The sequence below is a fragment of the Halomonas sp. PR-M31 genome (assembly GCF_001039575.1).
In the GTDB taxonomy this organism is placed as follows: Bacteria; Pseudomonadota; Gammaproteobacteria; order Pseudomonadales; family Halomonadaceae; genus Modicisalibacter.
This window is the reverse complement of sequence record NZ_JIBT01000014.1, coordinates 57,672-101,648: the sequence shown is the minus strand read 5'-3', so window position 1 is coordinate 101,648 and position 43,977 is coordinate 57,672. Positions and strand designations below refer to the sequence as shown.

The following is a 43,977-nucleotide window of genomic DNA, read 5'->3' as shown; positions in this document are numbered from 1 at the left end:
CCTCTACTTCGCTCCCGGTCTACCCGATGTGCGTCAACTTCAAGGGTACGAACTGCAGTCTCCGCTGCGGATCTATACCCGGGATGAAAAACTGATTGGCGAGTTTGGCGAAGAGCGTCGTACCCCGGTCTCCTACGACGCCATCCCTGAAGACATGGTGCAGGCCTTTCTGGCTGCCGAGGACGACAGCTACTTCGAGCATTTTGGCGTCGATCCCAAAGGGCTTGCCCGGGCAGCCCTCGAGCTGGCTGCAAGCGGTGGCATTCAATCCGGGGGCAGCACCATCACCATGCAGGTGGCGCGCAACTATCTGCTGACCCTGGATAGAACCTTTACCCGTAAGATCCGTGAGATATTACTGGCCCTGCAGATGGAGCAGATTCTCGACAAAGAAGAGATATTCGAGCTCTACGTCAACAAGATATTCCTGGGGCATCGCGCCTATGGCATCGCCGCCGCTGCAAAGACGTATTACGACAAACCCCTGGAGGAACTGACCCTGGCGGAAAAAGCCATGATCGCCGGTCTACCCAAGGCCCCCTCCACCTTCAATCCCCTGGCCAATCCAGAACGCTCTTTGATCCGACGCAACTGGATTTTGTATCGCATGCGCGAACTGGGTTACATCGATGCAACGCGTTACGACGAAGCGGTACAGGCACCGCTGACGGCCCGCCGTCACTCGGCTCAGGTAGAGGTCGAGGCGTCCTATATTGCTGAGATGGCACGTCAGTTCGCCATCGAACGCTTCGGTGACGACGCCTATACCGGTGGCTACCAGCTCTACACCACCCTCGACAGTCAGCTGCAGAAGCAGGCGCGGGAAGCCCTGGTTCAGGGGCTGATCGATTACGACACTCGTCACGGCTGGCGCGGCGCCGAGGAAACCGAGATTCCGCCGAGTCTGGTCGAGGCCCAGGACAAGACCCAGCGTGAAGGCCTGGAGGAAGAGCTGTCGGCTTCGCCGGAAGTCATACAGACCGCCCGCAAGGCAGCCCAGAGCAGTGAGGCCCAGGTCAGCGGCATAGAGGGCGATGTCAGCAATTGGCTAAAGGTGCTCGATCGTACCGTCGTTACAGGTCCCCTGCAGCCTGCGATCGTCGCCTCTACGCAAGATCAGCAGATGCAGGTACTGACAAATGACGCCGAGCTCGTCACCCTAGACTGGAATGGACTCAAATGGGCGCGGGAATACCGTAGCCCCAAGTGGCGCGGCGAAGCGCCCACGCGTGCCGACCAGATCGCTCAACGTGGCTCTCTGGTACGCATCTTGCGAGACAAGGAAGGCAACTGGCGTCTTTCTCAGCGCCCGGGCATCGAAGGCGCGATCGTCGTCCTGGAGCCTCGCACCGGCGCCATTCGAGCCTTGCAGGGTGGCTTCAGCTTTGCTCACAGCAAGTTCAACCGGGCGACTCAGGCCAATCGTCAGGCCGGCTCGATCTTCAAGCCGTTCATCTATCTGGCGGCGTTGCAACAGGGCAACATGACGGCCGCTACCGTCGTCAACGATGCGCCGGTGGTCATGAGCGACATGGGTGGCGATTGGCGTCCTGGCAACTCGGAAGGCGAATTTCGTGGACCGACGCGACTCAGAGTCGGGCTCTATCGCTCGCGCAATCTGGTCACCATCCGCGTTCTGCAGGCGCTTGGCCTGGATAATGCGCTCGCCTTCCTGGAGCGGTTCGGCTTTGCCGACGGGCGCTACCCCATGGTCTTTCCCTGGCATTGGGTAGCGCTTCGCTGACGCCGCTGGAGATGGCAAACGCCTACGCGGTGCTGGCCAATGGCGGCTTCAAAGTCACGCCCTGGTACATCGAGCGGGTGATGCATACCGGTGAACAGGAGCCCCTTGCGGAAGCCACACCGGATATCGCCTGTCCTAAGTGCCCCGAAGGCATCAGCGAAGCGCGGCTCGACGGCAAGACGTATCCGCTTGCGCCTCGAGTCGTCGACCCTCAGGCGTTGTACATTCTGCGGGACATGATGCGCGACGTGATCGAACGAGGTACTGGCCGGGGCGCACTAGAGTTGAATCGTGGCGATATCGTGGGCAAGACCGGTACCACCAACGATCAGCGTGATGCCTGGTTCTCGGGCTTCAATGGCAATCTGGTGGCAACGGTGTGGATTGGCAAGGATAGCAACGAAAGCACCGGCGAGTATGGCGCCCAGGCGGCGCTGCCGGTGTGGAAGGATTTCATGCGGGAAGCCTTGAAAGGCACGCCGGAAAGCGTTCCCGAGCGCCCTGACGATGTTGTGACCAAGCGTATCGATGCAAACAGCGGCCTGCTGCTGCATGACGATCAACCCGGTGGTATCGAAGAGCTGTTCCGGGAAGACAATCTGCCCGAGTTTGAACCCCGGCGTATCCAGCGGGAGCTGGAAAATCGCAGCGGGTCTCAGGGTACTGGTACCTACGAAGCGATCTTCTGAACACCTGTTCAAAACCAATGACACCCGATGGGCCAGCCGTGATATCGGCTGGCCCATCGGCTCTTCCCCTTTCTCATCTCTGCGTCGATAGCGCCCTCACGGGCGCCAACACGAAAGCACCAGGAGTTTTCGACATGCCACGCTCATGGCTTACGCCAACTCTTCTGTTGACGCTCGCCATTTCGCTTGCTGCTCGGCAGGCAACCGCCGCTTCGTTCTACGCCCCACCTGCACCGGATGACGAAGCGCCGGTTTTCAGCGGTCAGGCGGAGCTTGGCTATACCAAGTTGTCAGGCAATACCGATAGTGAAACATTGATTGCCAAGGGGCGTTTGACCTGGCTGACAGGGCGTTTGACCCATAGTCTGCGCGGAGAGACGCGCAAGATCGAGAAAGATGGGGAAAGCAGTGACGAACAATACCTGGTTGCCGGGCGCGAACGCTATGATCTGGACGGGCCCCACTATCTATTTGGTTTTGCACGCTGGGAAAAGGAGCGCTTTAGCGGGTATCGCTATCAGCTGACCTTCATTGGCGGCTACGGACGCCAGGTATTGGTCGGCCCCACGCACACCTTGTCTCTGGAAACGGGCCCCGGCTATCGTCGCGATGCGCTCGAGAACGGGAACATCAAGGATCTGGCGGTGGGTTACGGCGCATTGGACTATGAATGGCAGCTTTCCGAGGGCACGAGCTTTCAACAGGAGCTGTCGGTAGAAGGCACGCGAGACAATGTCACTACACGTACCTTTACCGCTATCACGACTCAACTCAACGCCAGTCTCGCCCTACGTATATCCCATGAGATCAAGAACAACTCGAACCCGCCGGACGTCGAGGACGACAAGGTGAATACGGACACCACCACGGCAGCCTCGCTGCTTTACAATTGGTGAGTGCCTGCATGATCACCCCCCGTAGACATCCTCGACGTTCTGCAACGGATAATGCGAGGGATAAGGACGACGCGCCACGCCGGAGTCCACTGCAGCCTGGGCCACGGCGGAAGAGACTCGGTCGAGCAAGCGTTCATCCAGCGGCGTGGGGATGATGTAACCGCTGCCGAACTCCAATGTCTTGACCTCGTAGGCATCGAGCACTTCCTGAGGTACCGGCTCTCGGGCCAGATCTTTGATGGCATGAACCGCCGCGATCATCATTTCTTCGTTGATACGGGTTGCACGCACGTCCAGTGCCCCCCGGAAGATGAAAGGAAAGCCCAATACATTATTGACTTGGTTGGGATAGTCCGAGCGTCCGGTAGCCATGATCACGTCATTACGCGCCTCATTGGCTATTTCAGGATCGATTTCAGGGTCTGGATTGGAGCAGGCAAATACCACCGGATTGGCAGCCATCTTCTTGAGCTGATCCGCGGACAGCAGATTGGGTCCGGACAGGCCGACGAAGACATCCGCGTCCTCGATCGCTTCATCGAGGGTGCGCAGCGATGTTTCCGTGGCGAACATCGCCTTGTACTGATTGAGATCGTCACGACCGCTGTGGATCACACCTTTGCGATCGATCATGTAGATATTTTCAGCCTTGGCCCCACAGGACACCAGCAGCTTCATGCAGGCAATGGCGGCTGAGCCGGCTCCCAGACACACGACCCGCGCCTCGGCAATCTTCTTACCGGCGATATCCAGCGCATTGAGCATCCCCGCGGCAGTGACGATGGCGGTGCCGTGCTGATCGTCGTGGAAGACCGGGATGTTGCAACGCTCGATGAGGGTGCGTTCGATCTCGAAGCACTCCGGCGCTTTGATGTCCTCGAGATTGATGCCTCCCCAGGTGTCGGCAATGCGGGCCACGGTGTCGATGAATGCCTGAGGGCTTTCCGCGTTGATTTCGATATCAACCGAGTTGATTCCGGCAAATCGCTTGAACAGTACCCCTTTCCCTTCCATGACCGGCTTACTGGCAAGCGCCCCAAGATTTCCTAACCCAAGGATCGCGGTACCATCGGAAATGACCGCGACCAGATTGCCTTTACCCGTATAGAGATAGGCATTTTCCGGATCTTTTGCGATTTCCCGGACCGGCTCGGCTACGCCTGGGCTGTAAGCCATCGACAGATGCTTGGCAGAAGAGGTCGGCTTGGTGATTTCGACCGACAGTTTTCCAGGGATCGGTTGGGAATGATAATCCAGTGCCGCTTGCTTCTTCGCGTCCGTCATGGGGTTTGTCCAGTTTTTTCGGGGGTTTACTCAGAATATAGAAAAAATAGCTACTTCACAATTGACCACAACCTCATGTTTGTATTGTTTTTTATCTCAATACAGGAAAATATTTCCACAAAGAAAAACAACAGGATCAATATCTGATGTTACTTACTCAAGAATAGTTTATTAGGCGCAACGTACAAAAAAACCCGCCATATCAGACGGGTTTTTCGATTTAGGCAAATGTCTTGCTCAGCTGCGCTTGACGGCGGCACCGAAACGCTTGTTGAAACGCTCGACGCGACCACCGGTAGTCGCCTGCTTTTGCTTACCGGTATAGAACGGATGGCAGTTGGAGCAGACATCGACGAAAAAGTCCTCGCCAGCGGTGGTGCCTATGGAATGGGTGGCGCCACAGGAACAGGTCGCGGTGACTTTCTTGTAATCCGGGTGAATACCTTGTTTCATCTTGAAGCCTCATTTGTCTGTGTACCGCCACTCGATCCTGGTCGAGCACCGTACACGGGTGCGAGATAACCGGTTTCCCCTTCAAGCTGCACTATCGCACAATGCACAACTTGCCAAGGGGCGCATATTATAGCAGGGCTATCACCGGAGACCAATTGTCAGCCTCATCATTTACGGCATTTTCACCCAAGGTGCTCGGCGTCGCCGTCCCTACACCGCTGCGTAAACTGTTCGATTATCGCCCCTGTCAGGTCACTCCCAATGAGGGGTGGCAACCCGGCTTGCGGGTACGTGTACCCTTCGGGCGACGCGAAGTGATCGGTATCGTCGTCGAGTGCCGTGATACCAGCGATTTCGAACTTGGCGCCCTCAAATCGATCAGCGCCTGCCTGGACAGTGAACCGCTACCTGAGGACTGGCTGTGGCTGTGTCGCTTCACCGCGCGCTATTACCAGCATGGTCTGGGAGACACCCTGCACCAGGCCTTGCCAGTATTGCTGCGCCAAGGCCGTCCATTAGAAGCGCGGACCCGGGAACGATGGCGGTTGACAGAGGCCGGCCACCGCGCAAATGCCGCTCAGCTGGGACGGGCACGACGCCAAGCGGAACTGCTCGAGCTGCTGCGCCAGCATCCCCGTGGCGTAGTGGGATCGGTCATCGGTGTTCAAGGGTTCAGTCGCGCGCAGCTAAAAGGGCTCCTGGACAAGGGACTAGCGGCTTGTCAGGAAGAACCCCTGACCGGACCGCCGCCCTTGCCGGGGGGCAACCTGCTTGCGGAACCTGCCTTGATACTCAATCGCGAGCAGACCAGCGTTCTGGCGGAGCTGCATCAGCGGCTCGATCACTATCATGTGAGTCTGCTGCAGGGAGTTACCGGTAGTGGCAAGACCGAGGTCTATCTGCAGTTGATCGAATCGGTCATCGCCAAGGAACGCCAAGCGTTGGTACTGGTACCCGAAATTGGTCTAACACCCCAGACTCTGGCGCGTTTTCGCCAACGCTTTCGCGTGACGGTGGTGGCACTGCATTCCGGCCTGACGGATGCAGAACGCCTGGACGCCTGGGAAGCGGCTCGCTCCGGGCGGGCGCCCATCGTCATCGGCACCCGCTCCGCGGTGTTCACGCCCTTGGCGCGGCCTGGCGTCATCGTCGTCGATGAAGAGCACGACAACTCTTTCAAGCAGCAAGAAGGGCTACGCTACCATGCCCGGGATCTGGCCATTGCCCGCGCCCATCACCACGACATTCCTATCCTGCTGGGAAGCGCCACGCCATCCCTCGAGAGCCTGGTCAAGGCACGTAGCGGCCACTATAGCCACCTGCACTTGACCCGACGTGCCAGCCATCATGCTCCTGCCAGACTCGAGCTCGTCGATTTGCGCGGCCGATCGTCTCAAGGCGGGTTGATTGCGCCCTGTACCGACGCCATCAGCGCGGCCCTCGCTGGAGGTGGTCAGGTGCTGGTATTCATCAACCGACGCGGATTCGCGCCAACCCTTGCCTGTCACGGCTGCGGCTGGCTGGCCCAGTGCCCTCACTGCGATGCGCGCATGACCCTGCATCGCCAGCCATCTTGCTTGATTTGCCATCACTGCGAGCGTCAGGAACGGTTACCGGACGTCTGCCCTGACTGCGGCAGCGCCGATCTGCGTCCTTTGGGTACCGGCACCGAACGTAGCGAAGAAGCGCTATCTGCCCTTTTTCCCAAGATTCCGGTATATCGCATCGACCGGGACAGCACCCGGCGCAAGGATGCCTTGGAGCACGTCCTTACCAAGGTGCGGCGCGGCGACCCCTGCCTGCTGATCGGCACCCAGATGCTGGCGAAAGGCCATCATTTGCCCCATGTCACTCTGGTCGTGGTAGTCAATGCGGACGCAGGGCTTTATGCCAGCGATTTTCGTGCCCTTGAACACAGTGCCCAATTGCTGGTCCAGGTAGCCGGCCGGGCCGGCCGGGCCGACGCCCGGGTCGCGTCCTGGTGCAGACTCTGCATCCGGATGATCCGCATCTACGCCTGCTGGCGGACAGCGGCTACGACACCTTGGCCAACACGCTTCTCGAAGAGCGCCGTCTCGCATCCCTGCCGCCCTATCGCCATATGGCGCTACTGCGCTTTGAGAGCCCGAAAGAAGCCGACGCGACAACGCTTGCAGGCGCAGCAGCAATCTCCTTGCGCAGCTGGCTTGACCAGGGCGGCCTGGACGTGCATTGCCTGGGCCCGGCCCCGGCCCCCATGGAGCGGCGCCAGAATCGCTATCATGTGCACTTGATGCTGTCCGCGGCCAAACGCAGCGCGCTGCACGACGCCAGCGCCTTTCTCGTCGACTGGCTGGAACGCTCGCCACAGGCGCGGCGGGTGCGCTGGTCAATTGACATTGATCCGCAAACCTTGAGCTGAGAAATCACCAAAGGTTTAAAGCCAGGCCGCAATTGCCGATAATGCTCAATTACATTGACTCGTGGGCGACGCCTTCAAACGATATCTGCGTCGTGCCGATGAATACTCGCTAGCGCCACAGGACACCTCACGCATCCTCATGAAAGACACCATTGCTTCACTGCTCGACCAGGCCCTGGCCGCGCTCAAGACCCAGGGGCTAGTGCCCGACGATGCTCACCCCACGATCAAGATCGAGGCGACCCGAGACAAGGCTCACGGCGATTACGCCAGTAATCTGGCCATGCTGCTGGCCAAGCCAGCACGCCGTAACCCTCGGGAAGTCGCGACGGCACTGATCGAGGCGCTACCGGCCAATGACAGCGTGGAACGGGTCGAAATCGCAGGCCCCGGGTTCATCAATTTCTTTGCCGCCACGGATGCGATTGCCCGCATCGTGCCGGCAGTACTCGATGCCGGCGATACCTTCGGGCGCAGCCTGGAAGGCATGGGCCAGAAGGTGCAGGTGGAGTTCGTCTCCGCCAACCCGACCGGCCCCCTGCACGTTGGCCACGGTCGTGGCGCGGCGATAGGCGATTGCCTGTGCCGCCTGCTGGAAGCGACTGGCTACGATGTCACCCGGGAGTTCTACTACAACGATGCCGGTGCCCAGATCACCAACCTGGCGCTGTCGGTAAAGGCCCGCATCGACGGCCTGACGCCCGAAGACCCGGCCTGGCCCAAGGATGGCTATCGCGGTGATTACATAGGCGATATTGCCAAGAGCTATCTGGCCGGCGAGACCGTGGATGCGGACGATCAGCACGTCACCGCCGCAGCGAATCCGACGGATCTCGAGGCGATTCGCCGTTTTGCGGTGGCCTACCTGCGCCGGGAGCAGGATCTGGATCTCAAGGCCTTCGGCGTCGAGTTCGACGTTCATTTTCTTGAGTCCTCGCTGTACAGCGAGGGTAAGGTCGAAGAGACCGTGAAGCGACTCATCGACTGCGGCCATACCTTTGAAGAGGATGGCGCTCTGTGGCTTCGCACCACCAGCTTTGGTGACGACAAGGATCGCGTCATGCGGAAGCGCGACGGCGCCTACACCTACTTCGTCCCCGATGTGGCCTATCACCTCGACAAATGGCAGCGGGGCTTCACTCGGGTCATCGACGAGCAGGGTGCCGATCACCACTCCACGGTGACCCGGGTGCGAGCCGGGCTGCAGGCATTGGAGGTCGGCATTCCCAACGGCTGGCCGGACTATGTGCTACACCAGATGGTGCTGGTGACCCGCTCCGGAGTGGAGGTCAAGCTTTCCAAGCGAGCCGGCAGCTACGTCACCCTGCGGGATCTGATCGACGAGGTCGGCCGGGACGCCACGCGTTATTTCTTGGCCGCTCGTCGGGCCGACTCCCAGCTGACCTTCGACATTGACCTGGCCCGCTCCAAGTCAAACGACAATCCGGTCTACTACATTCAGTATGCCCATGCTCGGATCAGCAGCGTTCTGCGTCGTGCCGAGACGGATGCCCGCCCCTTCGACCTGACCCTTGCAAGCGATAATCTGGCCCTGCTGGTGGAAGATCAGGAAAAGGCCCTCATGAACCGTCTTGCTCGCTTCCCGGAAGTGGTTTCCCATGCCGCAGCCAGCCGCGAGCCTCAGCAAATCGCCCAGTATCTGCAGGATCTCGCCGCGGATTTTCATACCTGTTACAACGCGGTCAAGGTCATGGTGGATGACGCAGCGCTGCGCAACGCTCGCCTGGCGCTAGGGCTTGCAACTCGCCAGGTCATCCGTAACGGCTTGAATTTACTGGGTGTCGGCGCCCCGGAGGAGATGTAACCAATGGCCAGCCGCAGTACGAGTCAAAAATCGAGTCAATCCCCTCGCAGGAAAGGGGCCACCGCACGTCGTTCGTCGCGGCAGAAGCAGCGCAGTGGCATCAGCATACCCGGTTGGCTATGGGGCCTTGGCGGTCTCATTGCCGGCTTTGCCCTATCCCAGTACTTTCAGGAAACCGCGCCTCCCATGGCCACGGTGGTGCCCAAGCCTGCCAGCACCCAGAACGCGTCGCCCCAAGGCGCCTCGAACGCCGGCAAGACCGCCGAGAAAGAGGAGGCGCGCATGCCGACCTTCGAATTCTATACGCTACTGCCGGAATCCGAAGTCATCGCCCCCAAGGTCGATGATGCAGACACGACGCCGGAGACGGCGGCAGTCGCGGACGTGGTTGAAAATGATACGGCGGTCAAGAAGTCGACAGCGCCCAAGAACGATGGCAGCTACATGCTGCAGGCAGCCTCTTTCAAGAATATCGCCGATGCTCAGCGTCTGGCGGGTCGGCTCAAGGACTTTGGTCTGCTGGCCAAGATCACCGAGGTCAAGGCACAAGGCAATCAGACCTGGCACCGGGTACAGGTGGGCCCCTATCAGGATACGAGGGAGCTCAATCGCGCCCAGGATCTGATGGTGACCCAGGGCATTGAGCCGTTGATGATCAAACTTCAGAACTGACTCGAGATTCGATATAGCTCCTGTCCATCCTGGGCCGGTTGATTTCCGCACATCCCGCCCACACTGTCTAGGATGATTCCATATCGGTCGTTCCTTCTCCTCTTTTGAATGAAGCGGACGCCCAAAGTCACCGGGCAGGTCGATCACCTCCCAGAAGGCCTGCCTCCAGGGAGTTTCTATTCATGACGACGATCGTATCCGTGCGTCGCGGCGATCAGGTGGCCCTTGCCGGCGACGGCCAGGTGTCCCTTGGCGACACGGTAATGAAAGGAAATGCCAGCAAGGTTCGCCGCCTTTATCACAATCAGGTGTTGGCAGGCTTCGCTGGCGGCACCGCCGATGCCTTTACGCTGTTCGAGCGCTTCGAGGCCCAGCTGGAGAAATACCAGGGACATCTGGTCAAGGCCGCCGTGGAAATGTCCAAGGAGTGGCGTACCGACCGCGCCTTGCGCCGGCTCGAAGCGATGCTGGTCGTTGCGGACAAGAATGCCTCGCTGGTACTGACCGGCACCGGCGACGTGCTGGAGCCGGAGCACGGCGTCATCGCCATCGGTTCCGGCGGCAACTATGCCCTGGCCGCCGCTCGGGCGATGCTCGACAACACCGAGCTTGCCGCCCGGGAGATCACCGAGAAGTCGCTGAACATCGCCGCGGACATCTGTGTCTATACCAACCACCAGATCAAGCTCGAAGAGCTGTGAGCCTCATGAACCAATCCCAGATGACGCCTCGTGAAATCGTCCACGCCCTGGACCAGTACATCATCGGCCAACACGATGCCAAGCGCGCCGTGGCCATCGCCCTGCGCAATCGCTGGCGGCGTATGCAGCTCGACGACGAGCTGCGCCCGGAAGTCACTCCCAAGAACATCTTGATGATCGGCCCCACTGGCGTGGGCAAGACCGAAATCGCCCGCCGCCTGGCGAAGCTCGCGCGGGCACCCTTTATCAAGATCGAGGCGACCAAGTTCACCGAGGTCGGCTATGTGGGTCGCGATGTAGAATCCATCATTCGAGATCTGATCGAAATGGCGATCAAGATGGTGCGCGAGCAGGCAAAGGAAGAGGTGGGTCACCGAGCCGAAGACGCGGCGGAGGATCGCATCCTCGATGCCCTGCTGCCGCGCCCCCGGGGCAGCGAGTACGACAGTGCTCGCAACGACTCATCGACCCGCCAGACGTTTCGCAAGAAGCTGCGCGAAGGCCAGCTCGACGACAAGGAGATCGATATCCAGATCACTCCGCAAAGCGCGGGTTTCGATCTTGCCGGCCCTCCCGGCATGGAGGAGATGACCAGCCAGCTGCAGAGCATGTTCTCCAGCATGGGCAAGCAGAAATCCGAGACCAAGCGCGTCACGGTCAAGGAGGCCTGGCCCCTGCTGCGGGACGAGGAAGCTGCCAAGCTGGTCAATGACGAGGATATCAAGCGGCGTGCCATTGAAGCGGTGGAACAAAACGGCATCGTCTTTCTCGACGAGCTCGACAAGGTTGCCAAGCGCGGTGAATCCGGCGGCGCGGAGGTCTCTCGGGAGGGTGTACAGCGGGACCTGCTGCCCCTGATCGAAGGCTCAACGGTGTCCACCAAGCACGGCATGATCAAGACGGATCATATCTTGTTCATCGCTTCCGGTGCCTTCCATCTCTCCAAGCCCTCGGACCTGATCCCGGAGCTTCAGGGTCGTCTGCCGATTCGCGTCGAACTCAACGCCCTGACCCCGGAAGATTTCCGGCGCATACTGACCGAGCCCTCCGCGGCGCTGACCAAGCAGTACCAGGCGCTACTGGCCACGGAAGGTCTGACCATCGAATTCACTGAAGACGGCATCGCCCGCATTGCGGAAATCGCCTATCAGGTCAATGAAGGTACCGAAAATATCGGTGCCCGGCGTCTGCATACGGTGATGGAGCGCCTGCTCGAGGAGGCATCGTTCCAGAGCAGCGACATGCCGGACCCGCTGGTCATCGACGCGGACTACGTCAATTCCCAGCTTGGCGAACTGGCGATGGACGAGGATTTGTCGCGGTATATTCTTTGAGGCATCCTGAGGCGAGCATCGACTGCTCGCCTTTTTTCGGTTTCAGGAGGGCAAAACATGACAGCTCCGATTCCCACCCGCGTGCATTATCACAAGCAGGATCGTGAACTCGAACTTGGCTATGCTGAAGGTAAGGACGAATATGAGAACTACCGCCTGAGCGCCGAGTACCTGCGAGTCTTCTCTCCCTCCGCCGAGGTACGCGGCCATGGACCCGACACGGCAACCCTGCAGACAGGCATGAAATACGTGGGCCTGAAGAACATTACCCAGACCGGGCGCTATGCGCTCAAGCTGCATTTCGACGATGGCCACGATACGGGGCTTTACAGCTGGGATTATCTTTACGACCTGGCCATCAATCAGAAAGCCAACTGGGCCGACTATCTGCGCCGTCTTGAAGAAGTGGGTGCCTCCAGGGAGCCGTTGGGAATTCCCCTCAAGCAACTGTGACAAAAACGCATCCTGTGCTGACGCCTTGGCGCATTGAAAGACAAACGCCACCCTCCAAGTCTACAATGGCCTCATACCCATTTTGATTCGAGTCACAAGGATGGACATGGACAAGCGTACGACTCATTTTGGCTATCAAGAGGTGGCACTCGAGGAAAAGGCCTCTCGAGTGGCGGATGTCTTTCATTCGGTAGCCGCCCGCTATGACGTCATGAACGACCTCATGTCGCTGGGTATTCACCGCCTCTGGAAACGTGTGACCCTGGAACGCGCCGGGGTGCGTCGAGGCCATCAGGTGCTCGACATTGCCGGCGGCACCGGTGATCTGACCCTCAAGTTCTCGCGCATTGTCGGCCCCAGCGGCCGTGTCGTATTGGCGGACATCAATCAATCGATGCTCGAGGTAGGGCGCGACAAGCTCATCGACAACGGTGTAGGCGATAACGTTGAATACGTTCAGGCCAATGCGGAATGTCTGCCCTTCCCCGACAACAGCTTCGACTGCATCACCATTGCCTTCGGTCTACGCAACGTCACTGACAAAGACGCGGCCTTGCGCTCCATGACCCGGGTACTCAAGCCCGGCGGTCGCCTGTTGATACTGGAATTCTCAAAGCCCCCGAACGCCTTGCTGTCGAAGGTCTACGACAACTATTCCTTCAACGTACTGCCTCGAATGGGGGAATGGGTTGCCAATGATGCAGAAAGCTATCGTTATCTAGCGGAGTCCATTCGCATGCACCCGGACCAGGAAACACTCAAGACCATGATGGAGATTGCGGGTCTCGAACGAGTGGAATATACCAATATGACCGGGGGCATCGTTGCCCTGCATCGTGGCATCAAGCTATGAGGATTCTTTTTCGTTGATGTACACCCTACTGTTCGGTTGCGCCGAAAGAACGCTCAACGCAATGCTCAGCCGCGATCCGGCTGCCCCTTCGCGGTTAAGAAAGCTTGCCGGTAAGCGGCTGCTCTTGAGACTGGAAAGGCCTCATGTCGATCTGCTGATCGTCTTCGATGAACAGGGCCTCACGCTATTGCATCGGCCTCAGGCCGAGGAAGACGATGCCGATGCAGTGGTTGAAATAGACAGCGATGCACTCGGTGCCTTACTGGGTGGCGAGCCACTGGAGCGTCTAATGTTTTCCGGCCGCTTGGCCCTGCGTGGCCAGGTCGCCATTCTGGAAGGTGCCCGGGCCCTTTTGATGGATATCGATCTCGATTGGGAAGGCGCACTGGCCGAGTGGTTCGGGGATCGCCCCAGTCATAGCCTGGCAGAGGGCCTGCGCCGCTTCGGACGCTTTGGCCTGCGCAGTCAGCGGGAGTTTCGCGCTGACCTCGCCGATTTTGTATTCGAGGAGTCCCGTCTGCTGCCCGGCCATCCTCAACGTGAGGCATTACGAGACTGTTTGACCGAGCTCGAAATTGCCACCGATCGTCTCGAAGCTCGCGTTGCCCGATTACACAACAAGCTTGCTTCTCATCAAAAGGATATTGCGTGAACCTGCGATTGCTGCGCATCCTTTGGGTAGTATCCCGTTTTCGCCTAGATACATTGATTCCTCTGGAGCGTCTTCCTGGCGTGCTGCGCCTGCTGCTTCGTCTCTCTCCACTACAACTCATTCCGACCGGCCCACATTCTCAGGGCAAGCGTTTACGCCTGGCGCTGGAAGCTCTGGGGCCGGTGTTCATAAAGTTCGGTCAGATGCTGTCCACCCGCCGCGATCTATTGCCACCGGATATCGCTGATGAGCTAAGACGCTTGCAGGACCAGGTGCCCCCTTTTCCAGGGGAGCAGGCTCGCGCACTTATTGAAGCCGAACTTGAATGCTCCATCGAGACGAGCTTTGCGGAATTTGATGCTGTCCCCATGGCATCCGCGTCCATCGCCCAGGTACACGCGGCTCGTCTGCATAGTGGCGAAGAGGTCGTGATAAAGGTGATTCGCCCGCGCATCGATGAAACCATGCGCAAGGACATTGGCCTGCTGTATACCTTTGCCCGCTTGATTCGCCGCGTTCCCGAGGCGCGCAGGCTACGTCCCGTCGAAGTGGTCGAGGATTATGAATCGACGCTTCTGGATGAGCTCGATCTGCGTAAGGAAGCCGCCAATACATCCCAGCTCAAGCGCAATTTCAAATACTCTCCCTTGCTTTATGTGCCCACCATCTATTGGTCACTCACACGTCAGCGCATCATGGTGATGGAGCGTATCTATGGCATACCCGTGGCGGACATGCAGGCACTGGAAGAGCAGAATTTCGATTTGCGTAAGCTTGCCGAGCGCGGGGTGGAAATCTTCTTCACCCAGGTGTTCCGTGACAATTTCTTCCATGCGGACATGCACCCGGGCAATATTTTCATCAATTGCGAACATCCCGAAGATCCCCAGTACATCGCCATCGACTGCGGTATCGTCGGCAGCTTGACCCGGGAAGACCAGGATTATCTGGCACGCAATCTGCTCGCTTTTTTCAATCAGGACTACTACGAAGTTGCCGCCCTGCACATCGAGTCCGGCTGGGTGGGGGAAGGCACCCGGGCCAACGAGTTTGCCGCGGCGATTCGTACGGTCTGCGAACCCATTCTCGAGCGTCCACTGAAAGAAATTTCCTTTGGCCAAGTGCTGCTCGGACTGTTCCAGACGGCGCGCCGTTTCAACATGGAAGTGCAGCCACAGCTGGTGTTGCTGCAGAAGACCCTGCTCAATATCGAGGGTCTGGGGCGTCAGCTTTATCCGGATCTTGATTTGTGGTCGACTGCTCGCCCCTATCTTGAGCGCTGGATGAAGGAACGTGTCGGACCCCACGGGTTATGGGAATCTTTCAAGAAGCAGGCGCCGGAACTTAGCCGTCAGCTCCCGGAATTACCGGGGCTGGCCCACGATGCCTTTAGCCGGGTAAGTCACGTCCAGAAAGAGCAGTCGCGTCTGGCTCAAGGCGTGACCGACATCCGTCAGCAGTTGACCCAGACTTCCCGCCAGACCTGGCGGCTGCGCTTCGGGCTTCTGCTGATTGCCGCGGCACTTGCCTGGCGACCGTTGACCGAGTGGGCAGACCAGCAACCCTGGCCGGTGCTGACTGCGGCAGCCATTGGTATTTTAATGCTTCTGTGGCGCTAACCTTACATTCATTTCGAGAAAGAGCTTGCGATGAGCGATATACTTGAGCGCTTGAGCGACATGCTTAATGAGCGTCGTCATGGCGATCCGGATTCTTCCTATGTGGCATCGCTGCACGCCAAAGGACTCAACAAGATTCTCGAAAAGATCGGCGAAGAGGCGACCGAGACCATCCTTGCCGCCAAGGATAGTGAACAGAATCTTGACCGGGATCATCAGGCAGTGGTCGCCGAAACCGCTGACCTGTGGTTTCATAGCCTGGTGATGCTGTCGCATCTGGATATCGATCATCGAGCGGTACTCGACGAGCTCGCACGTCGTTTCGGTATTTCGGGACTGGACGAAAAAGCCGCTCGCAAATCTGAATGAACGGGCTCATTGCCCCTTAGAGGAGAACCTCAATGTTAGGTGGTATCAGTATTTGGCAGTTGCTGATCGTGCTCGGCATCATCATCCTGATCTTTGGCACCAAGAAACTGCGCAACGTTGGCGGGGATCTTGGTGGCGCGGTCAAGGGCTTCAAGAAAGCCATGGGCGAAGACGACAAGGATGGTAAGGAAAAGGACGACAGCGTTCAGCGACAGGTTCGTCATGACGAAGAAGGGGAAACCTACGAGGTCAAGCCCGAACAGCGCAACAGCGACCATGTCGAAGACAAGCATGAGCGGAAATAATCCTGCATGTTCGATATTGGCTTTCTCGAACTACTGATCATCGGCGTGGTCGGCCTGTTGGTGCTGGGCCCTGAGCGGCTTCCCAAAGCTGCCCGTACGGCGGGGCTGTGGGTTGGCAAGATCAAGCGCACCGTTTCGAACATGCAGCGCGAGATCAATTCTCAGCTGGAAGCGGAAGAACTGCGTCAAAAACTCGAGGAGCATCAGAAAAAACTCGATAGCAGTTTCGACAAGACGCGTAAGGACGTCGAGAGTTTTATCGAGGGTTCTGAATCAAGCGATGCCAATAAGACGTCGGCTCGATCTGCTTCCGATACACGTGCGCCCAAAAATATCGACGCTCCTCTTGATCGGAGCATTGATAAGGAAGAGCCCGAGCAGATAACGAGTGGGCCTACCGTCTCCTCGCCTCAAGATACTGCCAACGCCAATGACAAGGATGCCAAGTCGCGATGAGTGACGCCCCCTCTCCGCGCAACGATACCCCGGAAGAACCGCCTCAGGCACCGCTGATCGAACATCTTATCGAGCTGCGTTCGCGTCTGATGCGGGCGGTAGTTGCGATTCTGCTGATTTTCCTGGCGCTTTACGCGTTCTCCAACAACATCTATACCTTCGTCGCGGATCCCCTGATGGCGCTGCTACCGCCAGGCTCGCAGATGATCGCCACCGAAGTCGCCTCGCCCTTTCTCGCCCCGTTCAAATTGACTCTGGTGGTGGCGGTATTCATTGCCATTCCTTTCGTACTGCACCAACTCTGGGCCTTCATCGCGCCTGGGCTCTACGAAAACGAGAAGGTACTCGCGGTTCCGTTGCTGGCGTCAAGCGTTCTGCTATTTTATGGCGGCGCTGCTTTCGCCTACTACGTGGTCTTTCCGCTACTGTTCGACTTCTTCGTGCATACCGGTCCCGAGAACGTCGCGGTGATGACGGATATCAACCAGTATCTCAATTTCGTTCTCAAACTGTTCTTTGCCTTTGGCGTCGCCTTCGAGATCCCTATTGCCACTTTTCTTCTGATCTGGACTGGGGCGACCACCGTCGAGAGCCTGTCAAAAAAACGTCCCTACATCGTACTTGGTTGTTTCGTGGTGGGGATGTTGATGACCCCGCCGGATATTATCTCGCAAAGCCTGTTGGCCGTGCCCATGTGGCTGCTTTATGAGATTGGGATTCTAGCCGGACGAGTCCTTCGTGGACGCCGGCGCAAGCAAGAAGAAGCGGACGACGTCGAATAGATCGAACTTTCAAATAGCATGTTGCCCTGGATAGCATGCAAAGGGGCCGCCTATTGGCGGCCCTTTTCATACATGCATCATAGTCATACGACATGCCGTCAACATATCTGGCTTCTGCAGTACACACGTTCAGCGCATCATTTCATCGATCTTGTCAACCAGCTTGGAGATGCCCAGAGCTGCTTCGGCAATTCCCTTGGCCGTCATGAAAGCCGGGGTCGTCACGATACGATGCTCACGGTCCAGGACGACATCATCGGCGTTACAGGTCTTGTGCAGCCCTCCCATGCTGCTGATGGCGCCAGCAATCTTGGCATTGTGGCCCACAGTCACCGGAATGGTCACGTCCAGTAATCGCGGCGCCAGCAAGGATGAGTAGCACATCAGGCCAATCGGTTTTTCTGCCTCATAAAACTCGACGATCTTGTCGCGCAGCAATGGCAGTACCGTCATGTCGGCCCCGGCCTCGACAAAGTTCGAAAGATTTTTCGCCACCCCTTGGCCACCAGGCAGAATGACCGCATCGAACTCCTCAGGGTTCAGCGCCTCGAGGGAGTCGATCTTGCCGCGAGCCAAGCGTGCAGATTCGACCAGCATGTTGCGGACATCCTCTTCACACTGTTCGCCACTGGCATGATCGATCACTTGGGGTTGATCCTGATCCGGGGCGAAACAGTGATATTCGATGCCCAACTGATCAAGACGCAATAACGTAAGCGTCGTTTCATAGATTTCCGAACCGTCACGAAAACCACAGCCCGACAGGATGATCGCCACCTGTTTGCTCATGCCTTACTCCTTGAGTTCGGTGCTGAGATTCGCACCTTCACAAGTATTTTACTTTAAAAGGTCTTGCATGGTGCGACAAGGCGCCGGCATTCCCGTGTTGCCCATGATTGATATAATGGGCGGCACTACTTCATCGCCGTCGCGCTACTGTCACATCATTCGAGCAGACTGATCTAGTATGCGTTCGCGATTCTTTGACTGGAGAAATAATTTTGAGTTTTTCGATCTCACGCCAGTATCCCGCCACCCGTCTGCGCCGCATGCGTAAAGACGATTTTTCCCGCCGCATGATGCGTGAGTCTTCATTAACCCCTTCGGACTTGATTCTGCCGGTCTTTGTTCTTGAAGGCGAGCAGCGTCGCGAACCGGTCGCGTCGATGCCCGGCGTCGATCGCATGTCTCTGGATCTACTTCTTGAAGAAGCCGGCGACGTATTTGCGCTCGGCATTCCTGCCCTGGCACTTTTCCCGGTCATCGATGCTCAACACAAGAGCGAGCATGCCGAAGAGGCATTCAACTCGGGCGGTCTCGTACAGCGCACCGTGCGGGCACTCAAGCAAGCCTACCCTGAGCTTGGGGTGATCACCGACGTGGCGCTGGACCCCTATACCGTGCACGGCCAGGACGGTATCCTCGACGAGCAAGGCTACGTGCAAAACGATCGCACCGTGGAGACTCTGCTCAAGCAAGCGCTTTCCCATGCCGAAGCCGGGGCCGACATCGTGGCACCCTCGGACATGATGGATGGTCGTATCGGCGCCATCCGCAGTGTACTCGAGCAGGAACAGCTGCATAACACCCGCATCATGTCCTACTCCGCCAAGTATGCTTCGCGCTACTACGGTCCTTTCCGGGATGCCCTGGGCTCCGCCAGCAACCTGGGCAAGGCGGACAAGAGCACCTACCAGATGGATCCGGCCAATAGCGATGAGGCCGTGCATGAAGTCGCCCTGGATCTGGCCGAGGGTGCCGACATGGTGATGATCAAACCAGGGATGCCCTATTTGGATGTGGTGCGGCGCATCAAGCAGGAGCTGGCGGTCCCGACCTTTGCCTATCAGGTCAGCGGCGAATACGCTATGCACATGGCCGCCTTCGAAAATGGTTGGCTCGACGCGGACAGCGTGATCCTCGAATCGCTGATGTGTTTCAAGCGCGCCGGGGCGGACGGCATCTTGACCTATTTCGCCAAGCGGGCGGCCGAGCTGATCAAACAATAGACGAGGTTGCGACGCGCCTCGCCGTAACAGGGCCTCATGCAATGGACAAGCCGCGCGATCGCAAGAAAACAGCCGCCGCGAACAAGGAAAGGAAAGCATCGCCGGCACAGGCGACGACTAGCACTCCAGCACTAAGGGTCAACCGTACACGCACGGGCATTCATGCCAAGCCGACGCCCTCACCAGAAGCGGAACTGGACGACACGGTTCTCTACTTCAACCGTGAGCTGTCCCATCTGCAGTTCAACATACGGGTGCTCGAACAGGCACTGGACGCCTCTCATCCGTTGCTCAATCGCCTGATGTTCCTGTTGATCTTCTCTTCGAATCTCGATGAGTTCTTCGAGATTCGAGTCTCGGGACTCAAGCATCGTCAAGCGCTGGGGCGTGATGACATCGGTATCGATGGTCTGACACCGGAACAGGTGCTCGATGAGATCGCCCGCATCACCCACGAGCAGATCGAGCGTCAGTATCAGATACTCAACGATGTGCTGATACCGGCGCTGGAAGAACACCACATTCGCTTCCGACGCCGCGGACAGTGGACGGATGCCCAGCGCAAATGGATCAGCGACTACTTCGAGGAAGAGGTCATGCCGGTGATCAGCCCCATCGGTCTCGATCCGTCCCATCCCTTTCCTCGCCTGGTCAACAAGAGTCTCAATTTCATCGTCGAGCTTGAAGGCAAGGATGCCTTTGGCCGCGAGGGAGGATTGGCGATCCTACCGGCGCCGCGCTCACTCCCCCGTTTGATACGTTTGCCTGATACGCTGGCTGAGAAAGGCTATGCGGATCATGTCTTTCTGTCGTCGATGATCCACGCCCATGCTCAGGCGGTTTTCCCGGGCATGAAAGTACATGGCTGTTATCAGTTTCGTTTGACCCGTAATGCGGATCTCAGCGTGGACCCGGAAGAGGTCTCCGATCTGGCCTCGGCGCTGCGAGGCGAATTGCTGGCACGTCGCTATGGCGATGGGGTGCGTCTGGAAGTGGCAGACAACTGCCCTGACGAGCTGGTGACCTTTCTGCTCGAGCAGTTCGAGTTAAGTCAACAGGATCTTTACCGCGTCCATGGCCCGGTCAATCTGACCCGCATGATGGCCTTGATCGGCGACATGGATCGGCCGGATCTGCTTTACCGGCCATTCACCGCAGGAATACCCAAGGGACTCAAGCCCGAAAGCAGTCTGTTCGATACCATTCGCCAGGGCGACATTCTACTGCATCACCCTTTCCAGTCCTTTTCTCCCATCGAGGATTTGTTGCGCGAAGCCGCCCGGGACAGCGATGTACTGGCCATCAAACAGACTCTCTATCGTACCGGCGCCGACTCACCGATCGTCAGCGCCCTGATGGAGGCGGCACGAGGCGGCAAGGAGGTGACCGTGGTCATCGAACTGCGGGCGCGTTTCGATGAGGCGGACAACCTTTCCTTGGCCTCACGGCTACAGGAAGCCGGCGCTATCGTCATCTATGGCGTCATGGCTTACAAAACCCATGCCAAGATGCTGCACATCGTGCGCAGGGAAGGAGGTGAACTGCGCTACTACGCGCATCTGGGCACGGGCAATTATCATTCCAAGACGGCCAAGCTGTACACCGACTATAGCCTGCTCACGGCTCATGAAACCCTCTGCGAGGACGTACACAAGGTCTTTCAGCAGCTTTCCGGCATGGGCAAGCAGCGCAATATCGACTTGCTGCTGCACGCGCCGTTCGTGCTGCATGAGCGCCTGGTGGAGATGATCAATCGTGAAGCCAAGCTGGCTGAGAAAGGCAAGAAGACTCACCTCATCATCAAGTGCAACTCTCTCACCGAGCCCAGGCTGATTCGCGCCCTTTACCGTGCTTCTCGGGCAGGAGTGAAATGCGATCTGATCATTCGCGGCACCTGCTGCCTACGCCCGGGCGTGCCGGGTATTTCCGAGAACATCCTGGTGCGCTCGATCATCGGTCGCTTTCTCGAACATACTCGAGTGTTTTACTTTCACAACGACGGTAAACCCGAAATGTGGGCGTCCAGCGCGGACTTCATGGAGCGCAACATGTTTCATCGAGTGGAAACCTGCTTTCCACTCCTCGACAAGAAACTCGCCCAGCGTATGCGCAAGGACCTGGAGACCTATCTGGTGGATAACTGCCAGAGCTGGCTACTGCGCGAAGATGGTAGCTATCAGCAACAGAAAGCCGGCGACGCTGCCCCCATTAGCGCTCAAGAGACGTTGCTGTATGCCTATGCCGCCAAATACTGAATTGATCCAATAGGCTGACTCAGTAAAAAGCTCTGATGTGAAAACAGTTAATGATCTGCGCGAAACGCCTTCAATGCCTGTGGATCAAGGCCGGTGACCTTGTCTGGCATGCTCAATGATTCCCGAATCTGTCGTAGCTTCAGTCGTTCGGCAAGGCGCTCGCCGTCGTCATCCGTGGTGCGCCCATTGAGTTCTGCCAGCTGCTCCATTCCCTGATGGTAGAAGGCCAGCATATCCAGCGCGGCAGGATCATGGTTCTCCAGGCCCGCCTTTCGCAGCGTCGACAAGTGCGCGCTTACTCGCGTTAAATGCCGCTTGAGTTCCCAGGCATAGCACTGGTCCTGTAACCAGGGTTTTCGACGCAGTATCGCCACTACGACACTGGTCGCCATTAGCCCCAGCAGCACCCCTGCTGCATTCATGGCCAGGCTGGAACCAAAACGAGTGGTCAACAGGTGTGAGAACAATAGTCCAAAAACGACGAATTGGACCGTCACGATGATCGCCATGAAACGCGATTTACGACGAAACTGCTCGGGATCATGATGTTCGAAGCGAAAACTCATGGGCCAGCGTCGCCCTTTGAACCATTGCGCAGCCGCTCGGCGGCCCGTAACAGCAGATCGGCAGTAGTATCCCATCCAAGACACGCATCGGTGATCGACACGCCATAGCGCAGGGCATCCGGGTTGAGTGGCTGCTTGCCTTCATGCAGATGACCTTCCAGCATGACGCCTACCAGGCTGGTATTGCCGGCCAGGCGCTGCGCCAGCACATCGAGCAATACCTCGCTCTGGCGTCGATGATCCTTGCGGGAATTGGCGTGACTACAATCCACCATGATGCGCGGCACAAGACCGGCTTCCAACATTGCGCGTCCACATGCAGCAACGCTGGCGCTCTCGTAATTGGGTTGGCCATGACCACCTCGCAATACTAGATGAGTATGCGGATTGCCTTGGGTTTCGCGCATGACCGGTCTCCCTTGAACGTCCATTGCGAAATGGCATTGAGGATGGGCCGCGGCACGAATGGCGTCAATGGCAACATCTATTCCACCATCGGTGGCATTCTTGAACCCTACCGCCGCCTCCAGGCCACTGGTCAGTTCACGATGCACTTGAGACTCGGTGGTGCGTGCCCCGATGGCTGCCCAGCTCAGTAAATCCGTGAAATAGGGCGCCACCATGGGTTGCAGGAGCTCGGTGGCAACCGGCAATCCCAAGGCAGCGATATCGCGCATCAGCCGTCGTGAAAGCAAAAGCCCATGGGCCATATCATCGCTGCCATCCAAATGCGGATCGTAGGCGAGTCCTTTCCAGCCCACCGTAGTGCGGGGCTTCTCGATATAAACCCGCATGACAAGCTGCACTCGATCAGCGATCAGCTCGCTCAGTCCGGCAAGCCGATAGGCATACTCCATTGCCGCTTTAGGATCGTGAATCGAGCAGGGACCAACCACCATCAGCAAGCGATCGTCGCGGCCATCGAGAATCGCGCGGACCGTCCGGCGTTGAGCGGTGATCCGGGCGCGTAGCTCGATATCGACCGGCAGCTCGCGGCGCAGCTCGGCTGGGGTTGGCATTATGCGTTCATTACTCAACGCCTGATGTGGCTTGATAACGGTCTCGATATTAGGTATTTGTGCGTTCATCGTCATGTTTCCTGGCCGGCTTGCTGCCAACAAAAACCCCCCGGTGGAGTTGCCACCGGGGGGTTATTGCGTTGATGGAGGCAACCCTGCTGATTCAGGATGCGCCTCTTGGTTCAGGTCATCTGACGTAATTCATCGAGATCTGACCACTGAGCGCATCATGACTAAACCAGCGCCAATAGCCTACCCGGTAACATGCACACGCAAACGCCAGCTGAAGCTGGGCAGAAATGTCGGTGTAGCTACGTATTGGGGCGGGCAACATGGTCAGCTCCTGAATTTCTTTTCTATCCTACACGGCTTATCCGGGTTGGCAACCGTCATTCGAAATACTGGACCCAAACAATTGTCGCAGGCAAGGCACTCATACCGACCAGCACCACCAGACCCAGAAAGAGGGACAAGAATCCGCTCTTATCCTTGAAGTTGGGATCGTACTCAGCCACGGGCATATCTCCGTTCATTGAATAATATCAGGGGAAAGATATTTTAGCGCATCAACGAGGGTTCGACGACTCGCGGGGCGCGTAGGAAAAAACATCCGAAAACACGCGTTCAAGATCCAAGCCCAAAGGCTTCAAAATATCGATGCAGGCGTAAACCATGCCAGGAGATCCGGATAGATAGACATCGTAACCCGAGATGTCTTGCAAGTTCTCCACCAGAACCTGATCGATACGCCCTTGATGGCCAAATACGCGCTCCTCATCGAAGCCTGCTTCAATGGGTGCTTCCGATACCGCATGAAAATAGAAGTTGGCGTGGGTCTCGGCCCACTCTCGGGCCAAGCTCTCGAGATAAAAATCTCGACGCTCCCGCACGGCCCACCAGAATGAAACAGGTAATGCATTGTCCGCAGCCAAGGCGGCTTCCAGTAGCGCCTTCATCTGAGCAAAGCCAGTGCCTGCAGCAATAAGTAGCAGTGGGCGCGTACTATCCGGGTCCAGACGGCACTCGCCGCCGGGCATGCGCACCCTTAGCTTACCTGCTTTCAACACCAGCTCCCGCAGTCGCTGAGAGTTGTCGTGTTCCGGCCAGTGCTGGATATGCAATTCGACGGTGCCATCGCCACGATGAGCGTTGGCAATGGAGAACGGCACCCAGACATCGTCCTCCAGATTGAGCTCGAGATACTGGCCTGGCGCATGAGCCATCGCTTCGGCGCGGCCCTCCAGATGTACGCGAAAGACATCGGATGTCAGATCTTCTACCGCGCTCACGTAACAGATCAGAGTCCTTGCCGTCATGCTGTCCTCATATGATTATCGAAGCGATTCATTGATCCGCTACTCGGGGCAGGATTATGCCCAGCTCATCCCAGCGGGCGTCCACCTGCGCCTTGACCGCCTCATCCATGGCAATGGGCTCACCCCACTCGCGATCGGTCTCGCCAGGCCATTTGGCGGTCGCATCCAGCCCCATTTTCGATCCTAGCCCCGCTACCGGGGAGGCAAAATCAAGATAATCGATCGGTGTGTTTTCCACCATTACCGTGTCCCGTGCCGGGTCCATGCGGGTGGTGATCGCCCAGATCACATCTTCCCAGCGCCGCGCATCTACATCGTCGTCCAGCACGATAACGAACTTGGTGTACATGAACTGGCGCAGAAAGCTCCATACCCCCATCATCACCCGTTTGGCATGGCCCGGATACTGCTTCTTCATGGTTACCACGGCCATGCGATAAGAGCAGCCCTCCGGAGGCAGGTAGAAATCGACGATCTCTGGGAACTGCTTGCTCAGGATCGGCACGAAGACCTCGTTTAGCGCCAACCCGAGAATTGCCGGCTCGTCCGGCGGACGCCCGGTATAGGTGGAATGATAGATCGGATCCCGGCGATGGGTTATGCGCTCGATGGTGAATACCGGAAACGTCTCGACTTCGTTGTAATAGCCGGTGTGATCGCCATAAGGGCCTTCCGGCGCGGTATCGTCAGGGTAAATGAAGCCCTCCAGCACGATCTCGCTGGATGCCGGCACCTGAAGATCCGCATGCCCGCATTTGACCAGCTCCGTGCGTGAGCCGCGCAGTAGTCCGGCAAACGCATACTCCGAAAGCGTATCCGGCACCGGGGTGACCGCGCCGAGAATGGTCGCCGGATCCGCGCCCAAGGCGACGGCTACGGGAAAAGGCTCGCCGGGGTGCGCCGCGCACCACTCCTTGAAATCAAGCGCGCCGCCACGATGGGATAGCCAGCGCATGATCAAACGGTTTCGGGAGAGCTTCTGCTGACGGTAGATCCCTAGATTTTGTCGCTCCTTGTGTGGCCCCTTGGTCACCACCAGTGCCCAGGTCACCAGCGGGGCCACGTCGCCGGGCCAACAGTGCTGAATGGGAATACGATCGAGATCGACATCGTCGCCTTCGAGCACCACCTCTTGCACCGGCGCGCGCCTGACTGTCTTGGGCCCCATGCTCATGACCTGACGAAAGACCGGCAGCTTGTCCAGCGCATCGCGAAAGCCCTTGGGTGGCTCCGGCTCCTTGAGAAAGGCCAGCAGCTTGCCCACTTCCCTCAACGCCTCCACCGATTCCTGTCCCATGCCCAGGGCTACTCGCTTCGGCGTACCGAACAGATTGCCCAGCACCGGCATGGTGTGCCCCTTGACGTTCTCGAACAGCAATGCCGGCCCACCGGCACGTAGAGTACGATCGCAGATCTCGGTGATTTCCAAGTAGGGGTCCACCTCAGCAGTCACACGCATGAGCTCGCCGCTCTTTTCCAGCGCCGCGACGAACTCACGCAGATCCTTGTATTTCATGCGATTACCATCTCCCGAACGACAGAAGGGGCAGCATAGCATGCCGCCCCTTCTTTCACTGCCTGGCCTGGTGGCTATATGCATCGCGGCTTTCCCGAGGCCAGGCGGAAAACGGCCACAAATCGTTAGGATCGACGATTTGGGCAGCTCCGCTGCTCGCAGAGCGAGTGACATGGACGTCGCGAGTCCAAAACGGAGTTTACTTTAGTAAATGAGTAGCTTGAGCCGTTTTCCAACGCCGTATCGTCAAGCGCAGCAGGTCAGAATCAACGTCTCTTCATGGCCTCGAAGAACTCCAGATTAGTCTTGGTATCCTTGAGACGATCGATCAAGAATTCCGTGGCCGCGGTGTCGTCCATGGGATGCAACAGCTTGCGCAGGATCCACATGCGCTGCATCTCGTCTTCCGAAGCGATCAGATCTTCGCGGCGGGTGCCGGAGCGACGAATGTTGAGTGCTGGATAGACGCGCTTTTCGGCCAGTTTGCGATCAAGGTGGGCTTCCATGTTGCCGGTACCCTTGAACTCCTCGAAGATTACTTCATCCATCTTCGAACCAGTATCGACCAGGGCGGTAGCAAGAATGGTGAGACTGCCTCCCTCCTCGATATTACGCGCGGCACCGAAGAAACGCTTGGGCTTTTCCAGGGCGTGGGCATCGACGCCACCGGTGAGCACCTTGCCGGAAGACGGCACTACGGTGTTATAGGCTCGAGCCAGACGGGTAATGGAATCGAGCAGGATGACCACGTCTTTCTTGTGCTCCACCAGACGCTTCGCCTTCTCGATGACCATCTCGGCTACCTGTACGTGACGCGCGGGGGGTTCATCGAAGGTCGAAGCCACCACTTCACCGCGCACGGTGCGGGACATCTCCGTCACTTCTTCCGGGCGCTCGTCGATCAACAGCACGATCAGATGGCACTCGGGGTTATTACGGGTGATAGAGGTGGCGATGTTCTGCAACATCAGCGTCTTGCCCGCCTTGGGCGGTGATACGATCAGACCACGCTGGCCTTTGCCGATGGGGGCGGTAAGATCGATGATACGAGACGTGAGATCCTCCGTGGAACCGTTGCCGATCTCCATGAACATGCGTTCCTGGGGAAACAGCGGCGTAAGGTTCTCGAAAAGTATCTTGTGCTTGGCGTTCTCCGGCTTATCGAAGTTGATCTGATTGACCTTCAACAGCGCGAAATAACGCTCGCCCTCCTTGGGCGGACGGATCTTGCCGGCGATGGAGTCGCCCTTGCGCAGATTGAAGCGACGTATCTGGGAGGGCGACACATAGATGTCGTCTGGTCCAGCCAGATAGGAGCTATCAGCGCTGCGCAAAAAGCCGAAACCATCCTGGAGAATTTCCAGCACGCCATCGCCGTAAATGTCTTCACCGCTCTTGGCATGCTTCTTCAAGATGGCAAAAATGATATCTTGCTTGCGGGAGCGGGCCAGATTGTCGATACCCATTTGCTGAGTAATTTCCAGCAGTTCCGGCACGGTCTTTTGCTTGAGTTCGGTAAGATTCATCGGTTTGTTCAGAAGTTGCTCTTGTCAGCGTGGCGGCGTGCGCCGGAATAGGACAGGAGGCGGTGTTATACGCCGCACAATGCGTTCAGAGCCCTGAGGGTTTTCGCTCGCCAATAGGCTCATTGAATAGAAGCTCCAACTAAGGAGACTATGAATGCTATCGGTATCGAGAGAGGCGCTGTTCATGTCGCCTGATATCATTCAATTTCAGCCGATGTATCGGACAAGGATTGAAATCAGTGGGCTACTGACGACTTGGAAATTGGTCGCGTAATGCGTCCAGAAAAATATTCGGAACAGGCGAATGTTTCGATGTTAGTTAAGCTCAGCGTCAAACGCAAGCTTTGTCATCAATGCGTCGAGACGATCAAGGCCTCGAGCTGTTCTTCGCTTATGGCCCCCACCCGGGACGCTTCCAGATCACCATCGACGAATAGCAGCAGCGTCGGCATACCTCGTACATTGTATTTGAGGGCAGCGTCCGGGTATCGATCAATATCGACAAGATAACAACGGCATTGGGCCGAATACCGCTCGATTACCCTATCCAGACGCGGTATCAATGCCTGACATGGCGCGCACCACTCGGCCGTAAACACTAAGAGAGTAGCCCCAGAAAGTATCAGCACATCATCCAGTGCCGTCTCAGAAAGCCATTCCAGGGCAGTGCTCGTTGTTTCCATAGTCTTATTGCCTTTTTTGTTGCGCAGTCTCATTGAACGATGGACATGCATAATTGACAAGCTCTATGGAGCCCAGCAACCTGACACCACTACCAAATAGGGACAGCTCATGAGCAGGACGCCACAGACCGACGCAGGGCAACTACGACGTCTGGCAGCCATTGATCTAGGCTCCAATAGTTTTCACCTGTTGGTTGCCAACTATCAGAATGATCAGCTGCAGGTCGTCGCCAAACTGGGCGAAAAGGTGCAGCTGGCCGCCGGTCTCGACGACAACGATAACTTAAGTGAAGACGCCATGCAGCGTGCGCTGGATTGCCTGGCCCGTTTTGCCTCCTATATTGAGGATATTGACTCTCCCGACCTGCGTATCGTCGGCACCAATGCTCTGCGTGCCGCCCACAATAGTCATGTCTTGATCGAACATGCCGAAGCACTGCTCGGACATGAAATCGAGATCATCGCCGGGCGTGAAGAAGCTCGCTTGATCTATCTCGGTGCGGCTCACGCCTTGGCGGATGTTTACGGTAGGCGTTTGATCGTGGATATTGGCGGCGGCTCGACGGAGTTCATCGTCGGTGAGCGGTTCGAACCTTTGGCGTTGGAAAGCCTGCATATGGGCTGCGTCACCTATACTCGTCGTTTTTTCGGTGAGGGCGATATTACTGAGAAGAATTTCCGCCAGGCCGAGCTGGCCGCACTATCTGAATTGGCTAATATCCGTCGTCCCTACCTTGAATTGGGCTGGTCCGATCCGGTCGGCTCAAGCGGTACGATCAAGGCCGTTGCATCGATTCTCAACGCCAACGGCGATAGTCCCGAAGGGCTGATTCGCTTGGAAGGGTTGCGTGCCTTACGCGACAGGGTCATCCAGCTAAAGCGACTCGACAAAGTCACCATGGAAGGATTGAAGGAGGATCGCGCTAGAGTCTTCCCGGCAGGCCTGGCCATTTTATGTGCGATTTTCGAAGCATTCGATCTGACCTACATGCGCTACTCGGATGGCGCCTACGGGAAGGAGTGCTTTACGACGTCGTGGGCCGCAATACCCCTGAAGATTCGCGTCTCAAGACACTACATGGTCTACAGCGCCGTTATTCCGTCGATACACGCCAAGCCGACAACGTTGCAAGTAGTGCCACAACGGCCTTCGATCAAGTACGCGAGGCCTGGCAGCTTGGCGACGTACAACACCAGTTTTTGACCTGGGGCGCCTGGCTACATGAACTGGGCCTGGCCGTATCTCACAGCAAATTTCATCGTCACGGCGCTTACCTGATCGAAAACTCGGATCTGCCCGGTTTCTCGCGGCCAGAGCAACGCGCGCTGGCGTTTCTGGTTCTCGCGCATCGGCGCAAATTTCCGCACAAGGAGCTTACGGCACAGCCTGCGGCGATTCGCTCGCGCTATGCCAGGCTGGCGCGCTTGTTACGTCTGGCGGTAATTCTCAATCACTCACGTCCAGAACAGCCCATCCGGGACTTTACCCTGCGCGTTGAAGATGAAGCTTTATATCTTTCATTGTCTGGTGCATTGACGGAGCGAACGCTTCTTCTCGACGACCTCAAACAGGAAAGCCGCTATCAGAAAGCTGCAGGTTTCGTACTGGAAATCGATCAGTCTACCGAAGCGGTGTGATCTATTTGTCGCCAGCCTGGGGCCGTGGCGATACCCAGCACTGCCACTAGCGTGCCATCGTGCCAGGCCAGCAACTGCTGCGGACGCTGCCAGGGGAGGATGGCCGCCTCTTGAAGCAGGCGCTTGACGTCTCGCCGCCCCCGCCCGGCAACCGTCAATACTTCTCCGCCTTTGCGCAAGGCCAATGTCAGCAGGCCATTGAACGGCCCAACGTTGGCGTAAGGGTCTGTTCGACGCGCCCGACCGGGGTCATCAATCCGGCACGGCCGTCCCATTCGCACTGCCAATCCATTGGCGGCAGCTCTGCCATCGGCGTCTGAAGAAAGAGCTTGCCGCGCCAGCAGCGAGCCTCTACGCCGGGCCACTCGACCTTTACCCGCGCATCCTGACGAGCATTGAGCTGAATAAGCAGCGTCTGTAAACGCGCAAGCGGAGGCGTCGGTAGCCCAAGGCGTTGGCAAGCATGGCGAATCAACAATCGCTGACGAGGTTCGGACAGCACGCGGATTGGTTCGATCTGGAGACAATGAGGCGTGCCGCCTACCGCATGAAGATCTAGCGCCGCCAGCTCATCAAGTAATGAATCTGCCTCGCCGCTCAAGCGCGCGCTCTGAGACAGCTGACGGGACGCCTCGGGCCAACGAGATGTCAGTGCCGGCATGATCTGCCGACGCAGATAGTTACGCTCAAAGGCGATGTCTGCATTGGTGGGATCTTCGACCCACTCGACCCCTAGTGCCTGGGCCCATTCTTCGAGAACACTGCGGGGATAGTCCAGCAAGGGTCTGCGAACCGTTTTGCCCTGCCACTCACGCCTTGCCGGCATGCCGGCAAGACCTCGTACACCACTGCCCCGTAGCGCAGCCAGCAGCAGCGTCTCGGCTTGATCGTCCGCATGCTGGGCCAGCCATAGCGCCTCACTTGCCCTTACTCGTCGCGCAAACGCCCCGTAGCGGGCCTCTCGTGCCGCCGCCTCGACACCCTTCCCTTTCGTTTCAATCTGCACCTGCTCGACGAACAGCGGTACACCAAGTCGTGCGCACAGCGCACAACAATGACGCTCGAAATCAGTGGCTGCAGACTGCAGACCGTGATTGATGTGCAAGGCATAGACGGGTCGAGGAAAACGATGGGCAGCACGCGCCGCCAGGGTCAGCAGCAGACAAGAATCCAGCCCGCCGGACAAAGCGATCCAGACAGGCTGATTCGAAGGTGTATTCGACAGAGCTTTGTCGATCAGGCTCTGGAGCGGCATAGCGCCGTTATGCTGGTGCTCCATAACTCATCAGACGCTCATACCGGCGTTCGAGCAATGCCTCCGTCTCCATCCCCTGCAATCGCTCCAGGCTTGCCAGAAGCCCTTCCTTGACACGCTCCGCAATGACCTGGGGATAGCGGTGGGCGCCTCCCAACGGCTCGTCGATCAATGTATCGACAAACCCAAGCTCTTTGAGTCGTTCGGCGGTGATGCCCATGGCCTGAGCCGCATCGGACGCCTTTTCGGCGCTTTTCCACAGGATCGAGGCACACCCCTCTGGAGAGATGACCGCATAGGTCGAGTATTGCAACATCATGAGTTCATCGCATACCCCAATGGCCAAAGCGCCACCGGAGCCTCCTTCGCCGACGACGGTCGAGACGATGGGTGTTTTCAGTCGCGACATGACGGCCAGGTTATAAGCGATCGCTTCGGACTGGCCACGCTCTTCTGCATCGATGCCGGGATAGGCCCCTGGGGTATCGATGAAGGTCAGCACCGGCATCTTGAAACGCTCGGCCATCTCCATCAGGCGGCAGGCCTTGCGATAGCCTTCTGGCCGCGGCATACCGAAGTTGCGACGCACTTTGTCACGCACCGTACGCCCCTTCTGGTGGCCAATGACCATTACCGGCTTGTCATCCAGCCGCGCGACGCCGCCCACGATGGCAGCATCGTCGGCAAAATAGCGATCGCCGTGCAGTTCATCGAAGTCGCTGAAGACGGCTTCCAAATAATCAAGGGTATAGGGGCGCTGGGGATGCCGCGACAGCTGCGATACCTGCCAGGCTGTCAGATCACGAAAGATCGACTCAGTGAGTTTCTGGCTCTTCTCCTCGAGTCGATCGATTTCATCACTGAGATTGATCTTGCTGTCATTATCGACCAACCGCAATTCTTCGATTTTCGCCTGTAATTCGGCGATCGGCTGTTCGAAATCCAGATAGTTGGGATTCATGGCACATCTGCTTGTTGAAATAGGCAGCCGGTATCATTGGCTGAGGGTCATATATCTATAAATCCATATATGACTCGCGGTAGAAGCGCATTATCGCAGCTTGTTTCGATCACGCAAGACACAGGCGTGAACCAGGGGTCATCCCCGGTATTTCAGACGCACTCCGTCCTGCCCCTCGACCTCCCGCAGCGCAATCATAAGCTCGTCAGCGGGCGATACCTTCCAGTCGCTTCCCAGTTCCAGCCAGCCGCTGGCTTCGGCGTTGCAATATCTGACCCGTACCGGCAGACCCGCGTCGTTTCGCCAAGGGACGAGACTATCCCGCAGACTGGAAATGAAACGACCGTTGAGGCGCCGCCCATCCACGGATAGCTCCAACGCCTCCCCATAACGAGCTCGGGCATCCACCATCAGGGTAATATCCTTGCCCCGCAGCCGCAGACCACCGGAAAAATCATCGCTTTGCACCTCGCCCTCGACGATCAGCACCTGATCCGGCGCCAAAGAGCCCCGCACCTGATCGAACAGTTCACCGAACAGGGATGCCTCGATGCGCCCGGTACGATCATCCAGGGTAACAAAGGCCATGGTATCGCCGCGCTTGGACTTCATGGTGCGCATTGCCACCACCAGCCCGGCGACCCGCTGCGGTTCGCGAGACGGCTTGAGATCGCGAATGCGGGTCGAGACGAAGCGAGCAAGCTCCGCCTCGTATTCATCGATAGGATGACCGGTCAGATAGAGTCCAAGCGTGTCCTTCTCGCCGGCCAGACGCTGCTTGTCGCTCCACTCCCGGGCATTGCGATAGGCCTGATAGCCATCACCAACCTCGGGTTCGGCGAAGGCCTCGCCGAACATGTCGATCATGCCCAGGCTTGCATTGGTCGAGCTTTGCGCAGCGGCCTTGAGCGCATCTTCCTGGGCTGCGGTCAACACTGCCCGAGATGGCCCCAGATTATCCAGCGCCCCGGAGCGGATCAGTGCCTCCAGGGTACGCTTGTTCAAGCGCTTGGCATCGACGCGACGACAGAAATCGAACAGGTCGGCGAACTCGCGGCCCTCGCCTCTGGCCTCGACGATGGCGCCGATCGGCCCTTCGCCGACGCCACGAATTGCGCCCAGCCCGTAGACCACCCGACCCTCGGTATCGACGGTGAACTTGTAGCTGCCCATGTTGACGTCCGGCGGTGTCACCGTCAGCCCCAGGTTTCGGCATTCCTCGATCAGCGGTACCACCTTGTCCAGGTTGTCCATCTCCGTGGACAGCACCGCCGCCATGAAAGGCCCGGGATAGTGGGTCTTGAGCCAGGCGGTCTGGTAGGAGACTAGCCCGTAGGCCGCGGAGTGGGACTTGTTGAAGCCGTAACCGGCGAACTTCTCCACCAAATCGAAGATGTTACCAGCGAGATTCTCCTCGATGCCGTTGGCGGCGCAGCTTCCAGGAAGCCGGCACGCTGCTTGGCCATTTCCTCGGGTTTCTTCTTGCCCATGGCGCGGCGCAGCATGTCCGCCTGACCCAGGCTGTAGCCTGCCAGCACCTGGGCGATCTGCATCACCTGCTCTTGATAGAGGATGACGCCGTAGGTGGGTTCGAGCACCGGCTTGAGCCAGTCGTGCTGGTAATCCGGATGAGGGTAGGACAGCTCCGCGCGACCGTGCTTACGATTGATGAAGTCGTCTACCATGCCGGACTGCAGCGGCCCCGGGCGGAACAGTGCTACCAAGGCGATCATGTCCTCTAATGAGTCCGGCAGCAGGCGCTTGATCAGCTCCTTCATGCCCCGGGATTCGAGCTGGAAGACCGCGGTGGTCTCGGCTTTCTTGAGCATGGCGAAGGTCGGCGCATCGTCCAGCGGAATGCTAGTGATGTCCAGCGGTCCAACGCCGTCCCGAGCCCGCACCGTATCCACCATCTCCAAGGCCCAGTCGATGATGGTCAGGGTGCGCAGGCCAAGGAAGTCGAACTTGACCAGTCCTGCCTCCTCGACATCGTTCTTATCGAACTGCACCACCAAGCCGTTGCCCTCTTCGTCGCATAAAAGCGGCGAGAAATCTGTGAGCTTGGTCGGGGCGATCACCACCCCACCCGCGTGTTTGCCGGTGCCCCGGGTAATGCCCTCGAGCTTGAGCGCCATGTCCCAGATTTCCTGGCTTCTTCGTCGCCGGTCAGATAATCCCGCAGACCCTCTTCCTGGTCATGAGCCTTGGCCAGGGTCATGCCGACCTCAAACGGGATCAGCTTGGAAAGCTTGTCGCCCAGGGAATAGGGTTTGCCCTGAGCGCGGGCCACGTCGCGCACCACCGCCTTGGCGGCCATGGTGCCGAAAGTGACGATCTGGGAGACCGCGTCGCGACCATAGCGCTCGGCGACGTAGTCAATGACGCTGTCGCGCTTCTCCATGCAGAAGTCGACGTCGAAGTCCGGCATCGAGACACGCTCCGGGTTCAGGAAGCGCTCGAACAGCAGGTCGTACTCCAGAGGGTCGAGATCGGTGATCTTCTGGGCGTAAGCCACCAGCGAACCGGCGCCGGAGCCCCGCCCCGGCCCTACCGGCACGTCGTTGTCCTTGGCCCACTGAATGAAGTCCATGACGATCAAAAAGTAGCCGGGGAAACCCATCTTGATGATGATATCGAGCTCGAAATCCAGACGATCGCGGTAGGCGGGTTCGTGTTCGGCACGATTACGACCGGCGTAGATCGCACTGGCGCCTTCGAAGAGCTGATCGAGGCGTTCGGTCAGGCCGTCATGGGAAATCTTGCGAAAGTACTCCTCCAGGGACATGCCGTCCGGAATGGGGAACTCCGGCAGGAATATCTCGCCCAGGCGCACCTCGACATTACAACGTGCCGCGATCATCACGCTGTTTTCCAAGGCCTCGGGAATATCGGCGAACAGTTCCGCCATCTCCGCCGGGCTCTTGAGATACTGCTCCTCGCTATAGCGCTTCTCCCGGCGCGGGTCGTCCAGGGCCTTGCCTTCGCCGATGGCGACTCGGGTTTCATGGGCCCAGTAGTCCTCCCGAGAAACAAAGCGCACATCGTTGGTAGCCACCACCGGCGTACCGGTACGAGCCGCCAGGGCCACCGACAAATGCACGCACTCTTCATCGTACTGGCGTCCGGTACGCTGCAGTTCCAGATAGAAGCGATCCGGGAAATACGTTTGCCACTCCCTGAGCAACGTGTCGGCATCGTTTTCGTGACCCGCCAGCAGAAAACGCGCGATCTCGCCTTCTCGGGCTCCGGAAAGCGCGATGAGCCCTGCGTTTTGCTCGAATACCCAGGCCTTCTTCAAGATCGCCAACCCCTGGCGCTGGCCTTCCATCCAGCCTCGGGAAATCAGTTCGGTGAGGTTACGATAGCCTTCGCTGTCCATCGCCAGCAGGGTTAGCCGGTAAGGATGATCCGCATCGTGAGGGTTCTCGAGCCACAGATCGGCGCCGATGATTGGCTTTAAGCCGGCCCCCTGAGCCGCCTTGTAGACTTTGACCAAGCCAAATAGGTTGGCCTCGTCGGTTAGGGCGACCGCGGGCATCTTCGCATCAAAGGTCGCCTTGACCAGAGATTTCAGGCGCACCAGGCCGTCGACGAGAGAGTATTCGCTGTGCACGCGAAGATGGACGAAGGGGGTAGTCATAAATCGAACTCGTTGCAAAGCATGAAGTCGACGCTGTACAGCGCTGCGTCTAGAGGATATCGAGCTGCCTTCTCACCGGCGCAAAGGAACGGCGATGTTCCGGCAGCGGTCCGAGCCGGGCCAGGGCCGCCAGGTGTTCGGGGGTCGGGTAGCCCTTGTGGCGTGCAAACCCATAGTCAGGAAAGCGTTCATCGAGTGCCACCATCTGCGCATCCCGGGCCACCTTGGCCAGAATCGATGCGGCGCCAATCGCCGGATGGCGGGCATCGCCCTTGATCACCGCCTGTCCGGGAACATGATGCCCGGGCAGACGATTGCCGTCCACCAGCAGATACTCGGCCGCAATTTGCAAACCATCGATGGCTCGGCGCATGGCCAGATGCGTCGCATGATAGATGTTGAGCTCATCGATTTCTGCAGACGTTGCCTCCGCCACCGCAAAGGCCAGCGCCTGATGGCGGATAGTGGCATCCAGAGCCAGGCGGCGTTTTTCGGTAAGCATCTTGGAGTCACCGAGGCCGGTGATGGGGCGCCGCGGATCGAGAATTACCGCTGCGGCGACGACTGCTCCCACCAAGGGGCCACGACCAACCTCATCGACGCCAGCCAGACGCTCCCCCACATAGTCGGTGATCAGGGGAGGAAACGCCTTGGCATCACTGCGTTTTCGGCTGGTCGATGTCCTTTTAGTCATTCGACTTGCCCCGGTTGTCATGAGCTATCCTCTGACATCTGGGGCAGCAGATGCGTAGGAAGGGGCTGCCTACCGGCCACCGCAATCACCGCCTCCGCTGCACGTTGGCTGGCGCCACGCTGAAGAGCCGCATGCATTTCCGCGAAGCGTTTTTCCAGCGCACGGCAGGCCTCAGTATCTTCGAACCAGACTGCCAGATGATCGGCGATGGCTTCCGGGGTCGCTGCCTGCTGAATCAGCTCAGGTACCAGGGTTTCCTGGGCAATCAGATTGGGCAGTGAGATCCATTTTGTCTTGACCAGGTACTGCGCTAGCCAGTGGGTCGCTGGCGCCATCTTATAGGCCACTACCATGGGCCGATGGCACAGCATCGCCTCCAAGGCCGCCGTGCCGGAGGCCAGCAGCACGGCGTTGCTTGCAATCATGGCCTCTCGTGATTGGCCATCCAATAAACGTGTGCGATGACTCAACTGCGGATAGTCCGTCAGTAATGTTTCCAGCTCCTCGCGTCGCTGTGGGGAAGCGGCGGGAATCACCAGTTGCAGGTCGTCCACACGCTCGCATAGGCGTTCAGCGGCATCACAAAAGGTCGTTCCCAGAAAGCGGATTTCATTGGCTCTAGAGCCTGGGAGAATGGCCAGCAGCGGCACGTCCGGGGTCAATCCCAGAACACGGCGAGTCGCATCACGCTTGTTAATTAGCGGCATATCATCCGCCAGGGGATGTCCAACGAAGGCGACCGGTACCCGGTGGCGTTCGTAAAACGCCGCTTCAAAAGGTAGGAAGGTCAGCATGGCGTCTACGGATTTCGAGATACCTTTGACCCGGCCTTGGCGCCAAGCCCACACCGATGGGCTGACATAGTGAACCGTCGGAATGCCCTGCCCGCGCAGCTGACGCTCGAGCCCTAGATTGAAATCCGGCGCATCGATGCCGATCATGACATCCAGGGGCCAAGCCAAGGCATCGCGCCTGAGATGACGCCGCACCTTGATGAGCTCAGGCAGATGTTTGATGACTTCGACGAGCCCCATCACCGACAGGGTTTCCAACGGATAAAGGCTTTCAAGCCCCTCGGCGATCATGCGTGGACCACCAATGCCGCGAAACTCGATATCATCTTTCCGCGCCTTGAGCGCCCGCATCAATCCGGCACCGAGAATGTCACCGGACAGCTCGCCGGCTACGAGATAGACACGCATCTTTAGCGCGTGATCCCTCGGGTAGAGGCTCGCAAGGACGCCATGAAGGTATCGACCTCTTTGGGCCTGGTCTCTTTCGCATCGAGCCGATCGAGCGCCTGTTCCAGGGTCAACCCTTGACGATAAACGATCCGGTAAGCGTCGGTCAGTGCATGCAATACTTCCCGAGAGAAACCACGGCGCTTCAGTCCGACCAAATTCAGGCCATGAGCCTGGGCCGGATGGCCGTTGACCATCAGGTAGGCAGGTACATCCTTGGTCACGATGGAGCCGCCACCGCACATGGCATGCTCACCCACATGACAAAACTGATGGATCGCGACCAGCCCGCCCAAGATGACGGAGTCACCGATCCAAACATGCCCGCCCAGAGTAACCTGGTTGGCAAGAATACAATCGTCGCCAATCACACAGTCGTGACCGACATGGGTATACGCCATGAACAGGTTACGACTGCCGATGGTAGTCACACCCCGATCCTGAACGGTGCCGCGATGCAGCGTCGCTCCTTCGCGAATGATATTGTCGTCACCCATTTCCAGACGCGTCGGCTCACCGGCGTATTTCTTGTCCTGACAATCTTCACCCACCGAAGCAAACTGAAAGATGCGCGTACGGCGTCCCAACTGAGTCGGCCCCTTGATCACCACATGGGGTCCAATTCGGCTACCGGCACCGATCTCCACCTGCGGACCAATGACGGTGAACGGGCCCACTTCAACATCGTCGGCTAGACGTGCATCGGGATCAACGATGGCACTAGGATGAATCAAGCGACCTTCCTCTCGGCACAGATTATGTCTGCTTCGCAGGCCAGTTCGCCATCGACGGTGGCGCGACAGGCAAACTTCCAGATACCCCGCTTGCCACGAATTACTCGTGCCTCCAGGCGCAACTGATCACCAGGCATGACGGGACGCTTGAAGCGTGCATTGTCACTGCCTACCAGATAATAGACATAGCCATCCGCAGGCAGCTTGTTGACCGTCTTGAAACCGAGAATACCGCAAGCCTGAGCCATTGCTTCGATGATCAAGACACCGGGCATGATCGGATGATGCGGAAAATGACCGTTGAAGAACGGCTCATTGATACTGACATTCTTGTAGGCGACGATTATTTCGCCCAACCCTAGCTCCACGACCCGATCCACCAGCAAGAACGGATAGCGGTGGGGCAAATATTCTCGGATCTCGTTGATGTCCATTACCATCGATGCAACCTCTAAAAGTGCGTAATGCCTACTCATGACGAACAGGCATCGTTTGGCGATCTAGGGACGGCCGGGGTCGGCGATGGATTATAGCGCCATATGTGATCTCTAGCAGCCGATTACTCGCTCCGCTTGCCGCGCTCGAGTCGTGCCACGCGCTTTGCGATATCGTCAAGTTGCTTGAAACGCACGGCGTTCTTGCGCCATAAGCCATTGCTCATGGCACCAGTTCCGGAAGAATAGACACCTGGCTCGGTAATGGAGTTGGTCACCAGACTCATACCGGTGATCTGTACGCCATCGCATAGCGTGAGATGACCGGAAAGCCCTACACCGCCGCCAAGCATACAATGACGCCCTACCCGGGTCGAACCTGCGATTCCTACACAACCCGCTAGAGCACTGTGATCGCCGATATGCACGTTATGCGCTATCTGTACCTGGCTATCGATCTTGACACCGTTGCCGATGAGAGTGTCATCCAGCGCGCCCCGATCGATACTCGAACAGCTTCCCACCTCGACATCATCGCCCAACACGACCCCCCCCAGTTGGGCGATCTTGTGCCAGCAGCCACCGTCGTGAGCAAAGCCGAAGCCATCGCCACCGATGACACAACCGCTGTGCAAGATTGCTCGTTTTCCAATGACGACGCCATGGCTAACCGTCACATTGGCGTGCAGTCGTGAATCGGCATCGATGATGGATTGCTGACCGACGACACTGCCAGCGCCAACGACGACATTATCGCCCAACCGGACACCTGCCTCTATCACCGCATGAGGACCGACTTCGACATCATGCCCAAGGATTACATCCTCGGCGACGAACGCCGTGGCATGAATGCCGGAGGAGGCCTGCATCGCCAAGGGATCGAAGAGCCGTGAGAGCTGAGCATAGGCTAAATAGGGATTATCGAGCTCAAGTCGTGCTGTCTCGGCAGGACAGTCAGCTCCGTGAGCCGGATGCAGGAGGACTGCTGCAGCCTGGGTATTCATGAGATACTTGAGATACGCCCTATTAGCCAGAAAGCTAATATCGGCAGGCCCCGCATCGCTCAGGGTAGCGAGTCCACTGATGCACTGCTCGCCATCGCCGACGAGAGTCGCTCCGAGGCGTTCGGCCAGATCAGCCAGCGAAAAAGAAAGGCCGTTGGTTTTGTTCATGGTTGCATGCCAGTCCTGCGACGCCCGATGTCAGTTGACGATTTGATCCTGGTAGACTCACCGGCGCAGGGCAGGATTATCGTCCGCTCGAAGCGAGAACGAAGATGCGTCGTCATGACGTACCGTCGTTCTCAAGATGCTTATTCTTTACCTTCGTTGCACCTCGCCAGCCTAAAACGTCTGACCGAGCGAGAACTGGAAAGTTTGAGTGTCGTCTCCGCTTTCATCGTTGAGCGGTTGGGCCACACTAAAGGTAAGCGGCCCTACCGGCGTCAACCAGTTCAGACCCAGACCGACGCTGTAACGAAGATCACCAAGATCCACGCCGCTTTCACAGCTCGACGTGACGCCATCCGGTACGGCGTAGCAGTCCGTCAGGAACGTATTACCCGCGTCAAAGAATACGCTGGTCTGCAGCGAACGCCGATCCTCAACCCAAGGGAAGGGATAAATCAGATCGACGGTGCCTTCGATCAACACGTTGCCGCCGAGGGTGTCGTCGTCACCAAAATTACTGGCGGTGGTCTTGGGTCCCAGCGTATTGGCGGTGAAACCGCGCACCGAACCCAGACCGCCGGAATAGAAGTTCTCATAAAATGGATAAGGATCGTTACCGATACTATCCGCATAACCCAACTCGGTGCCGAACTTGAGTGACCAGTCAGAGTTCAACTCAAACAGTTTCTGACCGCGATAGCGCATCTTGTAGTACTCAGCATCGGAACCCGGCACTGCGGTTTCAAGTGACACGCGCTGATAGCTACCTGCGGTCGGCATAATGCCCCGATTGAGCTTGTTGCGCGTCCAGCTGGCGGTGAGCTTGTAGCTCGTCGCATCTTCACCTTGGGTATCAGTGTACTGAACGATTTCCGCAGGAGTGTCCCGATAAGTCTCGATGGATAAGTCTTCAAGCCCGACACCAAAATTGAGACGGCTGAATTCGTTGATCGGATAGCCAAAATCGATACTGCCACCGAAGGAGTCGGTGGAGTAGGTCGAGATGTCGGAGTCTTCGTAATCGGTCTCACGATAGAACAGATTGTAACCCCGAGAGACACCGTCCAACGTCCAGTAGGGATCGGTGAAACCAAAATTCACGCTGGTGAAGGTATCACTCTTCTGAGCTCCCACATTGACTTGATTGCCGGTACCCAGGAAATTCTTCTGGGCCAGAGAAGCACCATAGATGACCCCGGCGCTCTGGGAGTAACCGACACTTGCCGAGATTGAGCCCGAGGCTGCTCCTCAACATTGTAGGTGACATCGACCTGATCCGATTCCCCCGCTACCGGGCGTGTCTCTACATCGACCTGACGGAAGAAGCCAAGGCGTTCCAGACGCTGCTTGGACTGACTGATACGATCCGTGGAGGCCGGGGCCCCTTCCATCTGGGTCATCTCTCGACGCAATACCTCATCTTGAGTCGTGGTATTGCCTTCGAAACTGATACGCCGTACATAGGCACGGCGTCCCGGTTCCACCAAGAAGGTCACATCAACGGTATCACCGTTCTCAGACACCTCCGGAATACTCTCTACGTTGGCAAAAGCGTAGCCTTCGGCGCCCAACTTCTGCCGTAATGCTTCGGCAGAGTTGGTAAGCGCACTGCGCGAATAGATATCACCGCTCGAAGTGGTGACCAGTGAGCGCGCTTTCTGCTCGGGTAGCGTCAAATCGCCGGCGAAATCGATATTGCCGATACGATAACGCTGCCCTTCATCCACGTTCACGGTCACGAAGATCTTTGAATTATCCGGACTGATCGCGACTTGAGTCGAGGCAATGTTGAAGTTGACGAAACCGCGATCGAGATAGTAAGAGCGCAGGGTTTCCAAGTCACCGGAAAGTTTTTCCCGAGAGTATTCATCGTCGGAGAACCAGCCGAAGAACCAACCCGGGCTATCCTCAAGCTCGATCAAATCCCGCAACGTCTCATCAGAAAACGCTTGATTACCGACAATATTGATCTGGCGAATCTTCGCGACCGCACCTTCATTGACCTCAATGTTGACCTGAACTCGATTGCGATCGACCGGCTCGATGGAGGTATCGATACTGGCGCTGTAACGCCCTTGGGAATGGTAGAGTTGCTCGAGTTGGCGCTGTACTTCATCCAGGGATGCACGCTGCAATACCTGGCCTTCCGCCAGCCCTGCCTCTGCCATGCCTTTACGCAGATCCTCGTCGGCAACCTGGGAATTCCCGTCGATTTCGATGCGGGAGATGGAGGGCCGCTCTTTTACCTGAATGATCAGCACATCTCCGTCGCGCTCCAGCTGCACGTCGTCAAACAATCCGGTGGCGAACAGTTCTTTGGCAGCCGCCGCCAGCTCCCGCTCGTCCACACGTTCGTTGGCGCTCACAGGGAAGGCATTGAATACCGATGCCGCCGAAACCCGCTGAAGTCCCTCGACACGAATGTCGGAGACGGTGAACTCATCTGCCAGAACCGCTTGGGTGCTTAATGTCAGTGCTAACGCCAATCCGATGGTCTTAAATTTCATGCAATCGCTTCGCTCGAGTTGTTCCGCCGGCTCGCTGAACAGGCACCTTATACATTTCCCGGGGTAACTGACAAGCGTCGTCATACTGCTCGTCAGGAGATTGCCACGGGACGAGGGGCGCCAAGAGCGCCACCGTTATGGATACGTCCGTCACAGACGCATTAAATCGAAATAAATTGCCATCAGCATCAAGGTGCCGACCATGGCCATGCCGATACGCAGCCCGACTGCCTGGGCCGCGTCGGACACCGGCCTGCCACGTACGGCTTCAATGAGGTAATAGAGCAAGTGGCCGCCATCGAGCACCGGTATCGGCAACAAGTTGAGCACACCGAGGCTGATGGATAGATACGCCATAAAGCTGATGAAGCTCTCGAGACCGCTGCGGGCGGTGTCACCCGCGATACGCGCAATGGTGATAGGTCCGGAAAGATTGGAAGGCGAGATCAGCCCTACGAACATCTTGCGGATCGAATCCAGGGTCAAGACGGTCATGTCCGCCGTGCGCTCCAGGGAACGTCCTACGGAAGCCAATACGCCATAACGAATTTCGCGCTGATACTCTTCGGGCCAGGAGACCGCTTCGACGCCAGCGCCAATGTAGCCCATCGTCTCGCCCTGAACGTCGCGCTGGCCAGGTGTCAGGGTAAGCTCCTGGATCGTTCCGTTTCGCTCGATGCGCAGCGACAAGGCTTCACCGGGCCTTGCTCGCACGGTTTCGACAAAATCCATCCAGCTGGTCACATCCGCGTCATTGAGTGCGACGATACGATCACCGGTCTCAAGACCAGCTTGAGCAGCAGCTTCTCCCTCGAGTACCTGGCCCAGCACTGGTGGAATGTCCGGTCGCCATGGTTCGATGCCCAGGCTTCCCAGGGGCTGCGGCGGGTCTTGACGAGCCAGCCAATCGGTGACCTGAACCTGATGGCTGCGCACTGCGCTGTTTTCGCCATCCCAGGTTGCAACTTCGAGCGTACCGTTGAAGCCAATGCGGGATATCAGTTCGAGATTGACGTCTTCCCAGGAGCGGGTCGGATCATCCTGGATCGCCACGATTTCCTGACCTGAACTCAAACCGGCTCGGCCCGCCGGTGAATCCGGCGCCACTTCGCCGATCACCGGCGCGATGGTGGTGGTACCCACGACGAACAGCAGCCAGTAAGCCACGACTGCCAGTATGAAATTGGCCAACGGCCCGGCCACGACGATGGCGATACGGGCCCAGACATTCTTGCGATTGAATGCCAGATGCTGCTCCTCGGGAGCTACCGGCGCTTCACGCTCGTCCAACATCTTGACATAGCCGCCCAGGGGAATGGCGGCAAC

The 43,977-nt window shown here is 57.9% G+C and carries 36 protein-coding genes and 5 pseudogenes (1 of these 41 cut by a window edge); 18 read left to right on the top strand and 23 right to left on the bottom strand.

Annotated elements, in window-relative coordinates; all coding sequences use genetic code 11:
* A pseudogene (locus tag CH74_RS05140) lies at nt 1-2,433 on the top strand (penicillin-binding protein 1A); the annotation flags it as partial.
* Between the two features lie 134 nt (nt 2,434-2,567).
* A complete protein-coding gene (locus tag CH74_RS05135; protein ID WP_048306403.1) occupies nt 2,568-3,329 on the top strand; it encodes a YdiY family protein in 762 nt (253 codons plus the stop codon).
* A gap of 12 nt (nt 3,330-3,341) precedes the next feature.
* Here CH74_RS05135 and CH74_RS05130 read toward each other — a convergent pair whose 3' ends face one another.
* Nucleotides 3,342-4,613, bottom strand: coding sequence for a malic enzyme-like NAD(P)-binding protein (locus CH74_RS05130; protein WP_048306402.1), 1,272 nt, complete (start codon nt 4,611-4,613; stop codon nt 3,342-3,344).
* A gap of 237 nt (nt 4,614-4,850) precedes the next feature.
* Nucleotides 4,851-5,066 carry a 50S ribosomal protein L31 gene (gene rpmE, locus CH74_RS05125; protein WP_048306401.1) on the bottom strand — a complete coding sequence of 72 codons (216 nt, stop codon included), beginning with the start codon at nt 5,064-5,066 and terminating at the stop codon, nt 4,851-4,853.
* A 101-nt stretch (nt 5,067-5,167) separates the two neighbouring features.
* Between rpmE and CH74_RS05120 the strand changes: the two are divergent.
* From CH74_RS05120 to tatC, 13 genes and pseudogenes are all read left to right on the top strand, one after another.
* Nucleotides 5,168-7,467, top strand: a pseudogene (locus tag CH74_RS05120) (primosomal protein N').
* 139 nt (nt 7,468-7,606) lie between these two features.
* The gene (argS, locus tag CH74_RS05115; RefSeq protein ID WP_048306416.1) at nt 7,607-9,292 is read left to right on the top strand and encodes an arginine--tRNA ligase; all 1,686 of its coding nucleotides are present in this window, start codon (nt 7,607-7,609) and stop codon (nt 9,290-9,292) included.
* A 3-nt stretch (nt 9,293-9,295) separates the two neighbouring features.
* A complete protein-coding gene (locus CH74_RS05110) occupies nt 9,296-9,964 on the top strand; it encodes an SPOR domain-containing protein (RefSeq protein WP_048306400.1) in 669 nt (222 codons plus the stop codon).
* A 182-nt stretch (nt 9,965-10,146) separates the two neighbouring features.
* The gene (gene hslV, locus CH74_RS05105; protein ID WP_048306399.1) at nt 10,147-10,665 is read left to right on the top strand and encodes an ATP-dependent protease subunit HslV; all 519 of its coding nucleotides are present in this window, start codon (nt 10,147-10,149) and stop codon (nt 10,663-10,665) included.
* A gap of 5 nt (nt 10,666-10,670) precedes the next feature.
* Entirely contained in the window at nt 10,671-11,999 is a 1,329-nt protein-coding gene (gene hslU, locus CH74_RS05100; RefSeq protein ID WP_048306398.1) for an ATP-dependent protease ATPase subunit HslU, read from the top strand.
* Between the two features lie 57 nt (nt 12,000-12,056).
* Nucleotides 12,057-12,452 carry a gamma-butyrobetaine hydroxylase-like domain-containing protein gene (locus tag CH74_RS05095; RefSeq protein WP_048306397.1) on the top strand — a complete coding sequence of 132 codons (396 nt, stop codon included), beginning with the start codon at nt 12,057-12,059 and terminating at the stop codon, nt 12,450-12,452.
* A gap of 106 nt (nt 12,453-12,558) precedes the next feature.
* Nucleotides 12,559-13,305, top strand: a complete 747-nt coding sequence (ubiE, locus tag CH74_RS05090; protein WP_082140295.1) for a bifunctional demethylmenaquinone methyltransferase/2-methoxy-6-polyprenyl-1,4-benzoquinol methylase UbiE — start codon at nt 12,559-12,561, stop codon at nt 13,303-13,305.
* A gap of 16 nt (nt 13,306-13,321) precedes the next feature.
* Entirely contained in the window at nt 13,322-13,957 is a 636-nt protein-coding gene (locus tag CH74_RS05085) for an SCP2 domain-containing protein (protein ID WP_048306395.1), read from the top strand.
* Nucleotides 13,954-15,576 (top strand): ubiquinone biosynthesis regulatory protein kinase UbiB, encoded by a 1,623-nt coding sequence (gene ubiB / locus CH74_RS05080; protein ID WP_048306394.1) that lies wholly within the window; start codon nt 13,954-13,956, stop codon nt 15,574-15,576. The genes CH74_RS05085 and ubiB overlap by 4 nt, the downstream gene beginning before the upstream one ends.
* 30 nt (nt 15,577-15,606) lie before the next feature.
* Nucleotides 15,607-15,945 carry a phosphoribosyl-ATP diphosphatase gene (locus CH74_RS05075; RefSeq protein WP_048306393.1) on the top strand — a complete coding sequence of 113 codons (339 nt, stop codon included), beginning with the start codon at nt 15,607-15,609 and terminating at the stop codon, nt 15,943-15,945.
* A 32-nt stretch (nt 15,946-15,977) separates the two neighbouring features.
* Nucleotides 15,978-16,250: a Sec-independent protein translocase subunit TatA gene (gene tatA, locus CH74_RS05070; RefSeq protein ID WP_048306391.1), complete on the top strand. Its 273-nt coding sequence runs from the start codon at nt 15,978-15,980 to the stop codon at nt 16,248-16,250.
* Between the two features lie 6 nt (nt 16,251-16,256).
* Nucleotides 16,257-16,706, top strand: coding sequence for a Sec-independent protein translocase protein TatB (gene tatB / locus CH74_RS05065; RefSeq protein WP_048306390.1), 450 nt, complete (start codon nt 16,257-16,259; stop codon nt 16,704-16,706).
* Nucleotides 16,703-17,488, top strand: a complete 786-nt coding sequence (tatC, locus tag CH74_RS05060; protein ID WP_048306389.1) for a twin-arginine translocase subunit TatC — start codon at nt 16,703-16,705, stop codon at nt 17,486-17,488. The genes tatB and tatC overlap by 4 nt, the downstream gene beginning before the upstream one ends.
* Before the next feature lie 129 nt (nt 17,489-17,617).
* Here the strand turns inward: tatC and elbB are convergent, their stop codons facing one another.
* Nucleotides 17,618-18,277: an isoprenoid biosynthesis glyoxalase ElbB gene (gene elbB, locus CH74_RS05055; RefSeq protein ID WP_048306387.1), complete on the bottom strand. Its 660-nt coding sequence runs from the start codon at nt 18,275-18,277 to the stop codon at nt 17,618-17,620.
* Nucleotides 18,278-18,489: 212 nt separating this feature from the next.
* Here elbB and hemB point away from each other — a divergent pair, with 212 nt between their 5' ends.
* Complete coding sequence (gene hemB, locus CH74_RS05050) at nt 18,490-19,497, top strand: porphobilinogen synthase (protein WP_048306386.1); 1,008 nt, start codon at nt 18,490-18,492, stop codon at nt 19,495-19,497.
* A gap of 41 nt (nt 19,498-19,538) precedes the next feature.
* Nucleotides 19,539-21,752: a polyphosphate kinase 1 gene (gene ppk1 / locus CH74_RS05045; RefSeq protein ID WP_048306384.1), complete on the top strand. Its 2,214-nt coding sequence runs from the start codon at nt 19,539-19,541 to the stop codon at nt 21,750-21,752.
* Nucleotides 21,753-21,799: 47 nt separating this feature from the next.
* On the opposite strand, the gene CH74_RS05040 is transcribed toward ppk1, so the two are convergent.
* The 7 genes from CH74_RS05040 to CH74_RS05015 form a co-directional block, all read right to left on the bottom strand.
* Nucleotides 21,800-22,318 (bottom strand): DUF3087 family protein, encoded by a 519-nt coding sequence (locus tag CH74_RS05040; RefSeq protein ID WP_048306382.1) that lies wholly within the window; start codon nt 22,316-22,318, stop codon nt 21,800-21,802.
* On the bottom strand, nt 22,315-23,406 hold the full coding sequence (locus CH74_RS05035) for a 3-deoxy-7-phosphoheptulonate synthase (protein ID WP_048306380.1): 1,092 nt from the start codon (nt 23,404-23,406) through the stop codon (nt 22,315-22,317). Before CH74_RS05035 ends, CH74_RS05040 begins: the two co-directional genes overlap by 4 nt.
* Nucleotides 23,407-23,726: 320 nt before the next feature.
* Nucleotides 23,727-23,852 (bottom strand): hypothetical protein, encoded by a 126-nt coding sequence (locus tag CH74_RS19795; protein ID WP_298380071.1) that lies wholly within the window; start codon nt 23,850-23,852, stop codon nt 23,727-23,729.
* 51 nt (nt 23,853-23,903) lie between these two features.
* The gene (locus tag CH74_RS05030; RefSeq protein ID WP_048306378.1) at nt 23,904-24,653 is read right to left on the bottom strand and encodes an FAD-binding oxidoreductase; all 750 of its coding nucleotides are present in this window, start codon (nt 24,651-24,653) and stop codon (nt 23,904-23,906) included.
* Nucleotides 24,654-24,681: 28 nt separating this feature from the next.
* Nucleotides 24,682-26,169 carry a 4-hydroxy-3-polyprenylbenzoate decarboxylase gene (gene ubiD, locus CH74_RS05025; RefSeq protein ID WP_048306377.1) on the bottom strand — a complete coding sequence of 496 codons (1,488 nt, stop codon included), beginning with the start codon at nt 26,167-26,169 and terminating at the stop codon, nt 24,682-24,684.
* 266 nt (nt 26,170-26,435) lie between these two features.
* Entirely contained in the window at nt 26,436-27,695 is a 1,260-nt protein-coding gene (rho, locus tag CH74_RS05020) for a transcription termination factor Rho (protein ID WP_048306375.1), read from the bottom strand.
* A 350-nt stretch (nt 27,696-28,045) separates the two neighbouring features.
* Nucleotides 28,046-28,378 carry a co-chaperone YbbN gene (locus CH74_RS05015; RefSeq protein WP_048306374.1) on the bottom strand — a complete coding sequence of 111 codons (333 nt, stop codon included), beginning with the start codon at nt 28,376-28,378 and terminating at the stop codon, nt 28,046-28,048.
* A 109-nt stretch (nt 28,379-28,487) separates the two neighbouring features.
* Here CH74_RS05015 and CH74_RS05010 point away from each other — a divergent pair.
* Nucleotides 28,488-30,016: pseudogene (locus CH74_RS05010) on the top strand (exopolyphosphatase).
* Here the strand turns inward: CH74_RS05010 and tilS (CH74_RS19385) are convergent.
* The 13 genes and pseudogenes from tilS (CH74_RS19385) to rseP form a co-directional block, all read right to left on the bottom strand.
* Nucleotides 29,995-30,201 (bottom strand): tRNA lysidine(34) synthetase TilS, encoded by a 207-nt coding sequence (gene tilS / locus CH74_RS19385; RefSeq protein ID WP_253272952.1) that lies wholly within the window; start codon nt 30,199-30,201, stop codon nt 29,995-29,997. The pseudogene CH74_RS05010 and the gene tilS (CH74_RS19385) overlap by 22 nt on opposite strands.
* Nucleotides 30,202-30,203: 2 nt before the next feature.
* Entirely contained in the window at nt 30,204-31,295 is a 1,092-nt protein-coding gene (gene tilS, locus CH74_RS05005) for a tRNA lysidine(34) synthetase TilS (RefSeq protein WP_253272951.1), read from the bottom strand.
* Nucleotides 31,279-32,232 (bottom strand): acetyl-CoA carboxylase carboxyl transferase subunit alpha, encoded by a 954-nt coding sequence (accA, locus tag CH74_RS05000; protein ID WP_048306373.1) that lies wholly within the window; start codon nt 32,230-32,232, stop codon nt 31,279-31,281. The genes tilS (CH74_RS05005) and accA overlap by 17 nt, the downstream gene beginning before the upstream one ends.
* A 138-nt stretch (nt 32,233-32,370) precedes the next feature.
* Complete coding sequence (locus CH74_RS19380; RefSeq protein WP_253272955.1) at nt 32,371-33,615, bottom strand: OB-fold nucleic acid binding domain-containing protein; 1,245 nt, start codon at nt 33,613-33,615, stop codon at nt 32,371-32,373.
* Nucleotides 33,558-34,145 carry a hypothetical protein gene (locus CH74_RS19375; protein WP_253272954.1) on the bottom strand — a complete coding sequence of 196 codons (588 nt, stop codon included), beginning with the start codon at nt 34,143-34,145 and terminating at the stop codon, nt 33,558-33,560. The genes CH74_RS19380 and CH74_RS19375 overlap by 58 nt, the downstream gene beginning before the upstream one ends.
* 96 nt (nt 34,146-34,241) lie before the next feature.
* Nucleotides 34,242-35,872, bottom strand: a pseudogene (gene dnaE, locus CH74_RS19370) (DNA polymerase III subunit alpha); the annotation flags it as partial.
* 49 nt (nt 35,873-35,921) lie between these two features.
* The gene (rnhB, locus tag CH74_RS04990; protein WP_048306414.1) at nt 35,922-36,566 is read right to left on the bottom strand and encodes a ribonuclease HII; all 645 of its coding nucleotides are present in this window, start codon (nt 36,564-36,566) and stop codon (nt 35,922-35,924) included.
* Nucleotides 36,567-36,583: 17 nt separating this feature from the next.
* A complete protein-coding gene (lpxB, locus tag CH74_RS04985; protein ID WP_048306372.1) occupies nt 36,584-37,768 on the bottom strand; it encodes a lipid-A-disaccharide synthase in 1,185 nt (394 codons plus the stop codon).
* Between the two features lie 2 nt (nt 37,769-37,770).
* Nucleotides 37,771-38,541: an acyl-ACP--UDP-N-acetylglucosamine O-acyltransferase gene (lpxA, locus tag CH74_RS04980; RefSeq protein ID WP_048306371.1), complete on the bottom strand. Its 771-nt coding sequence runs from the start codon at nt 38,539-38,541 to the stop codon at nt 37,771-37,773.
* The gene (gene fabZ, locus CH74_RS04975) at nt 38,538-38,981 is read right to left on the bottom strand and encodes a 3-hydroxyacyl-ACP dehydratase FabZ (RefSeq protein WP_048306369.1); all 444 of its coding nucleotides are present in this window, start codon (nt 38,979-38,981) and stop codon (nt 38,538-38,540) included. Before fabZ ends, lpxA begins: the two co-directional genes overlap by 4 nt.
* 119 nt (nt 38,982-39,100) lie before the next feature.
* A complete protein-coding gene (gene lpxD / locus CH74_RS04970; protein ID WP_048306367.1) occupies nt 39,101-40,147 on the bottom strand; it encodes a UDP-3-O-(3-hydroxymyristoyl)glucosamine N-acyltransferase in 1,047 nt (348 codons plus the stop codon).
* A gap of 171 nt (nt 40,148-40,318) precedes the next feature.
* Nucleotides 40,319-42,651 (bottom strand): annotated as a pseudogene (gene bamA, locus CH74_RS04965) (outer membrane protein assembly factor BamA).
* Between the two features lie 150 nt (nt 42,652-42,801).
* Nucleotides 42,802-43,977 carry the 3' portion of a sigma E protease regulator RseP gene (gene rseP, locus CH74_RS04960; RefSeq protein ID WP_048306366.1) on the bottom strand. 177 nt of this gene lie beyond the right edge of the window, so the window shows 1,176 of its 1,353 coding nt (coding positions 178-1,353); the start codon falls outside the window, past its right edge; it ends in the stop codon at nt 42,802-42,804.

What these genes read in the sequence shown, in the direction of transcription:
- CH74_RS05135 (WP_048306403.1), top strand. Translation starts at nt 2,568, where the DNA reads ATGCCACGCTCATGGCTTACGCCAACTCTTCTGTTGACGCTCGCCATT.
- CH74_RS05130 (WP_048306402.1), bottom strand. Translation starts at nt 4,613, where the DNA reads ATGACGGACGCGAAGAAGCAAGCGGCACTGGATTATCATTCCCAACCG.
- rpmE (WP_048306401.1), bottom strand. Translation starts at nt 5,066, where the DNA reads ATGAAACAAGGTATTCACCCGGATTACAAGAAAGTCACCGCGACCTGT.
- argS (WP_048306416.1), top strand. Translation starts at nt 7,607, where the DNA reads ATGAAAGACACCATTGCTTCACTGCTCGACCAGGCCCTGGCCGCGCTC.
- CH74_RS05110 (WP_048306400.1), top strand. Translation starts at nt 9,296, where the DNA reads ATGGCCAGCCGCAGTACGAGTCAAAAATCGAGTCAATCCCCTCGCAGG.
- hslV (WP_048306399.1), top strand. Translation starts at nt 10,147, where the DNA reads ATGACGACGATCGTATCCGTGCGTCGCGGCGATCAGGTGGCCCTTGCC.
- hslU (WP_048306398.1), top strand. Translation starts at nt 10,671, where the DNA reads ATGAACCAATCCCAGATGACGCCTCGTGAAATCGTCCACGCCCTGGAC.
- CH74_RS05095 (WP_048306397.1), top strand. Translation starts at nt 12,057, where the DNA reads ATGACAGCTCCGATTCCCACCCGCGTGCATTATCACAAGCAGGATCGT.
- ubiE (WP_082140295.1), top strand. Translation starts at nt 12,559, where the DNA reads ATGGACAAGCGTACGACTCATTTTGGCTATCAAGAGGTGGCACTCGAG.
- CH74_RS05085 (WP_048306395.1), top strand. Translation starts at nt 13,322, where the DNA reads ATGTACACCCTACTGTTCGGTTGCGCCGAAAGAACGCTCAACGCAATG.
- CH74_RS05075 (WP_048306393.1), top strand. Translation starts at nt 15,607, where the DNA reads ATGAGCGATATACTTGAGCGCTTGAGCGACATGCTTAATGAGCGTCGT.
- tatA (WP_048306391.1), top strand. Translation starts at nt 15,978, where the DNA reads ATGTTAGGTGGTATCAGTATTTGGCAGTTGCTGATCGTGCTCGGCATC.
- tatB (WP_048306390.1), top strand. Translation starts at nt 16,257, where the DNA reads ATGTTCGATATTGGCTTTCTCGAACTACTGATCATCGGCGTGGTCGGC.
- tatC (WP_048306389.1), top strand. Translation starts at nt 16,703, where the DNA reads ATGAGTGACGCCCCCTCTCCGCGCAACGATACCCCGGAAGAACCGCCT.
- elbB (WP_048306387.1), bottom strand. Translation starts at nt 18,277, where the DNA reads ATGAGCAAACAGGTGGCGATCATCCTGTCGGGCTGTGGTTTTCGTGAC.
- ppk1 (WP_048306384.1), top strand. Translation starts at nt 19,539, where the DNA reads ATGGACAAGCCGCGCGATCGCAAGAAAACAGCCGCCGCGAACAAGGAA.
- CH74_RS05040 (WP_048306382.1), bottom strand. Translation starts at nt 22,318, where the DNA reads ATGAGTTTTCGCTTCGAACATCATGATCCCGAGCAGTTTCGTCGTAAA.
- CH74_RS05035 (WP_048306380.1), bottom strand. Translation starts at nt 23,406, where the DNA reads ATGAACGCACAAATACCTAATATCGAGACCGTTATCAAGCCACATCAG.
- CH74_RS05030 (WP_048306378.1), bottom strand. Translation starts at nt 24,653, where the DNA reads ATGACGGCAAGGACTCTGATCTGTTACGTGAGCGCGGTAGAAGATCTG.
- ubiD (WP_048306377.1), bottom strand. Translation starts at nt 26,169, where the DNA reads ATGAAATACAAGGATCTGCGTGAGTTCGTCGCGGCGCTGGAAAAGAGC.
- rho (WP_048306375.1), bottom strand. Translation starts at nt 27,695, where the DNA reads ATGAATCTTACCGAACTCAAGCAAAAGACCGTGCCGGAACTGCTGGAA.
- CH74_RS05015 (WP_048306374.1), bottom strand. Translation starts at nt 28,378, where the DNA reads ATGGAAACAACGAGCACTGCCCTGGAATGGCTTTCTGAGACGGCACTG.
- tilS (WP_253272951.1), bottom strand. Translation starts at nt 31,295, where the DNA reads ATGGAGCACCAGCATAACGGCGCTATGCCGCTCCAGAGCCTGATCGAC.
- accA (WP_048306373.1), bottom strand. Translation starts at nt 32,232, where the DNA reads ATGAATCCCAACTATCTGGATTTCGAACAGCCGATCGCCGAATTACAG.
- CH74_RS19375 (WP_253272954.1), bottom strand. Translation starts at nt 34,145, where the DNA reads ATGGTGGATACGGTGCGGGCTCGGGACGGCGTTGGACCGCTGGACATC.
- rnhB (WP_048306414.1), bottom strand. Translation starts at nt 36,566, where the DNA reads ATGACTAAAAGGACATCGACCAGCCGAAAACGCAGTGATGCCAAGGCG.
- lpxB (WP_048306372.1), bottom strand. Translation starts at nt 37,768, where the DNA reads ATGCGTGTCTATCTCGTAGCCGGCGAGCTGTCCGGTGACATTCTCGGT.
- fabZ (WP_048306369.1), bottom strand. Translation starts at nt 38,981, where the DNA reads ATGGTAATGGACATCAACGAGATCCGAGAATATTTGCCCCACCGCTAT.
- lpxD (WP_048306367.1), bottom strand. Translation starts at nt 40,147, where the DNA reads ATGAACAAAACCAACGGCCTTTCTTTTTCGCTGGCTGATCTGGCCGAA.